Genomic DNA, 55,429 nt, shown 5'->3' with positions numbered 1-55,429 from the left:
GCCGGCCTTGCTGGCGAGCCCGACGTCGGCGAGAAGCTTGTGGCCGGTGGCCTCCGCGTCGGCCCGCCTGACCCCCTTCACACGGATTTGGGCGGCGGTGACGTTCTCCAGCACCGTCATGTGCGGGAAGAGGTTGAAGTGCTGGAAGACCATGCCGATCTGGGACCGCTGGCGGCAGGCCTCCTTGCCGCTCAGCTGGTGGAGGCGCCCTCGCGTTTCGCGGTAGCCGACGAGCTCCCCGTCGACCTGGATGCGTCCGGCGTCGATCGTCTCCAGGTTGTGGATGCAGCGCAGGAAGGTGCTCTTCCCGGAACCGGACGGCCCCATCACGCAGACCGTCTCGCCCCGCCTGACCGTCAGCGACACCCCGTTGAGGACCGGCGTGGGACCGTAGGACTTGTGCACGTTGTCGGCGCGCACCATCGCTTGCTCCATGGCGGCCCTCCTAGAGCTTTCGAAGTACGGGCATGCGCCGCTTGAGGGCGGCGAAGCGGTCGATGCCGTCGTCGAGGTGACCGCGCGAGAAGTACCGCTCCACGTAGCGCTGGCCGATCGAGAGGATGGTCACGAGGACGAGATACCAGATCGAGGCGACGATGAGCAGGGGGATCGTGCCGAAGGTGCGGTTGTAGATGGTCTGTGCGGAGTGCAGGAGTTCGGGCACCGCGATGACGCTCGCCAGGGCCGAGTACTTGAGCATGGCGATGATCTGGTTGCCGGTGGGCGGGACGATCGCCCGCATCGCCTGCGGGAGCACGATGCGCCGGACGACCTGGACGGGGGTGAAGCCGAGGGCCTTGGCGGCGACGGTCTGCCCCCGGTCGACCGAGAGGATGCCCGCGCGGACGATCTCGGCGTAGTACGCCGCCTCGTTCAGGCTCAAGCCGATCACGGCCGCGGTGAAGGACGTCATCACGCGGTTGCTGTCGACGGAGGCGAACTCCGGCCCGCCGAAGGGGATCCCGAGCGTGAAGTGCGGGTAGAGCGTCGCGATGTTGTACCAGAAGATCAGCTGGACCAGGACGGGCGTGCCCCGGAAGAACCAGACGTAGGCGCTCGACGCGAGGTAGGCGGCCGAGTTGCTCGACAGGCGCATCACGCCGAGGACGATGCCCAGCGCGATGGCGATGAGCATCGACAGGGCGACGAGCTGCGCGGTGACGGCGGTGCCCTTGAGGATCTCGGGGGCGAAGAGGTACTCGCCGACGACGTCCCATTCGAATCCGGGATTGGTGAACAGGGCGTGCGTCAGCCACACCGCCACGAACGTCAGGAGAAGCCATGCGATCCAGTTGCCCGGCTCCCGGGCGCGACCGGCCTCGATCGGTGTCGCCTCGCCCGGGTCGGGTTGCTGAACCACCTCGTGAGCGCGCGGGGCGGTCGCCAGCCGGCCGCCGCCGGAGGCGGACGGCTTCTCGTCGTCAGGACCCTGTTTCATTGCGGATCTCGCTTGTCTTGAGCGCCTGGTCGGTGACCTTCCACTTTTCGAGGATCTTCTGGTACGTGCCGTCATTCATCAGGGACAGCAGCGCGGCCTGGACGGCCTTACCGACCTCGGGCTGCTTCTTGGAGTACGCGATTCCGGAGAGAGTGCGCGAGCCGGGAATCGTCTCCCGGCCCATCACCAGGCCGTTCTTCGACGTGGCCGCCACATACTCGCCCACCGCACGGTTGGTGAGGAAGACGCCGCGCTTGGTGCCCACGGCGAGAATCGTGGCCGCGCTCTTGTCGAAGACGTGGATCGTCATCTTGGGCTTGCCCTTGCCGGCGCATTCCTTCTCGGAATACTGCCGGGTGAAGTCGAGCGGCCCGGTTCCTTGGGTACCGAGGAAGGTCTTCCCGCACATGTCCGCGGGGGTGACCTTCGGGGAGTAGTCCTTGTGCTGGAGGATGCCCAGCGTGTTCTGGATGTAGACGACGAAGTTCACGGCCTGCAGTCGTTCGGGGGTGGTGACGAGCTGGCTCACCGCGACGTGGTATCGGCCGTTCTGCACGCTGGGAATGATGGTGTCCGCGCCCAGGTTGGCGATGTTGGTCTTGAGGCCGAGCTTCTTGCCGATCGCCTGGATCATGAGGACGTCGATGCCGGTGGTCTGCCCGCTGTCGTCCTTGTAGGAGAATGGCGGCCAGTCGAGTTCGCTCGCCACCTTCAGGGTGCCGGACTTCTTTATCGCGTCCGGCAGCTCGGCTTGCGCCTTCTGGTCGACGGCGATCGTGTCGATGCTGATTGCCGCCCCGGTATCGGGTCCCTTGGCGGCGTCTTCGGTGGCCGTGACACCGCAGGCCGTCAGCGCCACTCCGGCTGAGACAGCCAGGAGCAGAGCGCGTTCACTTCGTCGAGCGTGTTGCAGTACGTTCATGGGGTCCTCGTTTCCCACGTCTCTGCTGCACGGAGTGCACTGCCGCGTAGGCAAAGTTCCATTCGTGTTCTTCGGCCACCGGATGACCCGCGGCCCTGGTGTCAGCCGGTGCGTGACTGGCCGGCTTCGGGGGTGCCATTTCCGTGAGGGCCTCGATATTGGGACGGCTCGGGCGTGGCCCAGCCGTCCAGCAGGGCCGGGTCGAGGTCGTAGACCTCGACGTGCAGCGGACGGCAGTGCTCGGTGGTGTCCTTCGCGTCCGGTCCCCAACGAGGCTGCGAGAGGTCTCCGCCGCGGCAGTTCGACAACGCGCACAGCAGGGGCATCTCGGCCAGGAACTCGATGTGGTCACCGGGCTTCGCTGGGGACGCCCCGGTGTAGTACTTGCCGTCGACCAGTCCCGTCAGCTGGAAGATGTTCAGCACGTCGTGCACGTCCATCTCGTCCAGCCCGAACGGCTCGACGGCGGAGACGAGGTTCGTGTGGCAGTGGTCGTCCACGTCCATGCCGGTCAGCAGCTTCTTCATGTGCGGATCGCAGCGTGAGCCGAGCAGGTCGTGGCAACCGCCGCCGTACTCGTCGACGCCGTAGGCGACACTGTCGCCGGTGATCGTCAGCATCGGCCGCAGGTAGGGCAGGCAGGACCAGAGGCGGTCGCCGGTCGTGACGTGCGTCCCCTGGATCTGCCGGGTGCGGGCGGCCCAGAACCGCTCGCGCGGGTTGTCGGCGTTCCAGAAGTTGAAGTCGCCGACCTGCGGGCCTTCGGGCGTCGACACCCGGCAGACCTGGCCCGCCTCGACGCGCCACGCCTTCCCGGTGCGGATGGGGATGGTGAACTCGTCGACGAGGGTGCGACGGTCGGTCGCCTCGCCGATCGCCTCGTACATCGCGGTGTGGGTGTACCGCTCCGGCAGGATGCCCGCCGGATAGATCGGCTCGGGGGGCTGAGGGGTCATCGGCTCTTTCCGTCTCCGCTCGCGATGGTCATGACGAGGTTGCCCATGCCGTCGACCCGGACGGATCCGGAGGGTCCGACGACGACCGTCGACTCGGTCTCCTCGATCAGCGCGGGCCCGCTGATGGTCGTGCCCGGGGCGAGGTGGGCGCGGCGGTACACCGGTGTGTCGGTGTAGTCGCCGACTTCCGCGAAGTACGCGGGGCGGGTGCCGACCGGGGCCGCGGAGTGCGCGGCGGCGCCGGTGGCGAGTTCCACGGTCTCCACGACGGGCGAGGAGAGCGCGCGCAGCCGCCAGGAGATGACCTGGGCGGGCATGCCGTGCAGGACCCGGTCGAAGCGTGTGCGGTACTCGGTCTCGAAGGCTTCGACGAGGCCGGCGGTGTCGTGGTCGCGGAGGACGTCGAGCGGCAGCGGAACCGTCAGCTCGTATCCCTGGCCCACGTACCGCATGTCGGCCGCGGCCTCCAACCGGACGTCCGCGGGATCGACGTCCGCCTCGTCGAGCTGGGCGCGCGCCTGGCTCTCCAGGTCCTTCAGGACGGCGTCCACGGCGTCCCAGTCCGGTTCGTCGAGGGGGACGACCAGCGACGTCGTGCATTCGACGGCACGGGGTGCCACCAGCATGCCGATGGCGGACGCGACGCCCGCTCCGCGCGGGAAGACGACCTCGCGCATGTGCAGGAGGCGGGCGACGCCGTAGGCGTGCACGGGCCCGGCCCCGCCGAAGGCGACCATCCGGTAGCGGCGCGGGTCGCGGCCCTGCTCGGAGATGTAGAGGCGGGCCGCGGTCGCCATGGCGTTGTTGACGACGTCCGCGATGCCGGCGGCCGCGGTGCGCCTGTCGGTGTTCAGGCGGGCGGCCAGGGAGTCGAGGGCCTTGCCCGCGGCGGCGGTGTCCAGGGTCATGGCGCCGCCGAGGAAGCTGTCGGGTGCCAGGTAGCCGAGCTCCAGGTCCGCGTCGGTGACCGTGGGGTCGGTGCCGCCCTTGCCGTAGCAGGCGGGGCCGGGGACGGCGCCGGAACTGCGGGGGCCGACCTTGAGCAGCCCGAGGTCGTCCACCCAGGCGATGCTCCCGCCGCCGGCGCCGATCTCGATGAGGTCGACGGTGGGCACCCGGACGGGGAACCCGCTGCCGCGCTTGAAGCGGTGGGCGCGGGCCACCTCCATCAGGTGGGTGCGCGCCGGCACGCCGTCGTGGACCAGGGACACCTTCGCGGTCGTGCCGCCCATGTCGAACGCGACGACGTCCTCGAACCCGCAGGTCGTCGCCATGTGGGCCGCGGCCATGGCGCCGGCGGCGGGCCCGGACTCGACCAGGGCGATCGGACGCTCGGAGGCCGCGCGGGCCGTGGTGATGCCGCCGTCGGACAGCATGATCATCGGCGGCGTGCCGAGCCGGTCGGCGAGCCGTCGCAGGTAGCTGGTCGCCAGGGGCTGCACGAAGGCGTTGGCGGCCGCGGTGGAGAACCGCTCGTACTCCCGGATCTCGGGTGCGACCTCGGACGAGGCGCAGACCGTGAGGTCGGGGAACTCCTCCCGCAGGATCTCGACCGCGCGCCGCTCGTGCACGCCGTTGCGGTAGGAGTTGATGAACCCGACGGCCACCGCCTGCACGCCCTGCTCGATGAGCCGGCGGCCCGCTTCGCGCACCGCGTCCTCGTCGAGCGACTCGACCTCGGAGCCGTCGGCCCCGATCCGCTCGGCCACCGTCAGCCTCAGGTGCCGGGGGACCAGCACCTCGGCGCGGCGGAGGAACAGGTCGAAGGTGTCGTAGCGCAGCTCGTTGGCGATCTCGAGGACGTCGCGCCATCCGGCGGTGGTGATCAGCCCGGTCGGTGCGCCGCGGCGCTCGATCAGGGCGTTGGTGACGAGGGTGGTGCCGTGGACGACGAGCGGGGACCCGCCGAGGGCGTCCAGGCCGTCGATGATGGCCCGGGTGGGGTCGTCCGGGGTGGTGGGGAGCTTGTGCACCTCCACCACGCCGCGGACGGGGTCGTGGACGGCGATGTCGGTGAAGGTCCCGCCGACGTCCACGCCGGCGATCCTGGGTGCATGGGTGTCGTTCACAGTCCGTAAACCTCTCGGGCCGCGGACTCCGAGACGAGCCCGGCGTGGACATCGGCCCGGACGGCGTCGCGGTCGCGCTCGGCCGGGTCCCCGTAGCCGCCGCCACCTGGATAGTTGATGTTGATCCGGTCTCCGGGACGGATCCTGCTGCGCCCCTTGAGCGGGAAGCCGTCGCCGCGGCCGTTGATGGTCACCCGGGAGGCCGCGCCCGCGTGGCCGCCGAGGATGCCCTCGGGCGGGTTGCGGACATGTTCCACGAAGAGGGACAGCGTGCACTCGCCGGGGGCGAGCAGCTCGATCTCGACGTTCTGCCCGAGCCCGCCGCGGTACTTGCCCGCTCCGCCGGAGTCGGGGAGGAGTTCCTTGCGCCGGATCCGCAGCGGGGCGGTGGCTTCGAGGGCCTCCATCGAGCCGGCCTCGATGTTCGAGGGGAAGCACGTCGTCGACAGGCCGTCGGCGACCGGGCGGGCCCCCATGCCGCCGTTGATGAACGGGATGGCGGTGAACTGCCGGCCGTGCTCGTCGCGCGGGCCCGAGATCACGGCGCGCAGCGACGGTGCGCTGCCCGATTCGGCGATGACCCGGTCGGGGATGACGGGTGCCAGCGCCTTGTAGAGGGTGATGGCCAGGCAGTGGCCGACGAGCTGGCGGGCGTTGACCGGCGCGGGGTAGCGCGGGTTGAGGATCGAGCCCTCGGGGGCCGACACGGTGATGCAGCGGTAGGAGCCCTCGGCGCGCGGGGTGTTCGGGTCCAGCACGCATTTGAGGGGATAGCAGGTGTACGCGTCGGTGTAGGGCTTGACCACGTTGAGCGCCCGTGTCACCTCGGGGGAGGTGCCGGCGTAGTCGACCGTCATGCCGTCGCCCTGGACGGTGACGGTGACCTCCAGATGGACGGCCTCCCCGTCCATCGTCCCGTCGAGGTCGTGGGCGGCGCGGTAGGTCCCGTCGGGGATCGCGGAGACGGCACGGCGCATCGACTGCTCGGAGAGCCGGCAGATCTCGCCGGAGATCTCGTCGAGGGAGTCGATGCCGGTCTCGTCGGCGAACTCGATCAGGCGCTGGGCCGCGGTGCGGCCGGCGGTGACCTGGGCCATCAGGTCCCCGACGACCTCGACGGGCATGCGCAGATTCGCTCGCAGGATCCGCAACAGGGTCTCGTTCAGTTCGCCCTGCTCGATGAGCAGCATCGGCGGGATGAACATGCCCTCCTCGAAGACCGAGCGGGTGTCGGCGGACCAGAGGGCGCCGCTGATGTCGGCCATGTGGGCGATGCTGCCGGTCCAGCCGAGGAGCCGGCCCTCCCGGAAGACCGGGGCGATGACCGTCACGTCGGGGAGGTGTCCGGAGGTGATCCAGGGGTTGTTCGTGCAGGCGACGTCGCCGGGCCGCCACTGGTCGGCGGGACGCCAGTCGAGCATCTCGGCGAGGGTGACGCCCATCGTCATGTTGAAGCTCGGGATGCCGATGGTGTTCTCGGCGATCGCGTTGCCGCGGGCGTCGAAGACCACGCAGGCGAAGTCGTTGGACTCCGTGACGATCGGTGAGAAGGCCGTCCGTTTCAGAGTCGTCGCGGCCTCGTCGGCGATGGCGATCAACCGGCTCCAGAGGATCTCAAGGGTGATCGGGTCGATACCCGCAGAGGGCGTCACATCCTCATCGGCGGGGCCTATGTCGACTGCGGTCATAGCCCACTCCCTCCGTTGACCTGGGTAAAGGTGGGTTGCTCTATGGTTGGGGCCCCCGCATCGCGCTGTCAACTATTCTGGCGAACAATTTTGTAAACTCAGATTGTTGACAATCTTGCCGCCACCTCACATGCTGTGACTGCCGCCTTCCCGAGGCGCCTCCAGCGCACCCCCGCGACGTCCTTCCGGGCCGGCGACGGGTGAGCGGCCCCCACGGCAGAGATGAGGGAGACATGTCCACACGTCCGGAGAGTTCGTCACCGCTCCTGGTCGTCAGCGCCCACGCCGGCGATTTCGTCTGGCGCGCGGGCGGCGCGATCGCACTGGCCACCGAACGGGGTGAACGGGCCACCGTGGTCTGCCTGAGCTACGGCGAGCGCGGTGAGTCCGCCCGCGCCTGGCGCGAGGGCAAGCAGCTGGCCGAGATCAAGAAGATCCGCCGTGCCGAGGCCGAGAACGCGGCGGAGGCACTCGGCGCGGAGGTCGTCTTCCTCGACGCGGGCGACTACCCCCTGCGGGAGACGCCCGAGCTCGTCGACCGCCTCGTCCACGTCTACCGCGACGTGGCCCCGAGCGTCGTCCTGACCCACACGCTCGCGGACCCCTACAACGGCGACCACCCCGCCGCCGCCCGCATGGCCCTGCAGGCGCGCGTGCTGGCCCAGGCGATCGGATACGACGCACCGGGCGAACCCCTCGGCGCACCGCCGGTGTTCTGCTTCGAACCGCACCAGCCGGAGATGTGCGAGTTCCGTCCCGACGTCCTGCTCGACATCACGTCCGTGTTCGAGCGCAAGCGCGCCGCGATGGAGTGCCTGCCCGCCCAGCAGCACATGTGGGACTACTACACCGATCTCGCCAAGCGGCGCGGCGTCCAGCTGAAGCGGAACGCGGGGCCGAACCTCGGTCTGCCGCACGCCACGATGGGCGAGGCCTACACGCGGCTCTACCCGCAGGTCACGGGGGTGCTGGCATGAACGGCGTCCGGATTCCGGAGGTGTCCTGATGGACAAGGTGATCGTCACCGACCCGCCCCGCACCCCGCTGGACCGGGTCGACCTGCTGGCCGCCTACGGCGTGGCCACCGTCCACGAGGCGCTCGGCCGCGCCGGGTACGCCGGGCCCGGCATCCGGCCGGTGCACCTCGGCTCGCGCGTCGGCGGGACCGCCGTCACCGCGCTGTGCTGGCCCGGCGACAACCTGATGATCCACGCGGCGGTCGAGCAGTGCCGCCCCGGCGACATCCTGGTCGTCGCGACGACCTCGCCCTGCACGGACGGCCTCTTCGGCGAACTGTTCGCCACCGCGCTGATGGAGCGGGGGGTGCGCGGACTGGTCACCACGACCGGTGTCCGTGACGTCGACGACCTGCACCGCCTGGGCTTCCCGGTGTGGTCCGCCGCCGTCAGCGCCCAGGGGACCGTCAAGGCGACCGCCGGATCCGTCAACACGCCCGTCGTCGTCGGCGGGCAGGTGATCTGCGCGGGAGACGCCGTCCTGGCGGACGACGACGGGGTGGTGTGCGTCCCCCGCGCCCTGGTCGACCGGACGCTGGCGGCGTCCCGGGCCCGCGCGGAGAAGGAGGAGGCCACGCGCTCCGCCTTCCGGGCGGGCGAACTCGGCCTGGACCGGTACGGGCTGCGGGCCGTGCTCGACCGGCTGGGCGTGCGCTACCTGACCGCTCAGGAGTACGCCGCGGAGCGCGCGGCCGAAGACGGGGGGAAGGGGACCACCCCGTGACGGCGGAAACGGACGGCGGGGTGCCCTGCATGCTCATGCGCGGAGGTACGTCCAAGGGTGCGTACTTCCTCGCCGACGCCCTTCCCGATGACCCCGCGGAACGGGATGACCTGCTGCTGCGCGTCATGGGCACACCCGACGCCCGGCAGATCGACGGGCTGGGCGGGGCGACCTCCCTGACCAGCAAGGTCGCGGTCGTCCAGCAGTCCGCCCGCGCCGACGCCGACATCGACTACCTCTTTCTCCAGGTGGGCGTGGACGAGGCCGTGGTCAGCGACCGCCAGAACTGCGGCAACCTCCTGGCGGGAGTGGGCCAGTTCGCCCTGGAGCGGGGGCTCGTCCCCGCCGGCGACCCCGAGACCGCCGTGCGTGTCCACATGGTCAACTCCGGCAGCGTGGCCCGCGCGCGGTTCCCCACCCCGGGAGGCACGGTGCGGTACGCCGGCGGGACCGCGATCGCCGGCGTCCCCGGGACGGCGGCGCCGGTCGTGCTGGAGTTCGCCGACACCGTCGGGTCGGCGACCGGCCGGCTGCTCCCCACCGGCAGCGTGCGGGACGTGATCGACGGGACCCCCGTGACCTGCGTCGACAACGGCATGCCGGTGGTCGTCGCCACCGCCGCGTCGTTCGGCCTGAGCGGCCACGAGTCCCACGGTGAACTGGCCGCGGACCAGCGGCTGCTGGCACGCGTCGACCGGTTGCGGATCCAGGCCGGTGCGCTGATGGGGCTCGGGGACGTCACGGCGTCGTCCGTGCCGAAGACCACGCTCGTCGCCGAGCCGAGGGACGGCGGCATGCTGGCCACGCGGTCCTTCATCCCGGTCAGCCCGCACACCGCGATCGGCGTGCTGGGCGCCATCTCCGCCGTGACGGCGGTACGCCTCCCCGGCGCGGTCGGCCACGACCTCACGGCGTCCTGGCCGGCCGGCGGCACCCGCGTGGACGTCGAACATCCCACCGGACACCTGGTGATCGACGTGGACGTCGACCCGGCCGCCGATCCACCGGCGGTGCGGAGCAGCGGTGTGGTGCGGACGGCACGCAAGCTGTTCGACGGGACGGTGTTCCCCCGCGCCTGAGGAGCCGGAGCGCCGTCCTCGCTCAGCCGGCGAAGGGTCCCGGGATGGACTCGTCGCTCTCGGCGAGGACCTTGATCACATCAAGGACATGCTCGCGCGTGGCCGCCTCGGCGGCGTCGGCGTCCCCCGCGGCGACGGCCTCGATGATCTCCAGGTGCTGGGGCAGGGACTGCGCGGGACGCCCGGGCCGAAGCGACAGGCGGAAGCGGTGCCGGACCAGCTGCGCGTGCATGCCTTCGAGCATCTCCTTCGCGACCGGTTGGGCCGCGATCTCCCGGATCCGGGTGTGCAGTTGCTCGTTCAGCTGCGAGTACAGGAGCGGATCCCCGTTCTGGACGGCCGCCTCCATGCTCCCGCCGATCGCACGCAGCTGCTCGGCCCCGTCCTCGGTGATGTGCTCCGCCGCCTTGCGCGCGCACAGGCCCTCCAGCACCATGCGGCACTCGTACATCGCGATCGCGTCGGTCACGGTGATCACGCGCACCCGGGCGCCGCGGTTCTTGATCCGCTCGACCAGCCTCTCGGCGGTGAGCTCCACGAGCGCCGTGCGCACGGCCGAACGCTTCACCTGAAGCAGGTCCGCGAGATCGCCCTCCACGAGTCGCTGTCCCGGGGCCATCTCGCCCGCGAGGATCAGCGCACGCAGACGGTCCGCCGGGCTCCGGTCGTCGGCGGCTTGACCGTTCCCTCGGGACACCAACGGGACTCCCTCCGCATGCCCGCCGAGGCGTTGACGGGCGCCTATATGTTCAACAATATTAGCGCCATTCAGTTCGACACCGGGGCGCATGTGAACTTCGCACCGCGCAACGGCCGCGGCCGCACGGGCACTCCGCGCCCCAACCTGTCCAGAGCACCGGGATGCGCTTGACGACGACCAGTGCCCAGCAGTTGATCGCAAGGACGAGTCTCGCACCGCCCGCCGCCCCGTTCGCCTGGGAACAGGTTGAGCCGCGGATCGGGGCGCCCGTGCCGCGGGACTACCGTGAGCTTCCCGACGCCGGAGGGTGCGGGATCATGGTCGGCATGGGGCGCTATCGGCATGCTGCGAAGCTTGAGGCCTTTCCGCGTGATCTGTTGGACGAGGTCGTCGCGGCTCTGCTGGACGCGGTGGAAGAGGCGCCCGTCACCGAGAGCGGTTTCGAGGTCGGCGAGGACGTTCACCACGGGGTGCGGCTGGTGGAGGGGCGGCACGCGACCACCGGAGCCCGCTACCGGATCCCCGCCGCCGGGGCCGAGGTGAGCGTCGCGGCCTGGGACAGGGCCGGGGAGTCACGGATCGACGTCACCGGCGACCGCGACGGCCATACCGTCCGGCTTCAACTGGAACTGCGCGTGTCCGGGCGGCGGCTCCGTGCCGTCCGGGTCAGTGGCGACTACCAGGGGCCGAAACCGTTCCGCAGGGTGCGGCGCGCGAAGTGGACGTGCGAGATCGATGCCGAGGAATGGTGGTCCCCGCTCGGCCCGAAAACGCCTCCGGTCTCCGTGCGGGTCGTGCATCCGTTCGCCTTCGCCGATCTGCGTGTTGTACGAGGCGAAGACAAGCGCGGACGCTGGAACGTCCGGACCACGGCGCGATTCGGGGGCCGTTCCCTTCTGCGTCCGCTGGCATGGGCGGGGTGGGCCGTCGTGCGGCGCCGCATCCGGCGCGAGCTGGACGGATCGCTCGGCAAGGCCGTCTCCGCGTGGAACACCGAGGTGCCCGGCCTGGTGGAACGCGGCCTGCAAGAGCGACTCGATTTCGAGCATCGGGTGACGCCGACTGCCGTTTCCCGCGAGTGGGCCGAGGCATATGTGGACGCGCTTCATCAGGCGATCGGGGAATCGCGGTTCGAGGAGGGCAGGCTCGTCACGGGTTCTGAGGCGGCTTTCAGCATGCGGCTTCTCAAGGGCGCGCACATCGGGCCGGGTGCCCGCTATCGGATCGCTCCTTTCCCAGAAGACGAGACCGAGCCCGTGGATGTGGCCGTCACGGCCTGGGACCGTGACGGGACGAGCCGCATCGAGTTCAGCAGCCCGGACGAGGTGAAAGCGGGATGGGTCGAGATCGACAGCGCCCGGAAGCCCACCGTCGTGCGTGCCGCGCTCGCCGGCGAGTTCGAGGGGTTCACGCAGGTCGAGTGCGACGGTGAGCTGGACCTTGAACGCTGGTGGGCGGACGACGGCCCGGCCCTGACGGTGAACGCCGGCAACCCGCTCGGTGAGGCGACCCTGAGAGTCAGGAAGGCTCCGGCGGCGGGCGGGAAATGGACGGTGACCATCGCCGCGGCGGTCGAGGGCCGCACGTGGGCGCGTCGGCTGGTCGCCGCGGCGAGCCTCGTCGCCGCCGTCCCTATGAACCATTCGCTCTAGGAGTCGGCCGATGCGTTCGCCGCGAAGTGGGACGGCCTCGCAGCACGAAGTGCTGAGATCTCCCCGCAGGAGGCCGCCGACGAGACTCTGCGAGTACTCCTCAGCGGCCCACCTGCCTGAAGCCGCGCTGCTCGTCCACAACGCGGGGCTGCTGGACCGCCCCGGCTGGCCAGCCGGCCTCGCGGGCGACGGCCGCCGGTCCGCGCCCTTGTACGAGCCGTTGCCGAAGGATCGCCGAGTCGGGCGCGAGTGTCGTCACGAGGACGCCCGGTCCGGCGAGCGGCATGACCGCCAGCCCGCCGGCGGCGTATGCAGCCGACGCCGGGCCCGCTTGAAATGACAACTAAATTGATGGATATGCGATGATTGCCATTAACTATGCGAACAGCACTCCACCCTCGATGGCGGGCAACTGCCCGATGGGCGGCGACCACGCTCGAATTCCCGAGCAGGACGGCAGTGGCAACGTTTGCGTCAAGTGCGGCACCAAGCAGTGAGCCTTTTTCAACGGGCGTTGAGCTCGCGGTTCTGGAGGACGTGGATCGCCTTGGCCAGGTGACCGGCTCGGTGGGGGCAGCAACGTAGCTCGGTCAGGATCTCCCGGTTCTTGAGCTGGGCGTTGGCCCGTTCGCCTGGTCCGCGGAGCTTGGCGTGGGAGCGGTTGGCGTCCTTGAGCGGCTCGGGCTTGTCCTTGCCCTTGTAGGGCGTGGTGATGTGCGGGCCGGCGCCGGTGTTTCCCGAGTAGAAGGGCCGGTCGGCCGCAACGCGGTCAACATGACGCGGGCACGCCCCGCGTTGAGCACGACGGGCGGGCCGTCAGCGGTGACGACCTCTCCGGGGACGAGCGGACGGGAGGTCACGGGATCGGCCTGTGGACGGTCACCAGCTTGGTCCCGTCGGGGAACGTCGCCTCGATCTGCACCGAGTCGAGCATCTCCGGAATGCCTTCCATGACGTCCGCCGCCCCCGGGCCCGGCGCTCCCGCGCGACCGACGCGGCGACATGCAGCAGCAGCCGCTCCTGCTCGTGTGGGCTGATCAGCACAGTCCGGACACTACTGGGCCGAGAAAGGACAGAGAACGGAGGAATTGCAGAGTTAACAGCGAATCAAGCGCCCCGGAAGGAGGCTGCGGTCTTCCTCGCATCGTCTTCGGGCTCCAGGACGGCGCCAGGTCAGCGTGCTCGGCACCGGGCTGGCGATCATGCTCGGCCGTTGGATGATAATCTTGCGTCTTCTACCGTCCGGAAGCCCACGTGATAGGCGAACGGACCGGCAGGCATCCGGTCGGCTCTGCGGGTTCGTTACCCAGAGTACGAATGCGGGTGCGAGTCAATGCACGCAACAGAACTGGCAGAAGCCTGCGTCGATGACACGAACAATATTCTGGTAGCGCCTTCGACACTGCGAGACAATGACGCGGTCCGAGACTTTTTCGGGTCGACGATCACGCCAGAGGACCTCGCTTCCGGATCGCTCGACCTCGCGCGGAAGACCGTCTACCTGTGCGGCGATGTGTCTGGTATCAGCGACCGCCGATTGCGTGCAGCGGCCAGGGTGTTCGTCATCCGGGAGCTGTCAGAGGGGTACCGCGAGGACGCCGGCGGACCGTGGCCCCTTGTCGGCGCCGGCCAGGTTCCCGTTCGAGCCCACGGCGCCGGTGTGTACTACCGCCGCTTTTTCGACCTCGACGCCGATCACTTCACCCGGATCCGCGCGGAGCACGCGTTCCAGTCCCTGACGGAGTCCACGAAGCCCGGAACGGCCCATCGCAGCGGGATTTACCTGACGCCCGTCACACAAAACGGTGACGAACTGCATTTCCGCCTGCTCCGGTGCTCCACGAATCTCTCGGGACCGACGGAGGGATTCCGCCCGACCGACACGCACATCGTCGAGGCGCTGAACCGCGAGGCCGCCGTCGTCTTCCGGAACCACGCGCCGCTGAATCACGTCCTCGCGCAGATCTACCACAACACCCCCGCCACGACCGAGCGCAGGCAGTCCAAGGCGAAGATCTCGTCCCACGCCGACAAGACCAAGGACATGCCCGTCAACGGCATCATGGCGTTCTGCACCTTCTACGACGGGCTCGACAAGCTGCGACCCCTGGCCGACGATCCATTCGACTACGGCGTGAAGGGTGCCAGCGGGCTGACCAAGCTGCGCTTCCGTCTCAAGGATCCGGCGGAAAGCGGGGATGCGCTCCCCTCGCAGTTCAGCCTGACGCTCTACCCTGGCTCTGTTTTCTTCATGCCGCTGTCCACCAACCGCCTGTACACGCATGAGATCCGGCCCTCGGCGCTGGACGCCGAGCTGCTCCCGACCCGCCTGGGATACGTGGTGCGCTGCTCAAGCGCCGAAGCCGTTCACAAGGACGGCCACACGTTCCTCAAGGCGGGCGGAGACCTGGTGCGGCTGGGGCCGCCCACACCGGCGGGCATGGACGAACTGCGCAGGCTGTACGCCGAAGAGAACAGGAGCACGTCCTTCATCGATTACGGCGATGAGTTTCACTTCAGCATGAACAAGGGAGACTACATTGCCCCCCGAGTCTAGGATTTCGGACGAGATCTTCTCGTACACCCTGCCGACCGGGGAGAACCTTTTCGCCGAGCTGTCCGCGTCGGCCCGTTGGGAAGACGTTGGAAAAGGCAGGCGCGGCGCCACGCTCACCAAGGTCGACGAGGCGGACGGCGTGCCCCTCGTGCGCACCACCACGCGCTACAGCAACCCGACACAGCGTTTCCGGGCGGTGCACGAACGGCTGGCGAAGCAGATCCAAGAACGCGCGGAGCTTCCGGTCGGCTTCAACAACGCCCTCATCGAGTGCTACACGAACGCTTACAGAACCATGGGCGCCCACTCCGACCAAGCCCTCGATCTGGCCGACGGGTCGTTCATCGCCGTCTTCTCCTGCTACAGGCACCCCGAAGCGGACCCGCCAAGGAAGCTGATCTTCGAAGCGAAGGGATCCGAGGGCGAGAAGTTCGAGATCCCCCTCGCCCACAACGGCATCGTCGCGTTCTCGGCCGAGTCCAACCGCCGGCTCAAGCACAAGATCGTGCTGGACGCGTCCGCACCGACGGCGGACAACCAATGGCTGGGCGTGACGTTCCGAACGTCACAGACCTTCCTCCGGTTTCGCGACGGCCACGCATACCTCCCGCGAGGTGCGCGCCTCACGCTGGCCGACGAAGAGCAGAGCCGCGAGTTCTACCGGCTGCGGCGCCGCGAGAACAGCGAAACGGACTTCGTCTATCCCCCGCTGACGTACACGGTCAGCGAGAGCGACCTGATGCCGCCCGCCTGACGCCGACCCTGAGTCGGGTGCGCGACGCCGGCCGTCGGCACGACTCGCCGCGTCAGGCGGTGGTCTCGACCGGCGGGCCGGGCCTGCGCCAGACCGGGTTGCGCCGGATGCCCAGGTTCTCCAGGTCGACCTCGTGCCCGGTCTCGCTGCGCAGTTCCACCCTGACCGGGGCGCCGGTTTCGTGTTCGACGTGCAGGAGCGGAGGCTCCTCCTGGAGGTGCTTGTCGGCCCACTGCATCAGGCTGAGAACGGCCGGCAGCAGGTCACGGCCCATGTCCGTGAGCACGTACTCGTCCCGGGTGCGGCCGCCCTCGTCCCGGTAGGGGCGCCGGACGAGCAGGCCGGCCTCGGTGAGGTGGCGGAGCTGCCTGGCCACGACCCTCTCGGTGATCCCGATGCGCCGCGCGAAGTCGCTGAACCGGGTGGTCCCGTAGTAGGCCTCGCGCAGGATCAGCAGCGCCGACCGGGTCCCGACGACCTCCAGGGCCTTGACGAGGGAGCAGTGCTCCGGCTTCCACGCGCTGAGATCCGCGAGCGGACCCTCCATCACAGCAGCCATGCACCCCATGCTACCCACCATGACTATAACGGGGTATAGTCACGCTCTGACTTGATAAATGTATAGCCAGCCCGAGAGGGGTTCCCTGTGGCTGCACAGACGCCGACGGCCGGGACGCGGCGGCCGAGACCCGACCGCTCGACCGCCGTCCTGTTCGTCCTCTGCTCGGCCGCGTTCATGGCGATGCTCGACGTCTTCGTGGTCAACGTCGCGTTCACCGACATCGGCGCGGACTTCTCGGGCTCGTCCCTGCCGGACCTCAGCTGGATCCTCAACGGCTACACGATCGTCTACGCCGCGCTGCTGATCCCGGCCGGACGCCTGGCCGACCGGTACGGCCGCAAGACCTTCTTCCTCGCCGGGCTCGCCCTGTTCACGCTCGCCAGCGCCGGTTGCGCGGCCGCCCCGTCCCTGTGGTGGCTGGTCGCGTTCCGGGTGCTGCAGGCCGCCGGCGCCGCGGCGCTCACCCCGACCAGCCTCGGGCTGCTGCTCACCTGCCTTCCCGCCGAACGGCGCGCGGGCGGGGTGAAGGTCTGGGCGACGACGAGCTCGGTCTCCGGCGCGATCGGCCCCGTCGTCGGCGGAGCCCTGGTCCAGCTCTCCTGGCAGTGGGTGTTCCTGATCAACCTGCCCGTCGGCATCCTCGTCTTCGCCGCCGCGGTCCGCATCGTCGCGGACTCGCGGGACGAGACGGTCACCCGGCCGCCCGACCTGCCCGGTGCGGCGGTGATCGCCCTCGCCATCGGCGCGGTGGCGCTCGGCCTCGTGCAGGGGGACGAATGGGGCTGGACCGGCGCGATGACGGTGGGCGCCTTCACCGGCGCGGTGCTCGCCGCCGGATACCTCGTCCTGCGCGTCCTGCGGCATCCCGCACCGGTCATCGATCCGTCGCTGTTCCGCGTACCGGCCTTCGTCTGGGCCAACGTCACGGCGCTGGTGTTCTGCACGGCGTTCGGTGCGGTCTTCCCCAGCGTCGTGCTCTGGCTCCAGAACGTCGCGGGCTTCAGCGTCATCGGCACCGGCCTGGCGATCCTGCCCGGACCGCTGATGGTTCCGGTCTTCGCGGTCGTCGGCCAGCGGCTGGCCAAACGCATGCCGGTGGGATTCCTCGTGGCTCTGGGAAACCTGCTGTTCTGCGCCGGTGCGGTGATGCTGGCCGTCAGCGCCTCACCCGACGTGCGCTACGTCACCCAGGTCCTGCCCGGGTGGATCGTCATCGGCATCGGCATCGGCCTGGCCCTGCCCAGCATGATCGCCGCCGCCACCGCCGACCTGCCGCCCGCCCAGGCCGCCACCGGCAGCGCCGTGGTGAACACCAGCCGCCAGCTCGGCTACGTCCTCGGCGTCTCCATCCTGATCGCCGTCCTCGGAACGATCGGCCTGTCCCCCGACGACGCCCGCACGGTCTTCCAGCACGGCTGGTGGTTCATCGCCATCGCCGCCGCTCTCAGCGCCGTCACGGCCCTCGGTATCAGGCCCGCTGCGGCGGCACGCCGAGCCGGACCGCCGTCCGCGGGCCGTCCGCAGGCCGACACCGTCACAGCCGGTCCTGCTCCGACCGGTCCTGCGGGGCCTCAGCCGTGACCTGCACGACCTCGTTCCGGACGGCCGAGAGCCACGGCGGGAGGCCGGGAGGCCGTCCGCCGTTGCCGGGGCGGGGTGATCAGCAGGGTGCGGTCGCAGCGGGGGCCGGTGGCGCCGGCGATGGCGGCGACCGCATCGGCGAACGTCAGCAGCCGGGGGCCGGTCAGCTCGTAGATCTGGCCGAGATGCCCGTCCTACATCCGCGCCTTCACCCAGGCCACCGCCGACGCCATCGCCGCAGAGGGCCAGTTGGCTCTCTAGGACGGGGCCGGTGACGAACAAGATCGTTTCTTTGTAAACCACCGAGGGTGATGCGTCGTCTCCTTCCTGAAGATCATTTCTCTCCCCCCGCCAGGAAGGTCGAATATGCCTCGACGCAACTGGGGCCTGCGCGGCGCCGCGCTCACCGCCGCCGTGGTCACCGGCACCGCCGGCCTGGCTCCGCTCCCCGCACAGGCGGCTCCGCGCGTTCCCGCGCCGCCCGGTGACTTCAACGGCGACGGCCACCGCGACCTCGCGCTCGGCAGCCCGTCCAGCACCGCGAACGGCGCCGGCTTCGCAGGGTTCGTCACCGTGGTCTACGGGAGCGCCTCCGGTCCGGACACCGCGAAGCGGCAGGTCATCTCCCAGGAGAGCGCCGGCATCCCGGGCGCCTCGGAGGAATGGGACCAGTTCGGCGACTCGCTCGCCTCGGCCGACTTCGATCTCGACGGTTACGCCGACCTCGCCGTCGTCGCGTCCGGAGAGGACTCCGGCGGCGCACCCCTTGAAGGCGGCCGCATCACCCTGGTCTACGGCAGCGCGAGCGGCCTGTCGTCCAGGGCGGTGGCGTTCGGAAGCGACGACGGCGGCGCCCTCACCGTCAGCGCGGGCGATGTCGACCACGACGGCAGGCCCGACCTGATCGCCGGCGGTCGCGGCTCGTTCACCGTCTACGGTGGCCTGGCCTCGGGCGACGTCACCGGGAAGACCACGGCCGTCGGCAGTGGCGAGGGCGAGACGGTCCGGGTCTCCACCTCCACCGCGGACCTCACCGGCGACGGCTACGCCGACCTCGCGGTCGCCTTCAACTGGTGGCCGATCGACGGCGACGACCGCTGGCTGCGGCTGGACGTCTACCAGGGCTCGGCGTCCGGGCTCGCCGGCGCTCCGGCGTTCACCACGTCCGACCTCCGGGTGCGCTCTCTCGCCGCGGGTGACGTCAACGGCGACGGCAGGGCCGACCTGGTCGCGGGCGTCGAGTCCTCGGCCGGGGGCGAGATCCGCGTGTTCCCCGGCACGGCGTCCGGCATCGGCTCCGCCACCGTGATCGACCAGGACACCGACGGCGTCCCCGGCACCGAGGAACGCGAGGACGACTTCGGCGACTCCGTCGCGGTCGGCGACGTCAACGGCGACGGCAAGGCGGACATCGCCGTCGGCGCCCCGGAGGAGACCGTCGGCACCGCTTCCCACGCGGGCGCCGCGACCGTCCTGTACGGCGGTCCGGACGGGGTGACCGGCGCCGGCGCCCAGCAGTTCGGCCAGAACAGCGCGGGCGTGCCCGGCACGGCGGAGCAGAACGACCGGTTCGGTTCCCAGGTTTCGCTCGCCGACCTCGACGGCGACGGCAAGGCCGACCTGACCGCCGGTTCCAGCGGCGAGGACGGCGGGGACGGGGCGCTGGTGCTGCTGGACGGCGGCGCGTCCGGCGTGACGACGGAGGGGAGCCGGGCGATCGGCGCCGGCACCCTCGGCGTGCAGGGACGCTCCGCCCGGATCGGCGGGGTCGTCCTGCCCTGACGGTGAGGGCCCGTCCGGCTTCTGAGGTAGCCTGACAGCCGTGCTCCTGTCGTGAGCATGGCTGTCAGGTCCTCGATCACCGTCCGGCGGAGGCTCCGTGACCAAATCGACGCGGTCGCCGGACGGCGCTCGCGCGGACCGAGGCGACCAGGCGGACATCCAGGCCGTGAGCCGGGTCAGCCAGATCCTGTCGCTGTTCGATCCGGCCACGCCCGAGCTCACCGCCGGCGAGGTCGCCGAGCGGCTCGGCCTGAACCGCACCACCGCGTACCGCTACTGCACGTCGCTCGTCGCGGCCGGGCTGCTCGAACGCGATCCCGAGGGCGGCGGCTACTCGCCCGGGGGCCTGCTGCTCCAGCTCGGCGCCTTCGCCATCGGCCACCGCCGCGTCATCAACCTCGCCCCGCGCCACATGCAGTCGCTCGCGCGCGCCACGCGGTGCAGCTCGGTGCTCAGCCTCTGGGGGCTCACCGGGCCGGTGGTCTCCCGGGTCGAGGAGAACATCTCCACCGCCGTCATCGTGTCCGTGCGGGTCGGCAGCCACCTGCCGCTCGACGCGGCGCAGAGCAAGGTGTTCCTCGCCTACCACGGCGACCAGCTGTCCATGGAGCGGCTGATGGCGAACCTGCCCGGCCCGGTGCGCGAGGAGCTGCGCGCCGACGTCGAGCGGGTCCGCACCGTCGGCCACTGCTCCGCGATGAGCACCCCCGGCATCGTCGCGGTGGCGGCGCCCGTGTTCGACGAGTACGGCATCTGCGCCACCCTGGCCATCATCGGCCCGGACAACACCCTGTCGATGTCCGACGACGCCCCCGAGCTGCGCGTCGTCGTCGACACCGCCCGCGAGCTCACCCGCGAGCTCGGCGGGCACTACCGTCCCGACGACGTCGACCAGCGCGCGATGTAGCGCGGCGGCGGGGCGCCGCACGCCACCGCCGCCGTGGTCTCTCTCCCGGGTCAGCGCAGCGCGGGGATCGTGCTGTCGTCGGTCATGTCGACGTCCTTGGTCTCCGGGCCGAGGAAGCCGCCGAGGCTGATCAGGGCGCCGGCGAGAACGATCAGGACCGCCGGGGCGAGGTGCCCCGGCATGAAGTCGTCGAGCTGCCGCAGGTAGAACTGGTAGAACGCGGGGATGACGATGGCGAGGCTGTAGCCGACGCCGTACCCGGTGGACCGGATGGTCGCCGGGAACCGCTCGGTCAGGTACGCGGCGATCGGGCCGAACGTGCCGACGGTGAAGACGCCGATCAGGACGGCCCAGCCGAGCACCGCGCCGAATCCGCTGTCCATGGCCATCATCAGGGTGTAGGCGCCGGCGCCGATCGTCAGGACCGTCAGGCCGTAGCCGATGTAGAACCGCCGCCGCCCGATCCGCTGGGACAGGATGCCGAGGAACGGGTAGGCCACCGCGGCCGACGCGTTGATCACGAGCATCGTCACCGTGACCTCCTTGCTCGACAGGTCGAGGTGCGACTTGAGCTGCGCGGGCGTCACGGCGGCCTCCATGTTGGTCGCCAGCCATGTCCCGGTCATCAGGATGAACACCTGCGCCAGGGCCCGGGGGTAGCGCCTCACCAGCCGCACGAACGGCATGCCGTGCCGCTCGCCGCTGCGCTCCGTGGGCGGCTCGTGCACCTGCTTGAGGTAGTAGCGGAACAGCACGGCCGCCAGCAGCGCGCCGATCACGAACGGGATCCGCCAGCCCCACTGCACGTAGCTGCTGTGCAGCCCGGCGGAGGGCAGCGACTGCAGGAGCAGCAGCGTGATCGCGGCGATCACGGCGTACGCCCAGGGCGAGGTCGAGGTGATGAGGGAGGCGTAGAGGCCGCGCTTGTGCCGCGGGCTCCACTCCATCGCCAGCGGCACGGCGGTGGTGTACTCGCCGCCGAGGAAGATCCCGTCGATGAAGCGGAGGAAGATCAGCAGGCCGATCGACCAGGCCCCGATCGTCTCGTGGCCCGGCAGGCAGGCGATCAGCAGGGTGGTGACGCCGAAGCCGCCGACCGCGACCAGCGTGGTGACCTTGCGCCCGACCGTGTCGGCGAAGTGCCCGAAGACGAGCGCGCCGAGCGGGCGGCCGACGAGCGTCGAGGCGAACACCAGCGACGACAGCAGCGCCGTCGTGCCCGCGCTCAGGGACGCCGACTGGAAGTAGATCGTCGCGGGCGCCAGCACCACGATCGGCAGGTAGATGTCGAACTGGTCGACGAAATAGGCGAGCGCCCCGCCGCGGACGGCGGCGCGGACCTTGGTCATGTCCGGGCCGTGCGACGGATGCGCGGGGCCTGCGGCCGCCGGTCGCGGCGCTTCTGCGTGGGACGGTGTGGACATCGCGTCCTCCGGTCTGTGCTGGCGGATGCCCGGGTGGGGAGCAGCGCCAGAACTCTGAACCTTGAGTTCACAAAGTGAACATGTAGCACCGTTAACGTGTGATCTGGACAACACAAGCACTTGAAGCAGGATGTTCAGCCTCGTATATTGAACAGCGACTTCAAAATACGAACGAAGGTGGCCAGATGAGCCCACGTCCCGCCATCGCCTCCGTCCTGGACGGGCTGGTCGACATGCACGTCCACTCCGGGCCCAGCCCGTTCCCCCGCCGCTTCGACCACGTCGAGGCCGCCCAGGACGGAGCCCGGATCGGACTGCGCGCCATGGTGGCGAAGTCCCACCACCACAACACCCAGATGGACGTCCTGGCAATGAAGGGGCGGCTGGCCGGCGTCGCGGCCACCGTCTACGGGGGCATCGCGCTGAACAGTACCGTCGGCGGGCTCAACGTCCACGCGGTGCGCATGTGCCTGCGCATGGGCGGCAAGGTCGTCTGGTTCCCGACGATCTCCTCGGGCCGGCACATCGAGTGCCACCCCGAGGACGGGGCGTTCCCGACCACCACCGTGCCGCTGACCCTGGAGCGCATCGACATCGTCGGCGAGGACGGCGCGCTGAAGCCCGAGGCGATCGAGATCCTGGACGAGATCAAGGAGCAGGAGGCCGTCGTCAACGGCGGCCACATGTACCCCGCGTCCATCCGCACACTGTTCCAGGCCGCGCGGGAGCGCGTCATGAAGCGGATGGTCGTCAGCCACCCCGACTTCGTGATCGGCGCCGAGCCCGACCTGTGCCGCGAGCTCGTCGAGCTCGGCGCGTTCGTCGAGCACGAGATCGGCATGTACGACCCCGAGGGGAACATGAAGTGGGACCCCAAGCGGCTGATGACCTGGATCGAGACGCTCGGCCCGGAGCACACGGTGCTCTCCTCCGACTTCGGGCAGGCGGCCAACCCCAAACCGGTGGACGCCTGGATGCGGGTCGCCGGCGCGCTGCTCGACCTCGGGCTGCCGGAGAAGGACCTGCGCCGCATGGTCCGCGACAACCCCGCCCACCTGCTCAACCTCGACGCCTGAAAGAAGGGACCCACCATGGCCTACGGGAAGGACGACCCCCGCTCCTCGCTCGCGACGGCATCGCGACCGGACAGCGGTGCCCCCATCGCGGCCCCGCAGTACTTCGACTTCCGCACGCTCGCCTCGCCGGACGGCACGTCACCCGACGAGCGCACCGCGATCGTCCGCGGCCAGAACGTCATCCTCGTGCACACCTTCGCGCGCGCGGGCGACGAGCTCGGCAACGGAACGCTGGACGGTGAGCTCGTCGTGCTGGCCATCGGCGACTCGCCCGCCTTCTCGGTGATCACCGACGACGGCGCGACCAAGATCGATGAGCCGGGCCTGGTGGTGGTACCGCCCGGCGCCTCCAAGCTCACCGTTGAGGGCGACGGCCCGCTCATCCGCCTGATCGAGGCCACCGAGCCCGACTGGAGGGACCGGCCCGCCAACGCGGACGCCTACGCGGAGGACCACCCGCGCGTCGCGCTGCTGGAACGCTGGCCGGAGCCGCCGGCCGGGCCGGCGGTGCGCTTCTACCGGCTGTCGGAGGTGCCGAAGGACTCGGGCCGGTTCGGCCGCATCTTCCGCACCCGCTCGTTCATGGTGAACTTCATCCCCGAGGTCGACGGCCCGCGCGACCCGCACAAGCTCTCCCCGCACACGCACGACGACTTCGAGCAGCTCTCCCTGGCCGTCCAGGGCGAGTACGTCCACCACATCCGCACCCCGTGGCTGCCCGACAGCACCGAGTGGCGCGACGACGACCACGTGCGGATCGGCAGCCCGTCCGTCGCGATCATCCCGCCGCCCACCGTGCACACCTCCGCGGCCGCCGGCCCCGACCGGAACCAGCTGATCGACATCTTCAGCCCGCCGCGCACCGACTTCTCCGCCAAGCCCGGCTGGGTGCTCAACGCCGACGACTACCCGATGCCGTGACCGGGACGCGACGCACCGGTGCCGGGCTGTTCGCGCCGGACCGGACCGGTACCCCGCTCGGCACCTGGCTGAAGATCGCCTCGACCGAGCCGTCCGAGATCATGGCGTACTGCGGGTTCGACTTCGTCGTGATCGACCTGGAGCACGCGCCGCTCGACCTGACGATGGCGTACCGGCTGATCAACTCGGCCGCCGCGCTCGGCGTGGTGCCGCTGGTCCGGGTGCCGGACGGGACCCCGTCCACGATCCAGAAGATCCTCGACGCGGGCGCCCTGGGCATCCTCGTGCCGCACGTCGACACCGTGCGGCAGGCCGAGGCCGTCGGGCGGGCGTGCCGGTTCCCGCCGCACGGGACCCGCGGCGCGGGCGGCACCAGCCGCGCCGGGGCGTGGGGGCTGCGCCCCGCCGCCGACTACCGGGCCGCCGGGAACGACGACGTGCTGTGCATCCCGCAGCTCGAAAGCGTCGACGCCGTCAAGGCGGCGCCGGAGATCCTCGCGCTCGACTCCGTCGACGCGGTGTTCGTCGGCGCCGCGGACCTCTCGCTGTCGATGGGGTCCACGCCGGCCTCACCCGAGGTGCAGGACCTGATCGGCTCGGCGATCGGCGCCGCGCACGCCGCGGGCAAGCGCTGCGGGCTGGCGTTCGGCGGCGTGCCCGAGCGGGCCGCGCAGGCGGTGCGCGACGGGTGCGGCTTCGTCGTGCTCAGCAACGACGCGTCGATGCTGGCGGAGGCCGCGCGAGGGCTGGTCACGAAGTTCCGGGAAGCGGAAGGGAGCTGACGATGCGGGCCGCCGAGAAGGTCATCATCACCACCGCGGTGACGGGGTCGGTGAACGTGCCGTCGCAGAGTTCCCACCTCCCGCTGTCCGCCGGCCAGGTGGCCGACGCCGCGCTGGAGGCGATCGAGGCCGGTTCGGCCATCGTGCACCTGCACGCCCGGCGGCCGGACGGGCGGCCCACGTTCGAGGTGGAGGTCTTCGAGAAGATCATCGGGCGTATCGCCGCGCAGAGCGACGCCGTCCTCAACATCACCACCGGCGGCTCGACGGCGATGACGATGGAGCAGCGGCTGGCCGCCGCCCTGCGGTTCCGGCCCGAGCTGGCGTCGCTGAACATGGGCTCGATGAACTTCGTGTTCTCGGGGATCGCCGACCGGGTGAAGGAGTGGAAGCACGACTGGGAGAAGCCCTACGTGCTCAACACCTACGCGCACCCGTTCATCAACACCTTCGACAAGATCGAGCACACCCTGCGGACGCTCGGCGAGCACGGCACCCGGTTCGAGTTCGAGTGCTACGACATCGGGCACCTGTACTCGCTGGCGTACTTCGCCGACAAGGGGCTCGCCCGGCCGCCGCTGCTCATCCAGGGCGTCTTCGGCATCCTGGGCGGCATCGGCGCCGACCACGAGAACCTCGAGCACATGGTGCGGATCGCCGACAAGCTCTTCGGCGACGACTACGCGTTCTCCGCCTTCGCCGCCGGCCGCGGCCAGATGCAGTTCGCCACCCACGGCGCATGGCTCGGCGGCCATGTGCGGGTGGGCCTCGAAGACAGCCTGTGGATCGGCCGGGGACGCCTCGCGGAGAGCAACGCCCAGCAGGTGACGAAGATCCGGGGCGTCATCGAGGACCTGGGCAAGGAGATCGCCACCCCGGCCGACGCCCGGAGAATGCTCGCCCTCCGGGGCATCGACGGCGCCGGCGGGAGCACGACCCCATGAGTACGACCCCATGAGCACGCGCCACGACCGAGACCAGGAAAGGGCCCACCGACCCATGTCTCCAGCCACCACAGAACCGCCGCTCGCCGGCAAGGCCGTCCTCATCGTCGGGGCGAGCACGGGGATCGGGGCCGCCACCGCGCGCCTCCTCGCCGCGGACGGCGCGTCCCTCATGCTCGTCGCGCGCAGCAAGGCGCCGCTCGCCGAACTCACCGACGAGCTCACCTCGGCCGGGCACGACGTCGCGTACACGACCGGCGACGTCTCGGTCCCGGCGGACGTCGCCGCGTTCGTCGACGCCGCCGTGGCGCGGTTCGGCCGGCTCGACGGGGCGTTCAACAACGCCGCGATCCCGGGGAGCGGGCGCCTCGACGCGGTCACCGAGGAGGACTTCGACCGGATCATGGCCGTCAACGTGAAGGGCACGTGGCTGTGCCTCCGCGAGGAGATCCGCGTCATGGAGGCGCAGGGGTCCGGCTCGATCGTCAACATGAGCAGCATCGGCGGCCTGCGCGGCAGCTCCGGTTCGGGCGCCTACCAGGCCACCAAGCACGCGGTCATCGGCCTGACCCGGACCGCGGCCCACGACTTCGGGCCGCTCGGCGTCCGGGTGAACGTGCTGGCCCCCGGCCCGATCGAGAGCGCGATGCTCGACCACCTGCGCACGCGGATCCCCGGCGGTGTGGAGGCGCGGATAGCCGCCACGCCGCTGCGCAAGGCGGGGACGGGGACCGAGGTCGGAGCGACCGTGTCGTTCCTGCTGAGCGACCGGGCGAGCCACCTCAGCGGGGTCATCCTCCCGGTCGACGGAGGGTTCCTCACCTGAGCGGTGCGGCGCCGCCTCGGCGCCGCACCGGCCCCGGCCCGCTCACCGGCCGCGGGTGGCGGCGCCGGGGCCGCCCGCCTTCTCCGACAGTGCCCTGTCCAGGAGGGGCGCCGCGGTCGTCGCGGCGTGGATGCCCACCACGCTGGCGATCTCCAGGACCTCCATGATCTCCTCCGCGGTGGCGCCGTGACGCAGCGCGTTGCGCATGTGGAGCTTCAGGCCCGGCTGGTACAGGTGGGTGGCCGAGGCGTCGAAGGCCACGTAAATGAGCTCCTTGGTCTTCGGCGGGAGTGTGCCCGTCGTCCAGGGGACCGAGGAGAAGTCGAGGTAGGCGGCGAAGAGTTCGGGGTCGAGTTCCAGCAGGCCGTCCCAGAACGGGTGCCAGTAGCCGCGGTTGGCGACGAACTCGGCCTTGAGACGCTCGCGCTCCGCGTCCAGGGGGGCTCGGGGGTGAGGGCGGTCATCGTTGCTCTCCGTTCCGTAGCCAGCGCACGATCTCGGTGTGGTCGGCGTCGCCGGGCAGGTCACGCGCCGCCTCGGCCCACAGCTCCGCGGCGGCCTCGCCGAGCCGGGCGGGGCGGCCGGACGCGGCGGCGAGCCCGACCGCCGTCCGCATGTCCTTGAGCATCAGGCCGAGGCCGAAGCCGGAGTCGAACCCGCCCGGCAGCACGTGGACCGGCCACTTGACCTGGGTGGATCCGCTGCGGCCGCTGGAGCCGTTGACGGCCTCCAGCATCACCTCGTATTTTTCGCGTGACGTCTTGACATGAATGGACGTTGTCAAATCTACTGGGAGCGCTCCCACGATTTCTCCGGTGGTGTGCGACGGGAGTGCGTGGGAGCGCTCCCATGATGATTGAAAGTGGGACTAAAAAGATCGGCGCCGGTCGTCGCGCGGTGCCTTCGGGGAAGGGTGTCGGACAATGAGCGTCAGAAGCGGGGACCCCCTCTCCCGGACGCGATCCGGAGAGGGCGAGCCGGAATCGGTGACCGGTGGCGCACAGCCCGCGACGTCCATCCGCTGGGGCCTTCACGTGTGGTGGATCGCCCTTCTGGCGGGAACGGCCGGGGCACTGGCCGTGCTGCTGTTCATGCCGCACGGGCGGGAGATCGGGGCCGCCTGGGAACTGCCGGCGAAACTGCTGGTTTTCGCCTGCCTGGCCTGCGGAATCGCGTTGTTCCCATGGCCGTCGAAGGTTCCGCACTGGGTGTTGTACGTCCCGTTCGCCTTCTTCGCCGGCTACCTCTTTCCGAGGATCAGCGGCTTCTACTTTCTGGACGGCGAGCGCGCCGATGCCGACAGTTTCTACACCCACCTTTACCTGCTGCTCTATCCGGGCCTCGTGCTGACCACCGCCGCCGCCTACCGGCTGGGGGGAGGGACGCCCGGCCGGTGCCTGAAGGTCGTGTTCACGGGCATCGTCGTCATCTTCTCCGGCTTCCTCGACCTGATGTGGTACGTCGTCAACCCGGTGGACCTCCCGTCCGAGATCGACGCACCGCACATCACCCTGCTCACCGGCGGGCCGATCTCGTTCGGCGCGACGGTCGCCTTCGCGCTCGCCCACGTCCCGCTCGCCGTCGCGTTCAACCTGCTGCCGCTCGACCGCTGGCTCGAACGGCTGCTCGGCACCGGGCGGACCCGTGCCTGAGGGGGGAGGGGACATCATGCCGACGCACGGGGACGCGTCCGGCCCCATCGGGATCTCCGTGGCGGCGCCCGCCTACAACGAGGCGGCGACCATCGCCGACGTGGTCACCGAATGGCAGGCCTACCTGCGGGACACCGCGATGGTCGGCGAGTGGGAGATCGTCGTCTGCGACGACGGGAGCACCGACACGACCGCCGACATCCTCGAAGAGCTTAGGGTCGGCTGCCCCGAGCTGGTCATCGTGCGGTTCGACCGCAACCGCGGGGCGGGCGCGGCGATCCGCGCCGCGATCGGGCACACGCGGCTGGAGTGGGTCCTGCTGCTGGACTCCGACGGCCAGTTCCCCATCGCCAACCTCGACCGGTTCCTCGGGCCCGTCCTCGCCGGCGAGGGCACGGCCTTCTCCGGCGCCCGCGTCCGCAAGGCCGACGGCGCCGCGTACCAGTGGGGTTCGGCGGCCAGCGGCGCGGTCAGCAACCTGCTGCACCGCACCCGCTACCGCGACTTCAACTCGATCTTCAAGCTGGTGCACGGGCCGCTGCTGCGCGCGCTGCCGCTGGAGGCGGGCGGGATGAACTGCTCGACCGAGATCACCGCCCGGGTCGCCGAGCTCGGCCGCACGTGGGTGGAGATACCGATCGAGCACCGGCCGCGCGCCGGCGGGGGACGCGGCTGGCGGTACTGGCGCGGGGCCCGGGACCGGGCGCTGCTCGTCGGCTACCTCGGCTACCGCCACTGGCTGCAGCGCCGTGGCGTGCTGCGCGCCCCGTCCGCGAACGAGTGGATCCGCCGGGAGGTCCGGTGAGCGCCCAGGTCGCGATGTTCAGCGGCGGGCGGGGCGGCGCCGCGATCGCGCGGGAGCTGCTGCGCGCGCCGGGAGTCCGGCTGACGCTGCTGATCAACGGGTACGACAATGGGATGTCCACCGGCGCGCTGCGCCGCTTCCTGCCCGGGATGCTCGGGCCGTCGGACTTCCGCAAGAACCTCCTGCTGCATCTGGACGCCCGCGATCCGGGGCAGGCGGCGCTGGCCGCGGTCCTGGAGCACCGCCTCCCGGACGGGACGGCGCCGCGCGACCTCGCCGCGTTCGTCGGCGCGCTCGCGGTCGACCTCGTCGAGGGGTGCCACGCGCTGCCGCGCCGCCCGCGGCTGGCGATCGCCCGGGACCTGACCGCCTTCCTGGACCGGCTCGGCGCCGGCGCCGGGCGCTTCGACCTCGCGGACTGCGCGCTCGGCAACCTGGTGTTCGCCGGCGCCTACCTGCGGCTGGAGAGCGACTTCAACGCCGCGGTCCGCGCGTGCGCCGCGACGTTCGGGTCCCCGGTGCGGCTGCTGAACGTGACCGGAGGCGAGAACGCCCACCTGGCGGCGCTCAAGGAGGACGGGCGGCTGCTGGCGGACGAGGCGGAGATCGTCGCGCCGCAGGACCCGGCACCGATCAGCGACCTGTTCCTGCTCCGCGACCCGGTCCGCGACCGGGACGCGCTGGAGGCGATGCCCGCCGCTCGAGTGCGGCGCGTCCTCGCCGGCCGCCGCGCCGAGGTGTCGCCGAATCCGGCGGCGCTGGCGGCGATCCGGGACGCCCGGCTGATCGTGTACGGGCCGGGCACCCCGCACTCGTCCCTGTATCCGAGCTACCTCACGCCGGGGGTGGCGCAGGCGGTCGCGGCGAACCGTGCCGCGGCGAAGGTGCTGGTCGTCAACATCCGGGAGGACCACGACGTCCAGGGCCTCACCGCGTCGGACCACGTCGCCCGCGCCCTGGCCCATCTCGGCGACCCGTTCAACGAGCGCCGGACCGTCACCCACGTGCTGTGCCACGAGGGCGCGGGCGACCGGGCCGTGCCGGTGGACGTCCCGGAGGGCACCTGGGGCCGGGCCCGGTGGATCACCGCGGACCTGGCCGAGCCCGCGCGTCCGGGCACGCACAGCGGGCCGCGCACCGTGCGCGTCCTCACCGCCCTGGCGGGGCTGCCCGCCGCGACGCCGCTGGAGGAGGCCGGATGATCTGGCTCTGCGATCTCGACGGCACGCTCGTGGACTCCGCGCCGGTCCACGCCGCCGCCTTCCGCGCCGCGCTCGCGGAGACCGCGCCCGGACTGCTCGGCTCCTTCCGCTACGACGCCCACGCGGGCGCGAGCACCGACCGGGTCGCGGCGGCCCTGGGGCTCGGCACGGACGACGCGCGGCGGCTGACCGGCGCCAAGCGGCGGCACTACCGCGCGTACGTCGACGCGGGGAGAGTGCGGGTCTTCCCGGGTGCGCGCACGTTCCTCGCGGCCCTCGCCGCCGGCGGGCAGCCCGCGTACCTGGTCACGAGCGGCAGCCGCGGTTCGGTCGAGCGGGTGCTGGCGGCCTGCTCGCTGGGCGGATGGTTCCGCGGCGTGCTCACCGGCGACGACGTCCCGGTCAGCAAGCCCGACCCGGCGTTCTACCTGCGCGCCTGCGAACGGTGGGGCATCGGGCCGGACGAGGCGGTGGCCGTGGAGGACTCGGCCCACGGGGTGGCGTCCGCCGTCGGGGCCGGGCTGGCGACGTTCCAGGTGAACGCGGCCGAACCCGCCCCCGGAGCGGTCCATCTGGGCGGGCTGGACGACCTCGTCGCGCTCGCCGGGACGGGGGCCCGGCCGTGAACGGCTCCGTCTGCGCGGTGATCCCGGCGGCCGGGCGCGGCACGCGGCTCGGCCTGGACGTCCCGAAGATCATGGCGGAGATCGCCGACGGGGTCACCGTGTGGCATCTGCTGCACCGCACCCTGCGGCCGTCCGTCGACCATGTGCACGTGGTGATCGCGCCCGGGGCGGAGACGCGGTTCCAGCGCCTCGCCGCCGAGGAGATCGCCCGCGGCGCCGTGTCCGTGAGCGTGCAGCGCGAGCCGACCGGTATGGGCGACGCCGTCTTCGGGGCGTCCGGGCACTGGGAGTCCCACGGCGGGATCCTGGTGGTCTGGGGCGACCAGGTGAACCTGTCCGGGCGGACGGTGCGCCGCGTCGTGGACGCCCATCGGCGCGCGCCGGGGCTGACGATCCCGCTCGTGCCGATGCCCGACCCGTACGTCGAGTACGAGCTGTCCGGCCGCCGGCTGCTGCGGGTGCGGCAGTCCCGCGAGGGCGACGCGTGCCGGCCGGGCGGGCTCGGCGACGTCGGCGCGTTCTGCCTGGCGGCGGGCGGGCTCGCGGCGGCCTGGCGGGACTACCTCGCCGCCGCGGCCCGCGGCGCGCGGACCGGCGAGGTCAACTTCCTGCCGTTCCTGACCTACCTGTCGCTGATTTGCGGCCGGGAGGTCACGGCGGTGCACGTGGACGACCCGGACGAGGCGCGCGGCATCAACACCCCGGCGGACCTGGAGTTCGCCAGGCGGCGGTACGCGGAGCGCGCCGGGTGAAGCCCGCCCGCATGAGGTCGCCGCTCGGCGGGCACGGGTGGGCGGCCGGGCCGACGCTGCTGAGCAGCCTGGCCAGCGCCACGGCCGCCGGGACCACCCTCGTCATCGCCCGCGGCGCGGGCCCACGGGAGTTCGGGCAGTTCACCCTGGTGCTGACGATCGCGCTGATCGTCGCCGTGGGCATGCTGATGAGCCTGCACTACGTGCTGCTCCAGGAGCTGCCGCGCGCCCGGCCTGCGGAGCGCCCGGCCCTGGCGGCGACGGCGTTCCTGTCCACCCTCGCGCTGGGCGGGGGCGTCGCCGCCGCCGGGGCGCTGCTCGCACCGCTCCTGGCCGTCCCGCTGGGCGTCGACGCCCGGACGCTGTGCTTCTCGTTCGCGCTCGCGCTGTCGCTGGCGCTGAACCAGCTCACCGAGGGCCTCCTGCGCGGCCTGGCACGGTACCGGTTCGTGGCGTCGCTCAAGCTGGCGGTCGCCGCCGCCTACCTGGCCGGCTCGGCGTTCTGCCTGCTGGTCCTCGGCATCCGCGACGCGGAGGTCTACCTCCTCGCGCTCATCGCCACGAACGCGGCGTTCGTGCTGGTCGCGCTTCCCGGCCTGGGGGTCGTCCCGCGCTCGTGGACGCGGGCGGCGGCGCGCTCGCAGTACCGGCTCGGCGCCTACATGACCGTGATCGCCGTGCTGACCGGCGTCCTGTTCGGCATCGACGTGATCTTCCTGAACCGCTGGGCGGGCCCGGACGACGTCGGCGTGTACTCGGTCTACAACGGCTTCCCGAAACGGCTGCTCGGCGTGCTGTTCACCGACGGGGTCGGCCTGGTGCTGCTGCCGGCGCTCGCGGTGGCGGACAAGCCCGCCGCGCTGCGCCGCATCGCGCGGATCACCCCGCTGGTCGCGGCGGGCACGGCGGCCGCGGCGTTCGCGGCGAGCACCGTCTTCTTCCTCCTGCTGGGCGGCGGCTACCCCTACTCGCTCGGGCTCATGGCGCTGTCGGCGGCGGGCATCGGCGCGCACACGGTCTTCAACCTGTACTCCGTGGCCCTGTCGATGGACGGGGTGAGGGGCGCGCGGCTCCTCGTCTGCTGCCTCGCCGCGGGCACCCCCGTCGCCGTGGCGTGCCTGGCCGCGTGCGTCGCCCGGTGGGGGCTGACCGGGGCGCTGGCGGGCTTCGCGCTGGGCAATGCGCTCCTCGTCGCGATCGTGGCGACCGCCGCGGCCAAGACGTACCGGCGTGCGGACGCCCCTGAGACGGACGCCCCTGAGACGGACACCTCTGAGACGGACACGGAGACGGACACAGTGGAGGCGCAGCGGTGAGGATCGCCTACGTCATCAACCAGTACCCGCCGAACGTCACCACCGGACTCGGCAGGTACGCGGAGATGATCACGCCGTACCTGGCCCGCGAGCACCGGCTCGCCGTGTTCACGCTGAACGACGGCCGCCTCCCGGTGCGCGACGCGAGCGGGACGGTCGCCGTGTACCGGCCGCGCGGCCGCGTGCTCGGCGCGATCGGCCGCCGCCGGCGCCTCAACCGGACCCGCAGGGCCGAGTTCCTCCTGCTCGCCCTGAACGTCGTGGCGAGCAACTGGCGGTACTTCTCGCGGCTGCGGCGCCTCGACCGGAAGGAGCGGCCCGACCTGGTCGCCGTCCACGACACGACGAACTTCCTGTGCGGCCTGCTGTGCCACTACGCGCTGCGGCTGCCCGTCGTCCTGCACGTTCACACCACCGAGTACGGCGTCGCCCCGCAGCGCACGATCACCGACCCGCTGCACGTGTTCGCGGCGGTCGAGCGGTGGCTGGCGCGGGTCGCGCGGCGCGTCGTCGTCCCCACCCCGGAGGTGCGGGACCAGCTGGCCGCCGCCGGCTGGGACCGGACGCCGATCGACGTCGTCCCCCTGGGCGGCACGTTCGAGCGCATCCTGGCGGACCCCGCGTTCGACCGGGACGACCTCCGCCGCGGCGCCGCCGCCCTCCGCTCGCGCCTCGGGATCGCGCCGGACGACCCGGTGCTCCTGTTCGTCGGGCGCCTCGAACGGCAGAAAGGGATCTACGAGCTGCTCGACGCGATGCGCAGCATCTGCAAAGAAGCGCCCGAAGTCTGCCTGGTGGTCGTCGGCGACGGGGACACGGCGGGCGTTGAGCGCATCGTCGCCGAGACGGGGCTGGACGGGCACGTCCGCACCTCCGGCGGGTTCGTCGGCGGGCGCGCGCTGCTGGAGTACTACGAGATGGCCGACGCCTGCGTGTTCCCCTCCCTCTTCGAGCCGTTCGGCCTGGTCGCGACCGAGGCGATGGCGCTGGCGAGACCGGCGGTCCTCGGCGCCGGGTTCTCCCGCGTGTTCCTCGGCGACGCGGACGCCCCCGCGGCGCGCTTCGTCCGCGGCACCGGTCCGGACGCCATCGCCGAGGCCGTGACCGGGGTCCTGGCCGACCCGGCCGTCCGGGCGGACCTCGCCCGGCGCGGGGAACGGCTCGTCCGGGACCGGCTGGGCTGGGCCGGGAGCGCCGAAGAGACACTCTCCGTCTACCGCGCGGCGCTGGAGGCCCGGCCATGACGACCGTCTCCCTGATCGTCCCCTGCTACAACGCGGCGAAGACGCTGCGCCCGTGCCTGGAGGCGGTGCTGGCCCAGACGCGCCGCCCGGACGAGATCGTCGTGGTCGACGACGCGAGCGGCGACGGCTCCGCCGCGATCGCCGCCGCGCACGGCTGCCGCGTCGTGCGGCTGCCCGAGAACCGCGGGGTGTCGGCCGCGCGGAACGCCGGTGTCGCCGCCACCACGGGAGACGTCGTCTTCTTCCTCGACTCCGATGTCGCGCTGCGCCCGGACGCGGTGGACAACGCGCTGCGCGTCCTGGAGGACGACCCGGACTGCGGATGTGTCCAGGGCGTCTACGAGCCCGAGCCGCTCATCGACGACGGGCCCGCGGAGTGGTACCGCATCCTGCACGCCGCGTACTGGCGCCGCCGGCACCTCGGCGACGTCACCGGCGTCGTGTTCGCGCTCGCCGCCATCCGCCGCGACGTGCTGCGCGCCGTGGGCGGGTTCGACGAGACGCTGCGCGACTGCGAGGACGTCGAGTACGGCGGCCGGCTCGCGGGCACCTGCCGCGTCGTCCTCACCGACGCCGTCCGCGGGCACCACGACGACGCGAGCCGCCTCCTGCCGATCCTCGCCGAGCAGTGGCGCCGGGCCGTCCCGCTCGTCCCGCTCGCGCTCACCGCCTCCAGGCGGGGCGGCGGGCAGCCCGAGCACGCCAACCGCCCGGCCGGCATCCTCGCCTGCGCCCTCGCGATGGCGACCCTCCCGGCCGGCCTGCTGCACCCGGCGCTGCTCGTGCTGCCGCTCGCCCTGCTGGCCTGCTTCGCCGCCGCCGACCCGGGGCTGCTGCGCTTCGTCCACCGGCGCCGGGGCGCCGCGTTCACCGCCTACTTCATGGCGGTGCACCTCGCGGTCCACCTGGTGTTGGTCTCGGGCCTGGCCGCCGGTTCCCTCCGCCTCCTGGCCGGCCCGCGCCGGGCTCGGCGCGCCGCGGCCCTCCGCTAGCTAGCCGGTGTGCGCCGATTCTGGATTCGCCGAAGGGGTGGACGAGGCCCGTCGCGCACGGATCGCCTGGCGTACCGACAATGCCACGGCCAAGACCACGAACCCGAGTATCACCATGGTGACGGGCCGCCCGAGCACGTATCCCGAATCGCCGTCGGAGTAGGCCAGGGTCTGGCGCAGCGAGGTTTCCAGCGTGGGCTGGAGGACGACGGCGAGCACGAAGGGCGCCATGCTGAACCCGGCCCGGCGGAGCACGAATCCGAGGAGGCCCGCGACCAGCATGACCATGACGTCGAACATCGAATTGTTCTCGGCGTACACCCCGACCACGCACAGGCCGATCACGATCGGCATCAGCACCTGCGGCGGGACGGACAGCAGGCGCGTGAAAAGGCCCACCATCGGAAGGTTCAGGACCAGGAGCGCCAGATTGGCGATGTACATCGCGGCGATGACCGTCCAGAACAGATCGGGCTGGTCGTTGATGAACGTCGGCCCGGGGACGATGCCGTTGAGCAGCAGGGCGGCGAGCACGAGCGCCATCGTCGGGGCGAACGGGATGCCGAGCGCCAGCAGGGGGATGAAGGCGGCGCCCGCCGCCGCGTTGTTCGCCGCCTCCGGGCCGGCCACCCCCTCGACGGCGCCCTTGCCGAACTTCCCGGGGTGCCGGGAGATCTTCCGCTCGGCCACGTAGGAGGCGAACGTCGACAGCACCGCGGCCGGGCCCGGCACCAGCCCGAGCAGGAAGCCGATCACCGAGCCGCGCACCGCCGCGGGAGCCGCCTCGCGCGACTCCGTCCGGGTGGGCAGGAGCTGCCTCAGCTTCGGGGCCTTCACGGTTTCCGGACGCCACCGGCGGCCGGTCGTGCTCAGCGCCTCCGCGACGCCGAACACCCCCATGACCAGGGCGATGAAGCTGAACCCCTCGGCCAGGCTGCCGGTGCCCAGCGTGAACCGCAGATCGCCGGCGGCCGGGTCGATGCCGACCGTGCCCACCGCCAGCCCCGCGCAGATCATCGCAACGGCCTTGGCGGTGGAGCCGTCGGAGAGCGCCGCGAGCAGCAGCAGCCCCGCGACGCACAACGCCATGTACTCGGGAGGACCGAGTTCGACCGCCACACCGCTCAGCCACGGGGCGAACACCATGAGGCCGACGATCGCGACGGTCCCCGCCACGAACGACGAGACCGCCGCGATGGTCAGCGCGGGACCGGCCCGGCCCCGCCGCGTCATCGCGTGCCCGTCGAGTGCCGTCACCACCGACGACGACTCGCCGGGCAGGTTGAGCAGGATCGAGGTCGTCGACCCTCCGTAGGTGGAGCCGAAGTAGATGCCGGCGAACAGGATGAGCGATCCCGTCGGACCGAGCTGCGTCGTCATGCCCAGCAGGACCGACATCGCGCCGATGGGGCCGATGCCCGGGAGCACCCCGACGACCGTGCCGAGCACCACGCCCACCAGCGCGAGGAGGACGTAGGTCGGGTCGGCGAAGGAGGCGAAGCCGGTGCCGAGGTTGCCGATCACGTCCGCCATGCGTTACTTCTTCCTTTCGTTCAGACCAGGCCGAGCGTGCCGGCCGGCAGGGGGACGTACAGCAGCCGTACGAAGACCAGCCAGGCGATCGCGCCGAAGGCGACGCCGAGGATGGCGGCGCGGGTCCACCGGGACAGGCCCATGATCTTGGCGGCCAGCCCGACGGTGACCGACAGCGTCACGATCATGCCCACCGTGGCGCCCACGACCGGCACCAGCGAGGCGACCGCCAGGACGCCGCCCACCCGCGCCCAGTGCACGTCGTCGTCCTCACCGTCCGGGGCCGCGCCGTCCTCGGTGGGTTCCGGGGGCTCGGTGCGCGGCGTCCCGCCGCGGCTCTGCACGAGGACGGTGGCGCTGGCGGCGACCAGCACCACCGCGACGACCAGGGGGAAGAAGCCCGCCCCGGTGTCGGCCATCGTGCCGATCCCCTCCCCGAGGGCCAGCACGCCGTACACCACGCCCAGCACCAGGAGCCCGCCGCCCACGAGCACGTCGGACGTGACTCTCAGGGGGATGCGCCTCATCGTCATTCCAGCGGGAGCAGGCTCTTCGCCGCGGTGGACTTCTGCGACAGCCGCGCCTTGGCCGCCTTCCCGTCGGCTCCGCTGACGACGAGGCCCAGGTTCCGCGCGGTCTGCGTGAACTTCGGGCTCTTGATGGCCTCGCCGAACACGCTGGTCAGCTTCTTCTGCGCCGCGTCCGGCATCCCCTTCGGGGCGACGACGACGTTGTACGCCTCCCACTCCAGCCGGATGTTCTGCTCGGTGAAGGTGGGGATGTCAGGGGCGAGGTCGACGCGCTCGGCCGTGGCGATCCCGATCGCGCGGAGCTTCTTGGACGTCAGCTGCGCCTTCGCCCCGGCCAGCTGCATGACGCCCACGTCGACGTTGCCGCCCAGCAGGGCCGTGGTCGTCGCCTGGTCGCCGTCGAACTTGACGTGCTTGAACTTGGCGCCCGTCAGCTGCTCGAACTTCTTGGCCGGAACCGCGTAGTTGAGCGGTCCTTCGGCGATCGTGACGGCGCCGGGGCGGGCCTCGGCGGCGGCGACCAGGTCACCCAGGGTCTTGTAGGGCGAGTCGCCCGGGACCGCGAACAGCACCGGCGAGGTGGTGGCCTCGCTCAGCACCGTGGCCGCCTCCGGATCGTAGGAGACCTTTTCGGTATGTGGAATCAACGTCATCGGCCCGTCCGGAACGAGGCCGATCGTGTAGCCGGCCTTGTTGGCCTTGAGCACCGCGGTCGTCCCGACCAGGCCGGCGCCGCCCGCCCTGTTCACCACCTGGAGGCGCTTGCCGAGCTTGCCCTGCTCGTTGACGGTGTCGGCCAGGGCGCGGGCCGTGGTGTCGATCGCGCTGCCGGCCGGGTAGGGCACGATGAGCTGGACATCGCGCGTCGGGTAGCCCTGCTGGGCGGTCGCCCCGCCGCAGGCGGCCGTGGCGAGCGCGCAGGCGAGGAACGACACCCAGGCGACGCTGCGGGGTTTCTTGACCGGACGAGCTTTCATGGGGCACCTCTTGTCTGACGGACCGATGCCCGATGGGGCGGTGACCAGGGCGATCGCGCCGCCGTCGCCACGTGCCCGCCACCTGGCCCAATGTCCATGACCTCGGTCCACTTCCGCGAAGGCCCCACCGTGTCACCGCCCGACGAAGTACGTCAAAGACGTGAACTCAACCCGACTCATTGTGCAGAGCAATGAGTCACCCATAGCACCCTGCAATGTGTCGCTCTTCGTTTTGCTCTTTGACGCACTAGGACGGCGTTGCTCAGGATGGGGCGCGGTTGCCGGAACAGCGAACGAGGGATGGTGCACCGGATGGATCTTCGTTACCCAGGGGCGCGCGACCTGCCTGGCCCGCCCCGATGAGCGGAACGGCGACGGGTTCGGGGACCGTGCTGTTCGAGCTCGCCGATGGCGTCGGCACCGTGACCCTCAACCGGCCCGAGCGCCGCAACGCGATCTCCTGGCAGCTCGTCGAGGACCTCCTCGCCGCCATCGAGCGGGCCCTCTCGGAGAACGGCCTGCGCGTCCTCGTCCTCACCGGCGCGGGAGCCGACTTCTGCGTCGGCGCCGACCTGGCCCGAGCCGCCTCCGGCAGCGCTCAGGACCAGGAGACGCGCACCCTGCGCGGACGTTCGGTGGACGACGACCTCGATCGCCTGAGCCGGGCCTCGGCCATCGTGGAGAGGCTCGTGTCCTTCCCGGTGCCGACGATCGCGGCCATCAACGGGGCCTGCGCCGGCGCCGGGCTGGCCCTCGCCCTGGCCGCCGACTTCCGGCTGGCGGCGGAGCGCGCGGCGTTCAACACCGCGTTCGTCAGCGCCGGGGTGTCGGGCGACCTGGGCAGCGCCTGGCTGCTGGCCCGCGCCGTGGGCGACGCCCGCGCGCGGGCGCTGCTCCTCGATCCCGCGAAGTTCACGGCCGCCGAGGCGTCGGAGTGGGGCCTGGTGACCGAGACGACGGCCGACCTGCCGGCCCGGCTGGGCGAGCTGGCGGGTAAGCTCGCCGCCCAGCCGCCGAGGGCGATGCGGTACGCGAAGGAGAACCTGGCGGACGCCCGGCTGGCCACGCTGCCCGACTACCTCCAGCGCGAGATGCCCCGCATGGTGGACTGCGCCCGCAGCGACGACGCGCGGCAGGCGGCCCGGGCCTTCCTGGAGAAGCGCAACCCGGTGTTCACCGGAGAGTAGGGACGGCATGACCACACCACTCGCGGGAATCCGAGTCGTCGAGTTCGGTCACTACATCGCGGCGCCCGCGGCGACGCAGCTGCTGTGCGACCTCGGCGCCGACGTCGTCAAGATCGAGCCCCCGGACGGAGACCAGGCGCGCGGCATCGGCGCCTACGGCGAGGGCATCGTCCTCGCCTTCAACCGCGGGAAGCGCTCGGTGGTCCTCGACCTCAAACAAGAGGCCGACAGGGAGACGGCCCTCCGGCTGATCGCCGGGGCGGACGTCGTCGTGCAGAACCTCCGGGCCGGAGCGCTGGCCCGGCTCGGCCTCGGGCCGGACGACCTGCGGGCCGCGCACCCCCGGCTCGTCTTCGTCTCGGTCAGCGGGTTCAGCTCAGCGGGTCCCTCGGCGCACCGGCCCGGCCTCGACATCGCCGCGCAGGCCGAGAGCGGGCTGATGTCGATCAACGGGGAGCAGGACGGCGATCCGCTCCGGGTCGGGTTCCCGATCGCCGACGTCGCCGCGAGCTACGCGGTCGTCCAGGCCGTCCTCGCCGCGCTCCTGCGCCGGGAGCGCACCGGCGAGGGCGGGGTGGCCGAGGTCTCCCTGCTGGACGCCGCGATCCATCTCCAGTCCGCCATGTGGGGCGAATGGCACGCCGCCGGCCAGGAGCCGCGGCGCAAGGGGAACGGGCAGGCGACCGTGGCGCCCGCCGCCGACCTCGTCCACACCTCCGACGGGACCATCGTCGTCTCGGCGTACACCCCCGAGCATTTCGCGCGGCTGTGCCGCTTCATCGACAAGCCGTGGATGCTCGACGACCCCCGGTTCGCCGACAACCCGTCCCGGGTGGCCAACCGGAAGGCGCTCCTCGCGGAGATCTCGCAGGCCCTCGGCGCCCTCTCGACCGAGAATTGCCTCGCGCTGCTGGCCGAGCACGGCATCGTCGCGGCGGAGGTCCGCACCTACCGGGACGTGGCCGCGGCGGCGGACGTGCACGCGAGCGGGATCCTCACCACGGGCATCGGCCCGGACGGCGAGCGCTACGCCGTCCCGTCCCTGCCCTTCGCTCTGGACGGCGTGGCGCCCGCGGCGGACCGGGCGGTGCCCCGGACCGGAGCCGACTCGGAGGCGCCCGCCTGGCGGGAGCCTTGACCCGTCCGTGAACCGACCGTTTGGATCGCCCTCATGAACGTCCGCGAGCTCGAATGCTTCCTCGCCGTCGTCGACCAGGGCAGCATCACCCGGGCCGCGTCGGCGCTCTACCTGGCGCAGCCGTCCCTGTCGCAGATCATCCGCCGGCTGGAGAGCGACCTCGGCGTCGAGCTGTTCCGCCGGGTCGGGCGCGGGCTGGTGCTCGCCCCGGCGGGCGAGGCGCTCGTCGGCCCGGCCCGCCAGGTGGTCCGCGACATGCACCGGGCGCGCCAGGTCGCCGAGAGCTACCGGGGGCTGGAACGCGGGCGGGTCGACCTGGCGATCTCCGCCTCGCTCACGACGAGCTTCCTCGCCGCGTGGGTGGGCCACTTCCGCCGCAGGCACCCGGGCCTCACCCTGCGGCTCACCCAGCACCACGGGGACACCGACGAGATCGTCGCCCTGCTCCGGACGGGCGAGGCCGAGCTCGCCTACACCGTCGCCCCCGTGACGCGCCAGGGCATCGAGTGCGTCCACATCGGCGAGGGGGAGGTCGTCCTCGCGCTGCCGCCCGGCTGGCGCAACGAGTTCCCCGACCCGGTCCCCATCGCCCTGCTCGACGGCCTCCCGATGATCGTCGACCGCGGGTTCGGGCGCCCCTACCTCGACTCCATCCGCGACACCGCCGCGGTCGAGCCCGCGGTCGTCGTCGACGTCAGCGAGCCCGCGGGGCTCGTCCCGTTCATCATCGCCGGCGCGGGGGCCGCGCTCCTGCCGATGCGCCAGGCGCTGGACGCGCGCCGCCGCGGAGCGAACCTGCGCATGATCGAGCCGCTGACCTCGCGGGCCATCTACGCCGTCACGCCCAGCACCCCGCTGTCGATGCCGACCCGCAAGTTCCTCGAACTCAGCAGGGAGAACCTCGACCGCTGGCAACGCGCCATCACCGCCCGCACCGACCGCGGCATGACGCTCCTGGAGGCCGCCATCGACGCCGACAGCGTCATCGAGACCGCCTACCAGCGCCTGGAAGAGACCCCCTACACCCTGAACCTCACTCCGGTCCCCCACCCCGGCGGCGACCTCTGACCGCAGGGATCAGGGGGTGCGCCGGCCCAGGATGCCTGCCGGGTCCAGTTCGCGCTTGAGGCATTCGGCGATGCGTTGGACGTGGCCCGGGCGTACGCCATCGCGCACCGGTACGAGAAGCTCATGGCCGGTCTCGACTGCTCGCCCCCGCCCCCGGCCGTCGCGAGCGGTGCCGAGGGCGAGGGCGCGACCCGGTGACGGGTCAGGGAATGATCCGGCGGGTGCGGAGGTCGGCGAAGATGCCGAGGAACATCTTCTCCGTGTCGACGAACTCGTGGAAGCCGAAGCGGCGGGCCTTGGAGCCGTCGGCGAACATGTCGTAGTCCCAGGAGAAGACGAAGTCGCCGAAGGGCCAGGAGACGAGCTGCTCGTACGGGTGCGGCTCCAGTCCGTGCTTCTCGGTCATGGACGTCCAGAGCGGCCCCTTGTCGGCCATGACCGTGTCCAGGCTCATGGGCAGGGGGTCGGACGCCTCCAGGTCGAAGAAGCGGGCGATCTTCGGCCACATGGAGCTCCAGCGGAAGAGGTCGCCGTTGTTGATGTTGAACGCCTGGTCGGCGCAGCGCTCGTCGGTCGCCGCCCAGACGGTGGCGCGGGCGAGCAGGCCGGCGTCGGTCATCTCCAGCAGCGACCCGTAGGCGCCGGGCTTGCCCGGGAAGCGCAGCGGCACCTTCAGCTCCTTGGCGATCGACGCGTAGACGGCGATCACCATGGCCAGGTTCATCGGGTTGCCGAGCGCGAAGCCGCAGACCACGGAGGGACGGATCGCCGACCAGGTCCAGGACGCGCCCTGCCGGCGGCGCTCCAGGAAGTCCTGCTGGTCGACGTTGAACTCCGGCGGCATGTGCGGCGCGTCGTCCTCGCGGGCCGGGGTCTTGAACGGGCCGAGGTGCGCCCCGTAGACCTTGTACCCCTGCATCAGGCTGATGTGGCGCAGGCCCTTCGCGACGGGTTCCACGGCGTCGACCACGTTGACGAGCATGGCCAGGTTCGGCGGCACCAGCTCGGCCCACGTCGGCCGGTCCTGGTAGGCGGCGTAGAAGATGTGGGTGACGTGGGTCAGCTCGCCGAGCCGCTTGGCGCAGTCGTCGCGGTCCAGCAGGTCGACCGACAGGTGGCGGACGCGGCCGGAGTCCGTCCCGCCGCGGCGCGACAGGCCGACGACGTCCCAGTCGCCCAGCTCCGCCAGGTGCTCCACCAGCCGCCGGCCGATGACGCCCTGGGCTCCGACGACCAGCGCCACCTTGGGTTCTGTCTGCATGATTTCCTTCCAGCCCTTATCGGTTGTCGTTCGCGGGTGAGAGATGCCGGGCCGCCTCGCGGGCGGTCTCCTCGATCAGCGCGGCGGTGCGGTCCAGGACGCCGTCCATGAGGAGGAAGGCGTGGATCATCCCGTCGTAGCGGTCGCGCACGACCGGCACGCCGGCCTCGGCCAGCCGGGCCGCGTAGAGCTCGCCGTCGTCGCGCACGGGGTCGTACTCGGCGGTGGCCACGAAGGCCGGCGGAAGCCCGCCGAGGTCCAGGGCTCTGAGGGGCGACGCGTACGGGTCGTCCCCGTCGGCGCCGCCCAGGTAGTGGTTCCAGTACCAGGTCATGGTGTCGCGCCGCAGGCCGTACCCCGTCCCGAAGGCGTCGTAGGAGGGCGTGGCGCAGGCGGCGTCGGTGGCCGGGTAGATCAGCGCCTGGAACGCGAGGGCCGGGCCGCCCTCGTCGCGGGCCCGCAGGCAGGCCGCCGCCGCGAGGTTGCCGCCCGCGCTGTCCCCGGCGACGCCGATGCGGGCGGGGTCGATCCCGAGCCGGGCGGCGTCGCGGTGGACCCAGCGGATCGCCTCCAGGCAGTCGTCCAGCGGGGCCGGGAAGGGATGCTCGGGCGGCCTGCGGTAGGCGACGGCGACGACCGCGCAGCCGGACGCGCGCGCCAGCCGCCGGGCGGGCCGGTCGTGGGTGTCCAGGTCGCCGGTCACCCAGCCGCCGCCGTGCAGCAGGACGAGGCAGCCGAAAGGCTCCTGTCCGGCCGGGCGGTAGACGCGGATCCGCACACCGGTTCCGGGGACGACCGCCTCGTCGACCCGGGCGACCGGCTGGGGAGCGGCCTGCAGGCGGACGAGGCCGCGCGTGCGAGCGCGGGCCTCGTCCACCGTCGGCGGGCCGTCCGCGCGGGGCCACTCCCGCTCCAGGACGGCGGCCGCCTGCGGGTCCAGCGTCATGTCTCGGCCCGCTCCCCGGCCGCGGGCGCGGGCCTCGCACGGCGCAGCCGCACGCCGCCGGCGACGGTCGCGAGACCTGCCGCGGCCATCATCACCATCATCGGGACGGCCGATCCGTCGTAGCGTCCGACCAGCGCGAGCGCGGCCAGCGGCATGAGCCCGCCGCCGATCAGGGTGCTCACCGCGATGGCGACCGCGACGCCGAGGTAGCGCACCTCGACCGGGAACAGGTGCGCCATGGTCGCCGGGACGACGCCGCCGAACAGGCCGTAGGCGACGGCCCCGACCACCATCGCCAGCCACAGCGCGGCCGGGACGCCGGTCCCGATCAGCAGGTAGGACGGGACGGCCCAGAGCAGCGTGAGCAGCCCCGACCCGATCACCACGCGGTCGCTCCCCCATCGTCCGCCGTAGCGTCCGCCCGCCAGCACCAGCAGGACGAGCGCGCCCGCCGTCACCACGAGCCCGGAGTGGACCACGGTCGTGGACAGCCCCGGCTCGTACTTCTTCACGTAGGCCAGCAGGCTGGTCAGGAAGGCGTACCCGAAGGTCACGGGGCCGATCCACATCAGCACGCAGGTGAGCAGCGGCCGGTGCGCCTCCCGCAGCAGCGTGCCGAGGCCTCCCGGCGCGCCCCGGCCGGCCGCGATCCGCGCGGACGCCTTGACGAACTCCGGGGTCTCGGTGAGCCGGACCCGCAGCACCAGGCCGAAGGCGACGAGGACCGCGGTGGCGAAGAACGGCACGCGCCATCCCCAGGCCTGCCAGGTGTCGGTGCCCACGGCCAGGTTCGTCACCAGCATGGACACCCCGGCCAGGAGAATGCCGATCATGTTCCCGATCTGCGGGAACGCACCGTAGAGCGTGGCACGCTCGGGCGGCGCGTGCTCGACGGCGACCACCACCGCCCCCGGATACTCGCCGCCCACCGCGAGGCCCTGCGCGACCCGCAGCGTCACGAGCGCGATCGGGGCGGTCACGCCGATGGCCGCGTAGGTCGGCAGCATCCCGACGCCGACGGTGGCGACCCCCATCAGCAGCAGCGAGGCCAGCAGCGCGGGCCGGCGGCCGAGCCGGTCGCCCATCCGCCCGAACAGCACCGCGCCGGCGGGCCGGACGAGGAAGCCCACGGCGTGCCCCGTCAGCGCCGCGAGGGTGCCGAGCCACGGCTCGAACCCCGGGAAGAAGTGCGGGCCGAAGACGGTGGCCGCGACGAAGGAGTAGAGCATGAAGTCGTACAGCTCGATCGCGTTGCCGAACATGGCCGCGAATCCGACCTGGCGGGGGGTGAGGGGACGGGCTATCCGGGGGGTGTCGAGAGTTCGGTTGATGACCGCCATGGGGTGGGCCTTTCCGTGGGCGCTCAGGTGAGCGGCAGCGGCGGGTTCGCGCTTTCCAGCAGTTCCACGGTGATGAAGGCCAGCGGCCCGTCACCGGTGTTCTCCAGGTCGTGCAGCAGGTAGTCCCCCGGGCCGAACGTGTACGAGCGCGTCTCGCCGCGCCGGTAGGCGACCTCCCTGGTCGTGCCGTCGTGAATGTGCTGGCGGCTGCGGCCGTCGGTCAGCGCCGTCCAGAAGTAGTCCAGGACGTGGCGGTGCGCCGGGAGCCGCTCGCCCGGGGCGAGCCGGATGTCCCACACCCGCACCCGGTCGGTCTCGTGGAGCAGCAGGCCCCCGACGTGCCCGTTGAACGCGCGCGCGTCGAACTCCGCCCGGACGGCGTCGGACCAGCCGGCGAAGTCCTTCGCCACGGTCTCGCCCGCCAGGGGAAGGTCGTCGAGAGAGGCCACGTCAGATCTCCTCAGCGCTGGATGAACGGTGCCCTCCAGTGTTGACCGACCTGCGCACATAAGTCCAAGTCATCTTTTTCATCTCTTGGATAGAATCTGTGCATGCTCAGCCTGCGCCAGCTCCAGTACCTGGTCACCGTGGTCGACGAGGGGTCCTTCACCCGGGCGGCCGAAGCGCTGCACGTCACGCAGCCGGCCCTCTCCCACCAGATCCGGGCGCTGGAACGGGCGGCCGGCGCGCCCCTCCTGGAGCGCCTGCCCCGCGCGGTCGGGCTGACGCCCGCCGGGCGCGCGATGCTCCCGCACGCGCGGGCCGCCCTCTCCGACGCGGCACGCGCGGAGTCGGCGGTCCGGCAGGCGGCCGGCCTCACCGCGGGGGAGCTGCGGCTCGCGACGGTCTACTCGATCAGCATCGGCGTGCTGCCCCCCGCGCTGCGCGCCTGGAGCCGGCGGCACCCGGGGATCGACGTCCGGCTGTTCGAGCACCGGCACGCCGCCGAGCTGGCCGAGGCGATGACGGCCGGGCAGGCCGACCTCGCCATCGGCCCGCTCCCGCCCGGCTGGGCCGGGCCGGTCCGGACGCTCGGCACCGAGGAGTTCGTGGTGGCCGTCCCCGCGGACGATCCGCTGGCCGTCGAGGGCGTCACCGAGATCGGGTTCGCGGCGCTGCGCGACCGCCGCTGGGTGCACTACGGCCCGGACAACGGCCTGGCCGCCATCCTGGACCGGGCCTGCCACGACGCCGGGTTCCGGCCGAAGACCGCGGTCCGCGCGGAGCAGACCGCGTCCGCGCCGACCCTGGCGGCGGCCGGTCTCGGCCCCGCCCTCTTCCCCGCCAACCTCGTCCCGGACGGCTACGAGGGCCACGTCCTCCGCCCCGCGCCCGCCGTCACCCGCGTCCTGGCCGCCTACGCGCGCACCCGGCTGGACGATCTGAGCAGCGCCTTCCTCGCCGTGCTCGTCGAGAACGCCTCCGGCCTGCTCACGACCCCCGAGACCACCTGACCTACTCTCTCTCATCCACCGAACCCAAGGTCCATACCATGATAACCTTGGCGGGTGGCTGGAGAAGGCGGGCTGAATCTGGTGCGCAAGTCGGTCAAGGTGCTCGACCTGCTTGCGGAGCGCGGCGAGGCGACGGCGGCCGAACTGGCGGACGACCTCAACGAACCGCGCAGCTCGGTCTACCGCCTCCTGGCCAGCCTTCAGACGCTGGACATGGTCGAGCAGGGGCCGCGCAAGGGCCGCTACCGTCTGGGGATCCGCCTGGTGCGACTGGGGGCGGCGGTCGTCGAGCGATTCGATGAGCGCGACTCCGCCCTGCCGGTGATGGAGCGCATCCACGCCGAGACGGGCGAGACGGTCTTCCTCTGCGTCCGCCGCGACATGGAGGCGGTCTGCATCGAGCGGCTCGCCGGCCGTCGCGTCCAGTCCCTGGCGCTCAAGCTGGGCAGGCCGCTGCCGCTGCACGCCGGCGCCGCCCCTCGGGCGCTGCTGGCGTTCGAGGACCGGGACCTGTGGGCGCGCTACATCGCCGAGCGGGAGCCGCTCGAAGGGCTGACCCCCTCGACGCCCGTCGCGGCCGACGGCCTCGTGGCGATCCTCGAAGAGGTGCGGCGGACCGGCCTGTCCGTCAGCGACCAGGACGTCACCATCGGCATCGCCGCCCTCGGGGTGCCCGTCCTGGACTATCAGGGGCATGTGCGGGCGGCCCTGTCGATCAGCGGGGTGCGCGAGGCCATCCTCGGCGAGGACGCGGACCGGGTCCGGCGCCTGCTGGTGGACGGCGGCCGGGAGATCTCGCACGCCCTGGGGTATCGCGAGCCCGACGGGCAGACCTCCGCCCTGACCTGATCGGCGAGACCTCCCGGACGGGACGGGCTCCTCGGGTGGAGCCGGATCCCGGGGCCGCGAAGACCGCATCCGGGCTACGGGCGCACTCCGACATTCGTCACGTTGAGTGACGACGGGCGGCCCGGCAACGGCGGCTCCGCTCACCCCTGCTCGGATCGACCGCTCAACTTGGCATGGCGGCCTCGCGTCCCGCGCCGTTGCTTCGGAACCGCATGCCCGAAACGCCCGACCCGCCGGTCAGTCTGCCTGCAGGAATTCCACTGTTATCAAACACTGGACACCTAATCCATCCTGTGAGAATGTGATGGACGTCTTAGCGCTCCGCTCACAGCGGCCGTGTCAGGCCGGGGCCGTCCCGGAAGGCCCGCCGACAGCGATGGAGGTACCCGCCGATGACGACCACGGTCTCCGGCAGCACGGCCGCACTGACCCTGCGGGGCCTGCGCCGCCACTACGCCGCCACCAAGGCGCTCGACTGGACTCCGGACAGCATTCTTGAGATCAAAAAGGGGGAGGTCCACGGGCTGCTCGGCGAGAACGGGGCGGGCAAGTCGACGCTGCTCGGCGTGATCGCCGGCCTCACGTCACCGGACGGCGGCTCGATGGAACTGCTCGGCCGGCCCTACGCCCCGGGCAGCGTCGTCGAGGCCAGGCGCCGGGGCGTGGAGATCGTCCTGCAGGAGCCGGGTCTGGTGCCCTCGCTCACCGTGGCCGAGAACTTCCTGCTCGGACGTGGTTCGGTCGCCTCCCGCGCCGGCGTCCTGCTGCCGGGACGGACGCTGCGCTCGGTCGGGGACGCCCTCCAGCGGATCGCGCCGCACGTGTCGCCCCGGGTCCGCGCCGACAGCCTCAGCCTGGAGGACCGCAAACTCGTGGAGCTCGCCAGGGCGGTCCACTTCAAGCCCGCGGTGCTGCTCATCGACGAGATGAGCGCCTGCCTCGGCCACGATCGGCTCGGCCTGCTGTTCGACGCCATGCGCGGGCTCACCGACGCCGGCGTGGCCATCGTCTACATCTCGCACTACCTGGAAGAGGTGCACGAGGTCTGCCACACGGTCTCGGTTCTCAAGGACGGGCGGCTGATGCGGACCCTGCCCGGCGACTCCGACCCCGACACACTCACCCGCCTGATGGTCGGCCGTCCCACCGGGGCGCTCTACCGTGCCGACACCGAGGCCCGCACCGGCGGCGAGGAGGTCCTGAAGGTCACCGGCCTGACCCTTCAGGACGCCTACGAGGACATCGACCTCACCGTGCGCGAGGGGGAGATCCTCGGCATCGGAGGGCTGGTCGGCTGCGGCGCGGGGCACCTGGCCAGGACGCTCTTCGGGGACCTGCGCGCCGACAGCGGAACGGTCACCCTGGGCGGCCGGCCGTACGCCCCCGCCGGCCCGCGGCAGGCGATCAGGCTGGGCGTGGCCTACGTGCCGCCGGACCGCGACCGCGAGGGCGTGCTGCTGCGGAGTTCGCTGTCGCAGAACATCACGCTCCCCACCCTCCGGCAGCGCTCGCTGGCGGGCGGCCTGTACGGCGGCCGGGCCGACGCCGGCATCACCGAACGGATGATCAAGGACCTGGGGATCCGGTGCCGCGGCGGCGCCGACCTTCCGGCCAACCTCTCCGGCGGCAACCGGCAGAAGGTCGTCCTCTCGAAATGGCTGGTGGACCCGCCGAAGCTGCTGATCCTGCACAACCCCACCCGTGGCATCGACGTCGGCGCCAAGGCCGAGATCTACGCCCTCATGCAGCGGCTGGCCCGCGCCGGGACGGCCATCCTGCTCATCACCGACGAACTCCCTGAACTACTGGGCATGAGCGACCGCATCGTCATGCTCCGCCGCGGCGCCGTCAGCTACCGCACCGTGCGGGATGCCCGGCCGACCGAGGAAACGCTGGTCTCCCGGATGATCTGACCACCCCGAGGAGGGGAGAAATGTCCAAGATTCTCGGCGGCTCCGCCGTACCGGGCACGATGGCGCGCGACGGCGGCGAACCCCCCGCGCCCACGGCCGGAGCCGGATCACGGCGGACGGCGGGACTGAGCCGCGCACTGCCCCTGCTGGGGCTGGCCGGCCTGGTCGCCGTCTACACGCTCACCATCGGGGACCGCTTCATGACGGTCGGCAACCTGACCAACCTCGTCCAGCAGGCGAGCGTGGTGGCCATCGTCGGCTTCGGACTGACCTTCGTGGTGATGGCGGGCTCCATCGACCTGTCGGTCGGGTCGGTCACCGCACTGGCCGGCATGGTCGCCGCCATGGCCGCCGCCGACGGGGGCGGCGCCGCGGGCATCGCGTGCGGGCTGCTGGTCGGCGCCGGGTGCGGCCTGGTGAACGGGCTGATCTGCAGCCTCTTGCGCGTGCCGTCGTTCATCGTGACGCTCGGCATGCTGTCGGTGGCCCGCGGCCTCACCATCGTCGTCTCCGGAACCCGGTCCGCCCCCGCCGAAGGTGCGCTCGCCTGGATGGGCACCGAGCCGGGGATCTATTTCGTGCTGGCCGGAGCGCTCGCGGTGACCTTCGCGCTGATGAACGGGACGACCTTCGGCCGCTACACCCGGTCGATCGGCGGCGAGGAACGGGTCTCCGCACTCTCGGGAGTCCCCGTGCGCGGGGTCAAGGTCGGCGTGTTCGTCATCTCCGGCCTGCTCGCCGGGCTGGGCGGAGTGGTGCTCAGCGGACAGCTCGGCGCCGCGACGGCCCAGGCGGCCACCGGTTTCGAGCTGTCGGCGATCGCGGCCGTGGTCCTCGGCGGCACCCCGCTGACGGGCGGAATCGGCAACGTCTGGAACACCGCGATCGGCGCGCTCATCATCGTCGTCCTCAACAACGGGCTGGTCATCCTCGGTGTAGCACCGGAGATCCAGCAGATCATCCAGGGGGCGATCCTCGTCCTCGCAGTCTTCGTCGCCCTTGACCGTTCCAAGATCGGAGTCATCAAATGAACGCCACGCGTCTTCCCGGTCACCGGCGCTCCGGCGGCCGCGGACGGCAACGCCACGCCACCGGCACGACCGCCCGCCGCGCGACCGCCGCGCTGGCCGCCGCCGGCCTCGCGCTCGCGATGTCCGCCTGCGGTTCCGCCGGCGCGAACTCGGGCGGCGACGAGCTCACCATCGGCTTCGCGGTTCCCGTGCTGGCCAACTCCTACTGGAAGGCCAACGCCGACTTCGCCACCAAGCTGGGCGGGCAGCTCGGCGTGAAGGTCATCGTCGCGGACGCGCAGGAGAAGGAGGACACCCAGCTCAAGAACGTCCAGGACCTCATCGCGCGGGGCGTCGACGGGATCGTGTTCGGGCCCATCACCGCCGAGATCGGCCCGAGGCTGCTCAGAGCCTGCGAGAACGCCGACATCATGTGCGCCGCCATGGCGCGCAAGCCGGGGGTGGAGCCGAGCAAGGCCAACGCGTCCCACTACGCGGGCTATGTCGTCGGCGACGACGCCGGTGACGGGGCGGCCGGCGCCACGGCGCTGAGCAAGGCCGGCTGCAAGAAGGTCGTCGCCATGAGCGGCCTGCAGGGCAACTCGGTCGCCGACTCCCGGCTGAAGGGGTTCACCTCCAAGGCCGGGGAACTGGGCCTGACGATCCTGGGCTCCCCGCAGCGTCCCGTGGAACTGCCCGAGACCGGCCTCAAGGCCACCCAGAACTTCCTGGCGCGATTCCCCGGACCGCAGTTCAACTGCCTGTGGGCCTTCAACGACGGCTCCGCGGTCGGAGCCATCCAGGCGCTCGACGCGGCCGGCGCGCTCTCCAAGGTGAAGGTGGCCAGCATCGACGGCACGGCCGAGGGGGTCAAGGCCATCCAGGCCGGGCAGATGCTGGTCTCGCCGGGCGGCGAGTTCGTCAACGGCGGCCTGGCGCTCGTCATGACCTACGACGCCGTCAAGGGCCACCCGCGGTCGAACCGGGCGGTCGTCCTCAACACCCTGCCGGTGACCAAGGACAACGTCGCGGCGTACAAGGCCCAGTTCATCGACGCCCTGCCCGACTACGACGCCAAGGCGCTGTCCCGGACGCACAACCCGTCCGTGGACGAGGGCGCTTTCAAGATCGTTCTGAAGTGACCAGCGAGAAGAGGGACCCATCAATGACCGTTCTCGTCACCGGCGCCAACGGCTACATCGGACGGGCCGTGTGCACCCGGTTCCAGATCGCCGGGCACCGGGTGCTCGGCCTCGCGCGCAGCCGGGTGGCCGCCGCGACGCTCCAGGCGTGGGGCATCACCCCCGTGCACGGAAGCCTCGACGACATCGGGCGCCTGGCGGAGGCCGCCGCAGCGGCCGACATCGTCATCGACACCGCCAGCGCCGACCACGCCGACTCCACCTACGCGCTGCTGGACGCGCTCGCCGGCACCGGCAAGAAGTACGTGCGCACCAGCGGCACCGGCGTCTACACCGATCTCGCGCAGGGGGACCTGAACGAGCGGATCTTCACCGAGGACGCCGAGCACACCCCGGCCGAGGTGGTGGCCGTCCGCTATGCCACCGATCTGGCCGTCCAGGAGGCCGCCGCGCGGGGGGTCCACACGATCGTCATCCGTCCCTCGATGGTGTACGACCACGGAGCCAGCGAGCAGCTCCCGCTGCTCATCCGCCAGGCCCTGACCTCCGGGCGCAGCCTGTACGTCGGCAAGGGCGAGAACCGCTGGGGCAACGTCTACCTGGGCGACCTGGCCGAGGCGTACCTGCTGGCCGTGCAGAAGGCCGAGGCCGGCAGCGTGTACAACCTCGCCGCCGGCGAGGCCCGCATGGGCGACATCGCCGAGGCCGTCGCGCGGCTGGTCGGCCTGGACGAGGCGGAGTCCTGCGAGCCGGAGGTCGCGTACGCGGCGTTCGGGCGGCGCTGGGTCGACGTCGCGCTGTCCAGCAACAGCCGGGTCGACTCGCGCAGGGCCCGTGAAGAACTCGGCTGGGAACCGCAGGGTCCGAGCCTGCTCGACGAAATCGAGGCGGGCTCGTACCGGCGCCTGTGGGCGCACAAGGCGGACCCGCACGATCACGTGCAGGGCGACTCCTGAACCGCACATGCAGAAGGGATCAGCAGTGAAAGACGGGATGTTCGTCTTCGACGCGGCTGTGCACACGCAGGACTTCACCGACCGGCAGATCCGCGAACCGCGCGACGCCCGGCCCGTGCGCGTCCTGCGCGAGCAGGTCAAAGGGTTCACCGAGCTGACCGCGCGGAAGGGGCCTCCGGCCTTCCCCGGGTTCGGCGAGCCGGTCGACCTGGACTGGGCCAACAAGGTGCTGTTCGAGGAATCCGACACCGACGTGGCGATGGCGTGCTCGGTACCGCTCTACGCGCACTGGAAGGCGGGCCTTGGCCCGGCCGAGCTGAGCTACGAGCTGGCGGCGTCCAACCCTTCGAGGATCTACTTCACCGGCGGCGTCGACCCCTCGTGGCAGGGCCTCGACTTCGCGCTGGAGGAGATGGAACGCCAGGTCCACGAGTGGGGCGCGGTCAGCTTCAAGTTCTACCAGTACCAGGATCGCGACCATAACTGGCGGGCCGACGACCGGGAGATCGCCTACCCGCTGTGGGAGAAGGCCCAGGAACTCGGCATCAAGATGGTCCAGTTCCACAAGGGCTTCCCGCTCGGCCGGCAGCCCGTCGAGGGCTTTCGCCCCAACGACATCCAGCTCGCCGCGCTGGACTTCCCCGACCTGAACTTCGGCGTCCACCACCTCGGCGACCCCTATGTCGACGAGCTGATCAGCATCGCGAGCAGGTTCGACAACGTCTACCTCGTCCTGCCGCTGTGGTTCAACCAGTACTTCCTGCAGCCATGGCCGATGCTGCACCGGCTCGGCCAGACGCTGCTGATGTGCGGCGACACCAGGGTCTGCTACGGCTCGGAGGCCTTCATCTGGCCGCACGTGCAGACCTACATCGACGCGCTGGCGACCATGGAGATGCCCGAAGAGCTCCAGGACCGGTACGGGTATCCCGAACTGACCCGGGAGACCAAGGAACGGATCTTCGGCATCAACTTCGCCGATGGCCTCGGTATCGACGTGGCGGCCAAGAAGCGCGAGCTGGGGCTGACCGGCGATGCCTGACGAACACGTCCCACAGCCCGCGGCCGTTCCCGATCCCGACGCGGTCAGGGCCGCCCTCGACGGCGTCCGGCCGCTGATCGTCGGCCACGGCGGCGACGCCGAGATCACCGGCATCGACGACGGCGTCGTGTCCGTGGCCTTCTCCGGCGCCTGCCGCGCCTGCCCCAACCTGCCCATGACCTACGTCGGGCCGGTGCGCACCGCCCTGATGGACGTCCCCGGTGTGCGCGAGGTCAGGAGTGCGCACGTGCACGCGTCACGGCGGGCACTGCAGCGCATGGCCATCGCGCTCGGCGCCCGTCCGATGGACGGCTGAACGGAGTCCGGCGACGCACGACGTCCGAGCCGATGCCCACCCCCTGGGCATCGGCTCGGCGCTCTCCACCGTCGTGCCCTGCCAGCGCGCCCGTCCGGCCGCCTCTCCGTGCCCCCTCCCGCTCCGGCCGGTGATTCGCGCCGAGCGCTCGCGGCCGACGACGAACGTCCGGCGGCCGACGTGGATGTCGGCCGCCGGACGTTCGGCTCGCCCCGGGATCCGCCCGGGGAGACGGGTCAGCGCAGGGCCGCCTCGGCGACCTCGGCCATGAGGCGGTATCCGTCGTCGTTGGGGTGCAGGTGGTCCGCGGAGGCGTACGCCGACCGGATCGCCGCCGGATCGGCGGGATCGGCCAGCGCCCGGTCGAAGTCGGCGACGGCGTCGAACTCGCCCGACGTCCGGATCCACCGGTTGATCGCCGTGCGCTTGGCCTCGGCGCGCGGGGTGTCGTAGAAGGACCCCTTGAACGGCAGGACGGTGCCGCCGACCACCCTGATCCCGCGGGCGCGGGACCGGGCGATGAGAACGCGGTATCCCGCCACCAGCTCCGGCACGGACAGATCGGGATCGGGCTCGAAGGTCGGCTCGTCCACCTCGCTGAAGCCGATGTCGTTGGTGCCCACCAGCACGATCACCGCCTTCACCCCCGGCTCGTCCAGCACGTCGCGGCGCAGGCGGGCGAGGGCGCTCTCGCCGTACCACGCCGAGTCGTTCAGGAGCAGGTTGCCGCCGATACCGGCGTTCAGCACGCTGCGCGGACGGCCGGCGGCCGCGAAGCGCTCGGCCAGTTCGTCGGGGTACCGGTTGTCGGCGTCCACCGTGGAGCCGAAGCCGTCGGTGATGGAGTCGCCCAGGGTCACGACCGTGTTCCGGGCCGGGCGTCCACCCAGGACCTGCACGTCCGACAGGTAGTACCAGGAGTGGGTGGTCTGCGAGAACGCGCTCGCGCCTTGGTCCCGCAGATGATTCCCGTCGGCACGGTAGCTCGTGGCGTAAGCCTGGGCATGGAAGGTCGCGGGTCCGGTCGCCTCGGCGAAGTACAACGTCACGGTGACCTTCTGGAGCGGCCCGACGCGCAGCGCCGCCGGGTTGCTGAGGATCTCCGTCCCCGCGGGGATCACCGCCGAGGTCCCCCGCCGGAACGTCAGCCGGCGCACCGTCCCCGGGCTCACCGACGCCCCGTCGCCGGCGACGGCGACGGTGGCGCCCGCAACGCGGAGCGGGGTCGTGCCGTAGCGGTTGGACAGCCGGATCCGCAACGCCGACCCACCGACACTGACCCGTACCACCTGCCGGACGCTCTGGCCGGCGAAACCCTCCAGGGACCAGTTCGGCTCGAAGCCGGTGCTGGGCCGCTGGACGGACGCCGACCACCCACCGGTCCAGGCGGTTTCCGTTCCGGCCGGTGACCGTGCTTCGGCCGGCGCCGTCACACCCCCGGTACCGGTCAGAAGGATGCCGACCGTCAGCGAGCCGAGCAAGGCCCGCTTCGGCCGCTTTTTCGACCATGCCATCGCCATCAAGTCCTCCTCGGAACAGGCGTGGGCGGTAGTGCACCCGGCCGCGGCGCGGCCGGGCCCGTTCAGGCGGCGAGTGCCCGGAGCGCGGCCGCCTCGATGCCGTCGGCGTCGAGGCCGTAGTGGCGGTAGAGGTGCGTCGGGGGGCCGATGAGGGCGTACTCGTCCGCGATGCCGTGCCGGGCGACCCGGGCGGCGAGGCCCGCCCCCGCGACGGTCTCGGCGACCGCGCCGCCGAGCCCGCCCAGGATGCTGTGCTCCTCCACGGTGAGCAGGAGCCCCGACCGCCGTGCGGCGTCCA

Annotated in this window: 53 protein-coding genes and 2 pseudogenes (1 of these 55 cut by a window edge); 33 read left to right on the top strand and 22 right to left on the bottom strand. The window is 71.6% G+C overall.

The window, feature by feature from the left end; genetic code table 11:
* The 6 genes from ABGB11_RS39135 to ABGB11_RS39110 form a co-directional block, all read right to left on the bottom strand.
* A protein-coding gene (locus tag ABGB11_RS39135) for an amino acid ABC transporter ATP-binding protein (RefSeq protein ID WP_347640569.1) crosses the window boundary here: on the bottom strand, positions 1-435 show its 5' portion. The gene continues 330 nt to the left of window position 1, outside the view; 435 of the gene's 765 nt are visible here — the first part of the coding sequence; the start codon lies at positions 433-435; its stop codon lies off the left edge, out of view.
* Between the two features lie 10 nt (positions 436-445).
* The gene (locus ABGB11_RS39130; RefSeq protein WP_347640568.1) at positions 446-1,438 is read right to left on the bottom strand and encodes an amino acid ABC transporter permease; all 993 of its coding nucleotides are present in this window, start codon (positions 1,436-1,438) and stop codon (positions 446-448) included.
* Positions 1,422-2,360, bottom strand: a complete 939-nt coding sequence (locus ABGB11_RS39125) for a transporter substrate-binding domain-containing protein (protein WP_347640566.1) — start codon at positions 2,358-2,360, stop codon at positions 1,422-1,424. The genes ABGB11_RS39130 and ABGB11_RS39125 overlap by 17 nt, the downstream gene beginning before the upstream one ends.
* Positions 2,361-2,461: 101 nt before the next feature.
* Entirely contained in the window at positions 2,462-3,247 is a 786-nt protein-coding gene (locus tag ABGB11_RS39120; protein ID WP_347640575.1) for an urea carboxylase-associated family protein, read from the bottom strand.
* A gap of 65 nt (positions 3,248-3,312) precedes the next feature.
* Positions 3,313-5,385 carry a hydantoinase/oxoprolinase family protein gene (locus ABGB11_RS39115; RefSeq protein ID WP_347640564.1) on the bottom strand — a complete coding sequence of 691 codons (2,073 nt, stop codon included), beginning with the start codon at positions 5,383-5,385 and terminating at the stop codon, positions 3,313-3,315.
* The gene (locus ABGB11_RS39110) at positions 5,382-7,073 is read right to left on the bottom strand and encodes a hydantoinase B/oxoprolinase family protein (protein WP_347640563.1); all 1,692 of its coding nucleotides are present in this window, start codon (positions 7,071-7,073) and stop codon (positions 5,382-5,384) included. The genes ABGB11_RS39115 and ABGB11_RS39110 overlap by 4 nt, the downstream gene beginning before the upstream one ends.
* 233 nt (positions 7,074-7,306) lie before the next feature.
* Between ABGB11_RS39110 and ABGB11_RS39105 the strand changes: the two genes are divergently transcribed.
* Genes ABGB11_RS39105 through ABGB11_RS39095 form a run of 3 tightly spaced genes read left to right on the top strand, consistent with a single transcriptional unit; the run spans position 7,307 to position 9,892 of the window.
* Positions 7,307-8,050, top strand: a complete 744-nt coding sequence (locus ABGB11_RS39105; protein WP_347640562.1) for a PIG-L deacetylase family protein — start codon at positions 7,307-7,309, stop codon at positions 8,048-8,050.
* 28 nt (positions 8,051-8,078) lie between these two features.
* A complete protein-coding gene (locus ABGB11_RS39100) occupies positions 8,079-8,813 on the top strand; it encodes a 4-carboxy-4-hydroxy-2-oxoadipate aldolase/oxaloacetate decarboxylase (RefSeq protein WP_347640561.1) in 735 nt (244 codons plus the stop codon).
* The gene (locus tag ABGB11_RS39095) at positions 8,810-9,892 is read left to right on the top strand and encodes a 4-oxalomesaconate tautomerase (protein WP_347640560.1); all 1,083 of its coding nucleotides are present in this window, start codon (positions 8,810-8,812) and stop codon (positions 9,890-9,892) included. The genes ABGB11_RS39100 and ABGB11_RS39095 overlap by 4 nt, the downstream gene beginning before the upstream one ends.
* Before the next feature lie 22 nt (positions 9,893-9,914).
* Here the strand turns inward: ABGB11_RS39095 and ABGB11_RS39090 are convergent, their stop codons facing one another.
* A complete protein-coding gene (locus tag ABGB11_RS39090) occupies positions 9,915-10,589 on the bottom strand; it encodes a GntR family transcriptional regulator (RefSeq protein ID WP_347640559.1) in 675 nt (224 codons plus the stop codon).
* 380 nt (positions 10,590-10,969) lie between these two features.
* Here ABGB11_RS39090 and ABGB11_RS39085 point away from each other — a divergent pair, with 380 nt between their 5' ends.
* Positions 10,970-12,244, top strand: coding sequence for a hypothetical protein (locus ABGB11_RS39085; RefSeq protein WP_347640558.1), 1,275 nt, complete (start codon positions 10,970-10,972; stop codon positions 12,242-12,244).
* A 504-nt stretch (positions 12,245-12,748) separates the two neighbouring features.
* Here ABGB11_RS39085 and ABGB11_RS39080 read toward each other — a convergent pair.
* A pseudogene (locus tag ABGB11_RS39080) lies at positions 12,749-12,961 on the bottom strand (IS5/IS1182 family transposase); the annotation flags it as partial.
* Positions 12,962-13,100: 139 nt separating this feature from the next.
* Positions 13,101-13,288 (bottom strand): annotated as a pseudogene (locus tag ABGB11_RS39075) (urease subunit gamma).
* A gap of 289 nt (positions 13,289-13,577) precedes the next feature.
* Here ABGB11_RS39075 and ABGB11_RS39070 point away from each other — a divergent pair.
* Positions 13,578-14,801 (top strand): hypothetical protein, encoded by a 1,224-nt coding sequence (locus ABGB11_RS39070; RefSeq protein WP_347640556.1) that lies wholly within the window; start codon positions 13,578-13,580, stop codon positions 14,799-14,801.
* Positions 14,785-15,555, top strand: a complete 771-nt coding sequence (locus ABGB11_RS39065; protein ID WP_347640555.1) for a hypothetical protein — start codon at positions 14,785-14,787, stop codon at positions 15,553-15,555. Before ABGB11_RS39070 ends, ABGB11_RS39065 begins: the two co-directional genes overlap by 17 nt.
* A gap of 52 nt (positions 15,556-15,607) precedes the next feature.
* Here ABGB11_RS39065 and ABGB11_RS39060 read toward each other — a convergent pair whose 3' ends face one another.
* Positions 15,608-16,114: a helix-turn-helix domain-containing protein gene (locus ABGB11_RS39060; protein WP_347640554.1), complete on the bottom strand. Its 507-nt coding sequence runs from the start codon at positions 16,112-16,114 to the stop codon at positions 15,608-15,610.
* Positions 16,115-16,201: 87 nt separating this feature from the next.
* Here ABGB11_RS39060 and ABGB11_RS39055 point away from each other — a divergent pair, with 87 nt between their 5' ends.
* The 3 genes from ABGB11_RS39055 (at position 16,202) to ABGB11_RS39045 (ending at position 20,387) form a co-directional block, all read left to right on the top strand.
* Positions 16,202-17,698, top strand: a complete 1,497-nt coding sequence (locus ABGB11_RS39055) for an MFS transporter (protein ID WP_347640553.1) — start codon at positions 16,202-16,204, stop codon at positions 17,696-17,698.
* 366 nt (positions 17,699-18,064) lie between these two features.
* Positions 18,065-19,480, top strand: a complete 1,416-nt coding sequence (locus ABGB11_RS39050) for an FG-GAP and VCBS repeat-containing protein (RefSeq protein ID WP_347640552.1) — start codon at positions 18,065-18,067, stop codon at positions 19,478-19,480.
* A 97-nt stretch (positions 19,481-19,577) separates the two neighbouring features.
* Positions 19,578-20,387, top strand: coding sequence for an IclR family transcriptional regulator (locus ABGB11_RS39045; protein WP_347640551.1), 810 nt, complete (start codon positions 19,578-19,580; stop codon positions 20,385-20,387).
* 50 nt (positions 20,388-20,437) lie between these two features.
* Here ABGB11_RS39045 and ABGB11_RS39040 read toward each other — a convergent pair whose 3' ends face one another.
* Positions 20,438-21,736 carry an MFS transporter gene (locus ABGB11_RS39040; RefSeq protein WP_347640550.1) on the bottom strand — a complete coding sequence of 433 codons (1,299 nt, stop codon included), beginning with the start codon at positions 21,734-21,736 and terminating at the stop codon, positions 20,438-20,440.
* 260 nt (positions 21,737-21,996) lie between these two features.
* On the opposite strand from ABGB11_RS39040, the gene ABGB11_RS39035 reads away from it, so the two are divergent.
* From ABGB11_RS39035 to ABGB11_RS39015, 5 genes are read left to right on the top strand one after another with little or no spacing between them, the layout of a single operon-like run.
* Positions 21,997-22,887, top strand: coding sequence for a DUF6282 family protein (locus ABGB11_RS39035; protein ID WP_347640549.1), 891 nt, complete (start codon positions 21,997-21,999; stop codon positions 22,885-22,887).
* A 15-nt stretch (positions 22,888-22,902) separates the two neighbouring features.
* The gene (locus ABGB11_RS39030) at positions 22,903-23,808 is read left to right on the top strand and encodes a hypothetical protein (protein WP_347640548.1); all 906 of its coding nucleotides are present in this window, start codon (positions 22,903-22,905) and stop codon (positions 23,806-23,808) included.
* The gene (locus tag ABGB11_RS39025; protein ID WP_347640547.1) at positions 23,805-24,590 is read left to right on the top strand and encodes an aldolase/citrate lyase family protein; all 786 of its coding nucleotides are present in this window, start codon (positions 23,805-23,807) and stop codon (positions 24,588-24,590) included. The genes ABGB11_RS39030 and ABGB11_RS39025 overlap by 4 nt, the downstream gene beginning before the upstream one ends.
* Before the next feature lie 2 nt (positions 24,591-24,592).
* Positions 24,593-25,534 carry a 3-keto-5-aminohexanoate cleavage protein gene (locus ABGB11_RS39020; protein WP_347640546.1) on the top strand — a complete coding sequence of 314 codons (942 nt, stop codon included), beginning with the start codon at positions 24,593-24,595 and terminating at the stop codon, positions 25,532-25,534.
* A 55-nt stretch (positions 25,535-25,589) separates the two neighbouring features.
* Positions 25,590-26,360 (top strand): SDR family NAD(P)-dependent oxidoreductase, encoded by a 771-nt coding sequence (locus tag ABGB11_RS39015; RefSeq protein ID WP_347640545.1) that lies wholly within the window; start codon positions 25,590-25,592, stop codon positions 26,358-26,360.
* Between the two features lie 42 nt (positions 26,361-26,402).
* On the opposite strand, the gene ABGB11_RS39010 is transcribed toward ABGB11_RS39015, so the two are convergent.
* Together ABGB11_RS39010 and ABGB11_RS39005 are read right to left on the bottom strand one after the other, a co-directional pair.
* Entirely contained in the window at positions 26,403-26,888 is a 486-nt protein-coding gene (locus ABGB11_RS39010; RefSeq protein ID WP_347640544.1) for a carboxymuconolactone decarboxylase family protein, read from the bottom strand.
* Positions 26,821-27,096 carry an NAD-binding protein gene (locus ABGB11_RS39005; RefSeq protein WP_347640543.1) on the bottom strand — a complete coding sequence of 92 codons (276 nt, stop codon included), beginning with the start codon at positions 27,094-27,096 and terminating at the stop codon, positions 26,821-26,823. The genes ABGB11_RS39010 and ABGB11_RS39005 overlap by 68 nt, the downstream gene beginning before the upstream one ends.
* A gap of 187 nt (positions 27,097-27,283) precedes the next feature.
* Between ABGB11_RS39005 and ABGB11_RS39000 the strand changes: the two genes are divergently transcribed.
* From ABGB11_RS39000 to ABGB11_RS38965, 8 genes are read left to right on the top strand one after another with little or no spacing between them, the layout of a single operon-like run.
* Complete coding sequence (locus ABGB11_RS39000; protein ID WP_347640542.1) at positions 27,284-28,012, top strand: hypothetical protein; 729 nt, start codon at positions 27,284-27,286, stop codon at positions 28,010-28,012.
* Positions 28,013-28,028: 16 nt separating this feature from the next.
* Positions 28,029-28,817 carry a glycosyltransferase family 2 protein gene (locus ABGB11_RS38995; RefSeq protein WP_347640541.1) on the top strand — a complete coding sequence of 263 codons (789 nt, stop codon included), beginning with the start codon at positions 28,029-28,031 and terminating at the stop codon, positions 28,815-28,817.
* Positions 28,814-30,019: a 2-phospho-L-lactate transferase CofD family protein gene (locus ABGB11_RS38990; RefSeq protein WP_347640540.1), complete on the top strand. Its 1,206-nt coding sequence runs from the start codon at positions 28,814-28,816 to the stop codon at positions 30,017-30,019. The genes ABGB11_RS38995 and ABGB11_RS38990 overlap by 4 nt, the downstream gene beginning before the upstream one ends.
* A complete protein-coding gene (locus ABGB11_RS38985) occupies positions 30,016-30,645 on the top strand; it encodes an HAD family phosphatase (RefSeq protein WP_347640539.1) in 630 nt (209 codons plus the stop codon). The genes ABGB11_RS38990 and ABGB11_RS38985 overlap by 4 nt, the downstream gene beginning before the upstream one ends.
* The gene (locus tag ABGB11_RS38980; protein ID WP_347640538.1) at positions 30,642-31,397 is read left to right on the top strand and encodes an NTP transferase domain-containing protein; all 756 of its coding nucleotides are present in this window, start codon (positions 30,642-30,644) and stop codon (positions 31,395-31,397) included. The genes ABGB11_RS38985 and ABGB11_RS38980 overlap by 4 nt, the downstream gene beginning before the upstream one ends.
* Positions 31,394-32,713: an oligosaccharide flippase family protein gene (locus tag ABGB11_RS38975; RefSeq protein WP_347640537.1), complete on the top strand. Its 1,320-nt coding sequence runs from the start codon at positions 31,394-31,396 to the stop codon at positions 32,711-32,713. Before ABGB11_RS38980 ends, ABGB11_RS38975 begins: the two co-directional genes overlap by 4 nt.
* On the top strand, positions 32,710-33,957 hold the full coding sequence (locus ABGB11_RS38970; RefSeq protein WP_347640536.1) for a glycosyltransferase family 4 protein: 1,248 nt from the start codon (positions 32,710-32,712) through the stop codon (positions 33,955-33,957). Before ABGB11_RS38975 ends, ABGB11_RS38970 begins: the two co-directional genes overlap by 4 nt.
* Positions 33,954-34,949: a glycosyltransferase family 2 protein gene (locus tag ABGB11_RS38965; RefSeq protein ID WP_347640535.1), complete on the top strand. Its 996-nt coding sequence runs from the start codon at positions 33,954-33,956 to the stop codon at positions 34,947-34,949. Before ABGB11_RS38970 ends, ABGB11_RS38965 begins: the two co-directional genes overlap by 4 nt.
* On the opposite strand, the gene ABGB11_RS38960 is transcribed toward ABGB11_RS38965, so the two are convergent.
* Genes ABGB11_RS38960 through ABGB11_RS38950 form a run of 3 tightly spaced genes read right to left on the bottom strand, consistent with a single transcriptional unit; the run spans position 34,950 to position 37,989 of the window.
* On the bottom strand, positions 34,950-36,482 hold the full coding sequence (locus ABGB11_RS38960; protein WP_347640534.1) for a tripartite tricarboxylate transporter permease: 1,533 nt from the start codon (positions 36,480-36,482) through the stop codon (positions 34,950-34,952).
* Positions 36,483-36,502: 20 nt separating this feature from the next.
* Positions 36,503-37,009: a tripartite tricarboxylate transporter TctB family protein gene (locus ABGB11_RS38955; RefSeq protein WP_347640533.1), complete on the bottom strand. Its 507-nt coding sequence runs from the start codon at positions 37,007-37,009 to the stop codon at positions 36,503-36,505.
* Positions 37,010-37,011: 2 nt separating this feature from the next.
* Positions 37,012-37,989 carry a tripartite tricarboxylate transporter substrate binding protein gene (locus ABGB11_RS38950; RefSeq protein WP_347640532.1) on the bottom strand — a complete coding sequence of 326 codons (978 nt, stop codon included), beginning with the start codon at positions 37,987-37,989 and terminating at the stop codon, positions 37,012-37,014.
* A gap of 359 nt (positions 37,990-38,348) precedes the next feature.
* Between ABGB11_RS38950 and ABGB11_RS38945 the strand changes: the two genes are divergently transcribed.
* From ABGB11_RS38945 to ABGB11_RS38935, 3 genes are read left to right on the top strand one after another with little or no spacing between them, the layout of a single operon-like run.
* Positions 38,349-39,176 carry an enoyl-CoA hydratase-related protein gene (locus tag ABGB11_RS38945; RefSeq protein ID WP_347640531.1) on the top strand — a complete coding sequence of 276 codons (828 nt, stop codon included), beginning with the start codon at positions 38,349-38,351 and terminating at the stop codon, positions 39,174-39,176.
* A gap of 7 nt (positions 39,177-39,183) precedes the next feature.
* Complete coding sequence (locus ABGB11_RS38940; RefSeq protein WP_347640530.1) at positions 39,184-40,314, top strand: CoA transferase; 1,131 nt, start codon at positions 39,184-39,186, stop codon at positions 40,312-40,314.
* 33 nt (positions 40,315-40,347) lie between these two features.
* Positions 40,348-41,382 (top strand): LysR family transcriptional regulator, encoded by a 1,035-nt coding sequence (locus ABGB11_RS38935; protein ID WP_347640529.1) that lies wholly within the window; start codon positions 40,348-40,350, stop codon positions 41,380-41,382.
* A 202-nt stretch (positions 41,383-41,584) separates the two neighbouring features.
* On the opposite strand, the gene ABGB11_RS38930 is transcribed toward ABGB11_RS38935, so the two are convergent.
* The 4 genes from ABGB11_RS38930 to ABGB11_RS38915 are packed head-to-tail and all read right to left on the bottom strand — an operon-like array spanning position 41,585 to position 45,378.
* Positions 41,585-42,643 carry an SDR family oxidoreductase gene (locus tag ABGB11_RS38930; protein ID WP_347640528.1) on the bottom strand — a complete coding sequence of 353 codons (1,059 nt, stop codon included), beginning with the start codon at positions 42,641-42,643 and terminating at the stop codon, positions 41,585-41,587.
* A gap of 16 nt (positions 42,644-42,659) precedes the next feature.
* A complete protein-coding gene (locus ABGB11_RS38925) occupies positions 42,660-43,589 on the bottom strand; it encodes an alpha/beta hydrolase (protein ID WP_347640527.1) in 930 nt (309 codons plus the stop codon).
* A complete protein-coding gene (locus ABGB11_RS38920; protein WP_347640526.1) occupies positions 43,586-44,929 on the bottom strand; it encodes an MFS transporter in 1,344 nt (447 codons plus the stop codon). The genes ABGB11_RS38925 and ABGB11_RS38920 overlap by 4 nt, the downstream gene beginning before the upstream one ends.
* A gap of 23 nt (positions 44,930-44,952) precedes the next feature.
* Complete coding sequence (locus ABGB11_RS38915; RefSeq protein WP_347640525.1) at positions 44,953-45,378, bottom strand: hypothetical protein; 426 nt, start codon at positions 45,376-45,378, stop codon at positions 44,953-44,955.
* Between the two features lie 102 nt (positions 45,379-45,480).
* On the opposite strand from ABGB11_RS38915, the gene ABGB11_RS38910 reads away from it, so the two are divergent.
* The 8 genes from ABGB11_RS38910 (at position 45,481) to ABGB11_RS38875 (ending at position 53,611) form a co-directional block, all read left to right on the top strand.
* Entirely contained in the window at positions 45,481-46,383 is a 903-nt protein-coding gene (locus ABGB11_RS38910; protein ID WP_347640524.1) for a LysR family transcriptional regulator, read from the top strand.
* 54 nt (positions 46,384-46,437) lie between these two features.
* Positions 46,438-47,232, top strand: a complete 795-nt coding sequence (locus ABGB11_RS38905; protein ID WP_347640523.1) for an IclR family transcriptional regulator — start codon at positions 46,438-46,440, stop codon at positions 47,230-47,232.
* A 392-nt stretch (positions 47,233-47,624) separates the two neighbouring features.
* Positions 47,625-49,145 (top strand): sugar ABC transporter ATP-binding protein, encoded by a 1,521-nt coding sequence (locus ABGB11_RS38900; protein WP_347640522.1) that lies wholly within the window; start codon positions 47,625-47,627, stop codon positions 49,143-49,145.
* 20 nt (positions 49,146-49,165) lie between these two features.
* On the top strand, positions 49,166-50,176 hold the full coding sequence (locus ABGB11_RS38895; RefSeq protein ID WP_347640521.1) for an ABC transporter permease: 1,011 nt from the start codon (positions 49,166-49,168) through the stop codon (positions 50,174-50,176).
* A complete protein-coding gene (locus ABGB11_RS38890; RefSeq protein ID WP_347640520.1) occupies positions 50,173-51,297 on the top strand; it encodes a sugar ABC transporter substrate-binding protein in 1,125 nt (374 codons plus the stop codon). The genes ABGB11_RS38895 and ABGB11_RS38890 overlap by 4 nt, the downstream gene beginning before the upstream one ends.
* Positions 51,298-51,320: 23 nt before the next feature.
* Entirely contained in the window at positions 51,321-52,253 is a 933-nt protein-coding gene (locus ABGB11_RS38885) for an NAD-dependent epimerase/dehydratase family protein (protein ID WP_347640519.1), read from the top strand.
* A 25-nt stretch (positions 52,254-52,278) separates the two neighbouring features.
* Positions 52,279-53,295 carry an amidohydrolase family protein gene (locus ABGB11_RS38880; RefSeq protein WP_347640518.1) on the top strand — a complete coding sequence of 339 codons (1,017 nt, stop codon included), beginning with the start codon at positions 52,279-52,281 and terminating at the stop codon, positions 53,293-53,295.
* Positions 53,288-53,611 carry a NifU family protein gene (locus tag ABGB11_RS38875; RefSeq protein ID WP_347640517.1) on the top strand — a complete coding sequence of 108 codons (324 nt, stop codon included), beginning with the start codon at positions 53,288-53,290 and terminating at the stop codon, positions 53,609-53,611. Before ABGB11_RS38880 ends, ABGB11_RS38875 begins: the two co-directional genes overlap by 8 nt.
* Before the next feature lie 236 nt (positions 53,612-53,847).
* On the opposite strand, the gene ABGB11_RS38870 is transcribed toward ABGB11_RS38875, so the two are convergent.
* Entirely contained in the window at positions 53,848-55,131 is a 1,284-nt protein-coding gene (locus ABGB11_RS38870) for an SGNH/GDSL hydrolase family protein (RefSeq protein WP_347640516.1), read from the bottom strand.
* Positions 55,132-55,193: 62 nt separating this feature from the next.
* The coding region (locus ABGB11_RS38865) for a transketolase C-terminal domain-containing protein (protein ID WP_347640515.1) at positions 55,194-55,429 on the bottom strand (236 nt) is incomplete at its 5' end.

The sequence above is a fragment of the Actinomadura sp. B10D3 genome, assembly GCF_039871695.1.
Lineage (GTDB): Bacteria > Actinomycetota > Actinomycetes > Streptosporangiales > Streptosporangiaceae > Spirillospora > Spirillospora madurae.
The sequence above is the reverse complement of the archived record's forward strand: the minus strand, read 5'-3'. Positions and strand labels throughout refer to the sequence as shown.

Excerpts from the sequence above, each read along its gene's own strand:
- ABGB11_RS39130 (WP_347640568.1), bottom strand. The coding sequence starts at position 1,438 with ATGAAACAGGGTCCTGACGACGAGAAGCCGTCCGCCTCCGGCGGCGGC.
- ABGB11_RS39125 (WP_347640566.1), bottom strand. The coding sequence starts at position 2,360 with ATGAACGTACTGCAACACGCTCGACGAAGTGAACGCGCTCTGCTCCTG.
- ABGB11_RS39120 (WP_347640575.1), bottom strand. The coding sequence starts at position 3,247 with ATGTACGAGGCGATCGGCGAGGCGACCGACCGTCGCACCCTCGTCGAC.
- ABGB11_RS39110 (WP_347640563.1), bottom strand. The coding sequence starts at position 7,073 with ATGACCGCAGTCGACATAGGCCCCGCCGATGAGGATGTGACGCCCTCT.
- ABGB11_RS39105 (WP_347640562.1), top strand. The coding sequence starts at position 7,307 with ATGTCCACACGTCCGGAGAGTTCGTCACCGCTCCTGGTCGTCAGCGCC.
- ABGB11_RS39100 (WP_347640561.1), top strand. The coding sequence starts at position 8,079 with ATGGACAAGGTGATCGTCACCGACCCGCCCCGCACCCCGCTGGACCGG.
- ABGB11_RS39070 (WP_347640556.1), top strand. The coding sequence starts at position 13,578 with ATGCACGCAACAGAACTGGCAGAAGCCTGCGTCGATGACACGAACAAT.
- ABGB11_RS39060 (WP_347640554.1), bottom strand. The coding sequence starts at position 16,114 with ATGGCTGCTGTGATGGAGGGTCCGCTCGCGGATCTCAGCGCGTGGAAG.
- ABGB11_RS39050 (WP_347640552.1), top strand. The coding sequence starts at position 18,065 with ATGCCTCGACGCAACTGGGGCCTGCGCGGCGCCGCGCTCACCGCCGCC.
- ABGB11_RS39040 (WP_347640550.1), bottom strand. The coding sequence starts at position 21,736 with ATGACCAAGGTCCGCGCCGCCGTCCGCGGCGGGGCGCTCGCCTATTTC.
- ABGB11_RS39035 (WP_347640549.1), top strand. The coding sequence starts at position 21,997 with ATGAGCCCACGTCCCGCCATCGCCTCCGTCCTGGACGGGCTGGTCGAC.
- ABGB11_RS39030 (WP_347640548.1), top strand. The coding sequence starts at position 22,903 with ATGGCCTACGGGAAGGACGACCCCCGCTCCTCGCTCGCGACGGCATCG.
- ABGB11_RS39020 (WP_347640546.1), top strand. The coding sequence starts at position 24,593 with ATGCGGGCCGCCGAGAAGGTCATCATCACCACCGCGGTGACGGGGTCG.
- ABGB11_RS39015 (WP_347640545.1), top strand. The coding sequence starts at position 25,590 with ATGTCTCCAGCCACCACAGAACCGCCGCTCGCCGGCAAGGCCGTCCTC.
- ABGB11_RS39005 (WP_347640543.1), bottom strand. The coding sequence starts at position 27,096 with ATGCTGGAGGCCGTCAACGGCTCCAGCGGCCGCAGCGGATCCACCCAG.
- ABGB11_RS39000 (WP_347640542.1), top strand. The coding sequence starts at position 27,284 with ATGAGCGTCAGAAGCGGGGACCCCCTCTCCCGGACGCGATCCGGAGAG.
- ABGB11_RS38995 (WP_347640541.1), top strand. The coding sequence starts at position 28,029 with ATGCCGACGCACGGGGACGCGTCCGGCCCCATCGGGATCTCCGTGGCG.
- ABGB11_RS38985 (WP_347640539.1), top strand. The coding sequence starts at position 30,016 with ATGATCTGGCTCTGCGATCTCGACGGCACGCTCGTGGACTCCGCGCCG.
- ABGB11_RS38965 (WP_347640535.1), top strand. The coding sequence starts at position 33,954 with ATGACGACCGTCTCCCTGATCGTCCCCTGCTACAACGCGGCGAAGACG.
- ABGB11_RS38960 (WP_347640534.1), bottom strand. The coding sequence starts at position 36,482 with ATGGCGGACGTGATCGGCAACCTCGGCACCGGCTTCGCCTCCTTCGCC.
- ABGB11_RS38955 (WP_347640533.1), bottom strand. The coding sequence starts at position 37,009 with ATGAGGCGCATCCCCCTGAGAGTCACGTCCGACGTGCTCGTGGGCGGC.
- ABGB11_RS38950 (WP_347640532.1), bottom strand. The coding sequence starts at position 37,989 with ATGAAAGCTCGTCCGGTCAAGAAACCCCGCAGCGTCGCCTGGGTGTCG.
- ABGB11_RS38945 (WP_347640531.1), top strand. The coding sequence starts at position 38,349 with ATGAGCGGAACGGCGACGGGTTCGGGGACCGTGCTGTTCGAGCTCGCC.
- ABGB11_RS38940 (WP_347640530.1), top strand. The coding sequence starts at position 39,184 with ATGACCACACCACTCGCGGGAATCCGAGTCGTCGAGTTCGGTCACTAC.
- ABGB11_RS38935 (WP_347640529.1), top strand. The coding sequence starts at position 40,348 with ATGAACGTCCGCGAGCTCGAATGCTTCCTCGCCGTCGTCGACCAGGGC.
- ABGB11_RS38930 (WP_347640528.1), bottom strand. The coding sequence starts at position 42,643 with ATGCAGACAGAACCCAAGGTGGCGCTGGTCGTCGGAGCCCAGGGCGTC.
- ABGB11_RS38925 (WP_347640527.1), bottom strand. The coding sequence starts at position 43,589 with ATGACGCTGGACCCGCAGGCGGCCGCCGTCCTGGAGCGGGAGTGGCCC.
- ABGB11_RS38920 (WP_347640526.1), bottom strand. The coding sequence starts at position 44,929 with ATGGCGGTCATCAACCGAACTCTCGACACCCCCCGGATAGCCCGTCCC.
- ABGB11_RS38910 (WP_347640524.1), top strand. The coding sequence starts at position 45,481 with ATGCTCAGCCTGCGCCAGCTCCAGTACCTGGTCACCGTGGTCGACGAG.
- ABGB11_RS38900 (WP_347640522.1), top strand. The coding sequence starts at position 47,625 with ATGACGACCACGGTCTCCGGCAGCACGGCCGCACTGACCCTGCGGGGC.
- ABGB11_RS38895 (WP_347640521.1), top strand. The coding sequence starts at position 49,166 with ATGTCCAAGATTCTCGGCGGCTCCGCCGTACCGGGCACGATGGCGCGC.
- ABGB11_RS38890 (WP_347640520.1), top strand. The coding sequence starts at position 50,173 with ATGAACGCCACGCGTCTTCCCGGTCACCGGCGCTCCGGCGGCCGCGGA.
- ABGB11_RS38885 (WP_347640519.1), top strand. The coding sequence starts at position 51,321 with ATGACCGTTCTCGTCACCGGCGCCAACGGCTACATCGGACGGGCCGTG.
- ABGB11_RS38875 (WP_347640517.1), top strand. The coding sequence starts at position 53,288 with ATGCCTGACGAACACGTCCCACAGCCCGCGGCCGTTCCCGATCCCGAC.
- ABGB11_RS38870 (WP_347640516.1), bottom strand. The coding sequence starts at position 55,131 with ATGGCGATGGCATGGTCGAAAAAGCGGCCGAAGCGGGCCTTGCTCGGC.